Origin of the sequence: Citricoccus sp. NR2, from assembly GCF_027594385.1 — a bacterium.
In the GTDB taxonomy this organism is placed as follows: domain Bacteria; phylum Actinomycetota; class Actinomycetes; order Actinomycetales; family Micrococcaceae; genus CmP2.
The window spans coordinates 2,224,186-2,281,856 of record NZ_CP115154.1 but is presented as its reverse complement, the minus strand read 5'-3'; the positions used below and the strand labels follow the sequence as shown (position 1 = coordinate 2,281,856).

Annotated in this window: 51 protein-coding genes and 2 pseudogenes (2 of these 53 only partly in view); 15 read left to right on the top strand and 38 right to left on the bottom strand. The window is 62.8% G+C overall.

Annotation, left to right across the window (positions count from 1 at the left end):
- The 7 genes and pseudogenes from O1A05_RS10655 to O1A05_RS10635 form a co-directional block, all read left to right on the top strand.
- Positions 1–521 (top strand): IS3 family transposase gene (locus O1A05_RS10655; protein WP_270105189.1) (it extends 768 nt beyond the left edge of the window). Within the gene, positions 1–521 belong to an annotated coding region that runs on past the window's edge; the region does not span the whole gene.
- 24 nt (positions 522–545) lie between these two features.
- Positions 546–704, top strand: a pseudogene (locus tag O1A05_RS15745) (DDE-type integrase/transposase/recombinase); the annotation flags it as partial.
- A gap of 262 nt (positions 705–966) precedes the next feature.
- Positions 967–1,785: an IS110 family transposase gene (locus O1A05_RS10650; RefSeq protein ID WP_270105188.1), complete on the top strand. Its 819-nt coding sequence runs from the start codon at positions 967–969 to the stop codon at positions 1,783–1,785.
- A 124-nt stretch (positions 1,786–1,909) separates the two neighbouring features.
- The gene (gene istA / locus O1A05_RS10645) at positions 1,910–3,493 is read left to right on the top strand and encodes an IS21 family transposase (protein ID WP_270105187.1); all 1,584 of its coding nucleotides are present in this window, start codon (positions 1,910–1,912) and stop codon (positions 3,491–3,493) included.
- Between the two features lie 8 nt (positions 3,494–3,501).
- On the top strand, positions 3,502–4,308 hold the full coding sequence (locus O1A05_RS10640; protein WP_270105186.1) for an ATP-binding protein: 807 nt from the start codon (positions 3,502–3,504) through the stop codon (positions 4,306–4,308).
- Positions 4,309–4,456: 148 nt separating this feature from the next.
- Positions 4,457–4,588, top strand: coding sequence for a hypothetical protein (locus tag O1A05_RS15740; protein ID WP_442867630.1), 132 nt, complete (start codon positions 4,457–4,459; stop codon positions 4,586–4,588).
- A gap of 122 nt (positions 4,589–4,710) precedes the next feature.
- A pseudogene (locus O1A05_RS10635) lies at positions 4,711–4,938 on the top strand (integrase core domain-containing protein); the annotation flags it as partial.
- A gap of 364 nt (positions 4,939–5,302) precedes the next feature.
- On the opposite strand, the gene O1A05_RS10630 reads toward O1A05_RS10635, so the two are convergent.
- The 5 genes from O1A05_RS10630 to O1A05_RS10610 all read right to left on the bottom strand — a co-directional run bounded on the left by O1A05_RS10630 (position 5,303) and on the right by O1A05_RS10610 (position 10,426).
- Entirely contained in the window at positions 5,303–5,704 is a 402-nt protein-coding gene (locus O1A05_RS10630; protein WP_270105185.1) for a cytochrome c oxidase subunit 4, read from the bottom strand.
- Positions 5,701–7,416, bottom strand: coding sequence for an aa3-type cytochrome oxidase subunit I (ctaD, locus tag O1A05_RS10625; protein ID WP_270105184.1), 1,716 nt, complete (start codon positions 7,414–7,416; stop codon positions 5,701–5,703). The genes O1A05_RS10630 and ctaD overlap by 4 nt, the downstream gene beginning before the upstream one ends.
- Positions 7,417–7,418: 2 nt before the next feature.
- Positions 7,419–8,318 (bottom strand): aa3-type cytochrome oxidase subunit II, encoded by a 900-nt coding sequence (ctaC, locus tag O1A05_RS10620; RefSeq protein ID WP_270105183.1) that lies wholly within the window; start codon positions 8,316–8,318, stop codon positions 7,419–7,421.
- 219 nt (positions 8,319–8,537) lie between these two features.
- Positions 8,538–8,930: a HesB/IscA family protein gene (locus O1A05_RS10615; protein ID WP_270105182.1), complete on the bottom strand. Its 393-nt coding sequence runs from the start codon at positions 8,928–8,930 to the stop codon at positions 8,538–8,540.
- 107 nt (positions 8,931–9,037) lie between these two features.
- Positions 9,038–10,426 (bottom strand): dipeptidase, encoded by a 1,389-nt coding sequence (locus tag O1A05_RS10610; protein WP_270105180.1) that lies wholly within the window; start codon positions 10,424–10,426, stop codon positions 9,038–9,040.
- A gap of 54 nt (positions 10,427–10,480) precedes the next feature.
- On the opposite strand from O1A05_RS10610, the gene O1A05_RS10605 reads away from it, so the two are divergent.
- Entirely contained in the window at positions 10,481–11,083 is a 603-nt protein-coding gene (locus O1A05_RS10605) for a DUF3043 domain-containing protein (RefSeq protein WP_270105179.1), read from the top strand.
- 40 nt (positions 11,084–11,123) lie between these two features.
- Here O1A05_RS10605 and O1A05_RS10600 read toward each other — a convergent pair whose 3' ends face one another.
- Positions 11,124–12,242, bottom strand: a complete 1,119-nt coding sequence (locus tag O1A05_RS10600) for a quinone-dependent dihydroorotate dehydrogenase (protein ID WP_270105178.1) — start codon at positions 12,240–12,242, stop codon at positions 11,124–11,126.
- Positions 12,243–12,287: 45 nt separating this feature from the next.
- Here O1A05_RS10600 and O1A05_RS10595 point away from each other — a divergent pair, with 45 nt between their 5' ends.
- Positions 12,288–13,286 carry an alpha/beta hydrolase gene (locus tag O1A05_RS10595; RefSeq protein WP_270105177.1) on the top strand — a complete coding sequence of 333 codons (999 nt, stop codon included), beginning with the start codon at positions 12,288–12,290 and terminating at the stop codon, positions 13,284–13,286.
- Here O1A05_RS10595 and O1A05_RS10590 read toward each other — a convergent pair.
- The 10 genes from O1A05_RS10590 to hrcA form a co-directional block, all read right to left on the bottom strand.
- Entirely contained in the window at positions 13,274–14,065 is a 792-nt protein-coding gene (locus O1A05_RS10590) for an isoprenyl transferase (protein ID WP_270105175.1), read from the bottom strand. The genes O1A05_RS10595 and O1A05_RS10590 overlap by 13 nt on opposite strands.
- Positions 14,066–14,075: 10 nt before the next feature.
- Entirely contained in the window at positions 14,076–14,783 is a 708-nt protein-coding gene (gene recO, locus O1A05_RS10585; RefSeq protein WP_270105174.1) for a DNA repair protein RecO, read from the bottom strand.
- A gap of 61 nt (positions 14,784–14,844) precedes the next feature.
- A complete protein-coding gene (leuA, locus tag O1A05_RS10580; RefSeq protein ID WP_270105173.1) occupies positions 14,845–16,590 on the bottom strand; it encodes a 2-isopropylmalate synthase in 1,746 nt (581 codons plus the stop codon).
- A gap of 280 nt (positions 16,591–16,870) precedes the next feature.
- Positions 16,871–17,827, bottom strand: a complete 957-nt coding sequence (gene era / locus O1A05_RS10575) for a GTPase Era (protein ID WP_270105172.1) — start codon at positions 17,825–17,827, stop codon at positions 16,871–16,873.
- Positions 17,824–19,161 carry a hemolysin family protein gene (locus tag O1A05_RS10570; protein ID WP_270105171.1) on the bottom strand — a complete coding sequence of 446 codons (1,338 nt, stop codon included), beginning with the start codon at positions 19,159–19,161 and terminating at the stop codon, positions 17,824–17,826. The genes era and O1A05_RS10570 overlap by 4 nt, the downstream gene beginning before the upstream one ends.
- Positions 19,162–19,164: 3 nt before the next feature.
- Entirely contained in the window at positions 19,165–19,635 is a 471-nt protein-coding gene (gene ybeY / locus O1A05_RS10565) for an rRNA maturation RNase YbeY (protein WP_270105170.1), read from the bottom strand.
- Positions 19,625–20,701, bottom strand: a complete 1,077-nt coding sequence (locus O1A05_RS10560; RefSeq protein WP_442867629.1) for a PhoH family protein — start codon at positions 20,699–20,701, stop codon at positions 19,625–19,627. Before O1A05_RS10560 ends, ybeY begins: the two co-directional genes overlap by 11 nt.
- A 76-nt stretch (positions 20,702–20,777) precedes the next feature.
- Positions 20,778–21,542, bottom strand: coding sequence for a 16S rRNA (uracil(1498)-N(3))-methyltransferase (locus tag O1A05_RS10555; protein WP_270105169.1), 765 nt, complete (start codon positions 21,540–21,542; stop codon positions 20,778–20,780).
- Entirely contained in the window at positions 21,535–22,656 is a 1,122-nt protein-coding gene (dnaJ, locus tag O1A05_RS10550; protein ID WP_270105168.1) for a molecular chaperone DnaJ, read from the bottom strand. The genes O1A05_RS10555 and dnaJ overlap by 8 nt, the downstream gene beginning before the upstream one ends.
- 70 nt (positions 22,657–22,726) lie before the next feature.
- Complete coding sequence (gene hrcA, locus O1A05_RS10545) at positions 22,727–23,740, bottom strand: heat-inducible transcriptional repressor HrcA (protein ID WP_270105167.1); 1,014 nt, start codon at positions 23,738–23,740, stop codon at positions 22,727–22,729.
- Between the two features lie 166 nt (positions 23,741–23,906).
- Here hrcA and O1A05_RS10540 point away from each other — a divergent pair, with 166 nt between their 5' ends.
- Both O1A05_RS10540 and O1A05_RS10535 read left to right on the top strand, forming a co-directional pair.
- Positions 23,907–24,773, top strand: a complete 867-nt coding sequence (locus O1A05_RS10540; protein ID WP_270105166.1) for a DUF3097 domain-containing protein — start codon at positions 23,907–23,909, stop codon at positions 24,771–24,773.
- Between the two features lie 112 nt (positions 24,774–24,885).
- Positions 24,886–25,287 carry a DUF4870 domain-containing protein gene (locus O1A05_RS10535; protein ID WP_270105165.1) on the top strand — a complete coding sequence of 134 codons (402 nt, stop codon included), beginning with the start codon at positions 24,886–24,888 and terminating at the stop codon, positions 25,285–25,287.
- Between the two features lie 24 nt (positions 25,288–25,311).
- Here O1A05_RS10535 and O1A05_RS10530 read toward each other — a convergent pair whose 3' ends face one another.
- The 3 genes from O1A05_RS10530 to lepA all read right to left on the bottom strand — a co-directional run bounded on the left by O1A05_RS10530 (position 25,312) and on the right by lepA (position 29,603).
- Entirely contained in the window at positions 25,312–26,358 is a 1,047-nt protein-coding gene (locus O1A05_RS10530; protein WP_270105164.1) for a DUF808 domain-containing protein, read from the bottom strand.
- 97 nt (positions 26,359–26,455) lie between these two features.
- Positions 26,456–27,727 carry a radical SAM family heme chaperone HemW gene (gene hemW, locus O1A05_RS10525; protein ID WP_270105163.1) on the bottom strand — a complete coding sequence of 424 codons (1,272 nt, stop codon included), beginning with the start codon at positions 27,725–27,727 and terminating at the stop codon, positions 26,456–26,458.
- Positions 27,728–27,743: 16 nt separating this feature from the next.
- The gene (gene lepA / locus O1A05_RS10520; RefSeq protein WP_270105162.1) at positions 27,744–29,603 is read right to left on the bottom strand and encodes a translation elongation factor 4; all 1,860 of its coding nucleotides are present in this window, start codon (positions 29,601–29,603) and stop codon (positions 27,744–27,746) included.
- Positions 29,604–29,770: 167 nt separating this feature from the next.
- On the opposite strand from lepA, the gene O1A05_RS10515 reads away from it, so the two are divergent.
- Complete coding sequence (locus tag O1A05_RS10515) at positions 29,771–30,343, top strand: type II toxin-antitoxin system PemK/MazF family toxin (protein WP_270105161.1); 573 nt, start codon at positions 29,771–29,773, stop codon at positions 30,341–30,343.
- Positions 30,344–30,490: 147 nt separating this feature from the next.
- Positions 30,491–30,757 (top strand): 30S ribosomal protein S20, encoded by a 267-nt coding sequence (rpsT, locus tag O1A05_RS10510; protein WP_270105160.1) that lies wholly within the window; start codon positions 30,491–30,493, stop codon positions 30,755–30,757.
- 90 nt (positions 30,758–30,847) lie between these two features.
- On the opposite strand, the gene holA is transcribed toward rpsT, so the two are convergent.
- The 5 genes from holA to leuS form a co-directional block, all read right to left on the bottom strand.
- On the bottom strand, positions 30,848–31,843 hold the full coding sequence (holA, locus tag O1A05_RS10505) for a DNA polymerase III subunit delta (protein WP_270105159.1): 996 nt from the start codon (positions 31,841–31,843) through the stop codon (positions 30,848–30,850).
- 9 nt (positions 31,844–31,852) lie between these two features.
- A complete protein-coding gene (locus O1A05_RS10500) occupies positions 31,853–34,450 on the bottom strand; it encodes a ComEC/Rec2 family competence protein (protein ID WP_270105158.1) in 2,598 nt (865 codons plus the stop codon).
- Complete coding sequence (locus tag O1A05_RS10495) at positions 34,447–35,175, bottom strand: ComEA family DNA-binding protein (RefSeq protein WP_270105157.1); 729 nt, start codon at positions 35,173–35,175, stop codon at positions 34,447–34,449. Before O1A05_RS10495 ends, O1A05_RS10500 begins: the two co-directional genes overlap by 4 nt.
- A 90-nt stretch (positions 35,176–35,265) precedes the next feature.
- Positions 35,266–36,273: a DegV family protein gene (locus tag O1A05_RS10490; RefSeq protein ID WP_270105156.1), complete on the bottom strand. Its 1,008-nt coding sequence runs from the start codon at positions 36,271–36,273 to the stop codon at positions 35,266–35,268.
- 14 nt (positions 36,274–36,287) lie between these two features.
- Positions 36,288–38,804, bottom strand: a complete 2,517-nt coding sequence (gene leuS, locus O1A05_RS10485; RefSeq protein ID WP_442867628.1) for a leucine--tRNA ligase — start codon at positions 38,802–38,804, stop codon at positions 36,288–36,290.
- 203 nt (positions 38,805–39,007) lie between these two features.
- On the opposite strand from leuS, the gene O1A05_RS10480 reads away from it, so the two are divergent.
- Positions 39,008–40,153, top strand: a complete 1,146-nt coding sequence (locus O1A05_RS10480) for a glycosyltransferase family 4 protein (RefSeq protein WP_270105155.1) — start codon at positions 39,008–39,010, stop codon at positions 40,151–40,153.
- A gap of 3 nt (positions 40,154–40,156) precedes the next feature.
- Here the strand turns inward: O1A05_RS10480 and glpK are convergent, their stop codons facing one another.
- Positions 40,157–41,728, bottom strand: a complete 1,572-nt coding sequence (gene glpK, locus O1A05_RS10475) for a glycerol kinase GlpK (protein ID WP_270105154.1) — start codon at positions 41,726–41,728, stop codon at positions 40,157–40,159.
- On the opposite strand from glpK, the gene O1A05_RS10470 reads away from it, so the two are divergent.
- Positions 41,727–42,842, top strand: coding sequence for an alpha/beta fold hydrolase (locus O1A05_RS10470; RefSeq protein ID WP_270105153.1), 1,116 nt, complete (start codon positions 41,727–41,729; stop codon positions 42,840–42,842). The genes glpK and O1A05_RS10470 overlap by 2 nt on opposite strands.
- Here the strand turns inward: O1A05_RS10470 and O1A05_RS10465 are convergent.
- The 13 genes from O1A05_RS10465 to pyrR all read right to left on the bottom strand — a co-directional run.
- Positions 42,780–44,879, bottom strand: coding sequence for a primosomal protein N' (locus O1A05_RS10465; protein WP_270105152.1), 2,100 nt, complete (start codon positions 44,877–44,879; stop codon positions 42,780–42,782). The genes O1A05_RS10470 and O1A05_RS10465 overlap by 63 nt on opposite strands.
- 3 nt (positions 44,880–44,882) lie before the next feature.
- Positions 44,883–46,076, bottom strand: coding sequence for a methionine adenosyltransferase (metK, locus tag O1A05_RS10460; RefSeq protein ID WP_270107563.1), 1,194 nt, complete (start codon positions 46,074–46,076; stop codon positions 44,883–44,885).
- Positions 46,077–46,202: 126 nt separating this feature from the next.
- Positions 46,203–47,444, bottom strand: a complete 1,242-nt coding sequence (gene coaBC / locus O1A05_RS10455) for a bifunctional phosphopantothenoylcysteine decarboxylase/phosphopantothenate--cysteine ligase CoaBC (RefSeq protein ID WP_270105151.1) — start codon at positions 47,442–47,444, stop codon at positions 46,203–46,205.
- Positions 47,445–47,458: 14 nt separating this feature from the next.
- Positions 47,459–47,839 carry a DNA-directed RNA polymerase subunit omega gene (rpoZ, locus tag O1A05_RS10450; RefSeq protein WP_270105150.1) on the bottom strand — a complete coding sequence of 127 codons (381 nt, stop codon included), beginning with the start codon at positions 47,837–47,839 and terminating at the stop codon, positions 47,459–47,461.
- 49 nt (positions 47,840–47,888) lie between these two features.
- A complete protein-coding gene (gene gmk / locus O1A05_RS10445; RefSeq protein WP_270107562.1) occupies positions 47,889–48,500 on the bottom strand; it encodes a guanylate kinase in 612 nt (203 codons plus the stop codon).
- A 146-nt stretch (positions 48,501–48,646) separates the two neighbouring features.
- Positions 48,647–48,958, bottom strand: coding sequence for an integration host factor, actinobacterial type (gene mihF / locus O1A05_RS10440; RefSeq protein ID WP_270105149.1), 312 nt, complete (start codon positions 48,956–48,958; stop codon positions 48,647–48,649).
- Positions 48,959–49,142: 184 nt separating this feature from the next.
- Complete coding sequence (gene pyrF, locus O1A05_RS10435) at positions 49,143–50,060, bottom strand: orotidine-5'-phosphate decarboxylase (RefSeq protein WP_270105148.1); 918 nt, start codon at positions 50,058–50,060, stop codon at positions 49,143–49,145.
- The gene (gene carB / locus O1A05_RS10430) at positions 50,057–53,365 is read right to left on the bottom strand and encodes a carbamoyl-phosphate synthase large subunit (protein WP_270105147.1); all 3,309 of its coding nucleotides are present in this window, start codon (positions 53,363–53,365) and stop codon (positions 50,057–50,059) included. Before carB ends, pyrF begins: the two co-directional genes overlap by 4 nt.
- A 33-nt stretch (positions 53,366–53,398) precedes the next feature.
- A complete protein-coding gene (gene carA / locus O1A05_RS10425; RefSeq protein WP_270105146.1) occupies positions 53,399–54,562 on the bottom strand; it encodes a glutamine-hydrolyzing carbamoyl-phosphate synthase small subunit in 1,164 nt (387 codons plus the stop codon).
- Positions 54,563–54,567: 5 nt separating this feature from the next.
- Entirely contained in the window at positions 54,568–55,224 is a 657-nt protein-coding gene (locus O1A05_RS10420) for a PH-like domain-containing protein (RefSeq protein WP_270105145.1), read from the bottom strand.
- The gene (locus O1A05_RS10415; RefSeq protein ID WP_270105144.1) at positions 55,221–56,561 is read right to left on the bottom strand and encodes a dihydroorotase; all 1,341 of its coding nucleotides are present in this window, start codon (positions 56,559–56,561) and stop codon (positions 55,221–55,223) included. Before O1A05_RS10415 ends, O1A05_RS10420 begins: the two co-directional genes overlap by 4 nt.
- Positions 56,558–57,574, bottom strand: coding sequence for an aspartate carbamoyltransferase catalytic subunit (locus O1A05_RS10410; RefSeq protein ID WP_270105143.1), 1,017 nt, complete (start codon positions 57,572–57,574; stop codon positions 56,558–56,560). Before O1A05_RS10410 ends, O1A05_RS10415 begins: the two co-directional genes overlap by 4 nt.
- A protein-coding gene (gene pyrR, locus O1A05_RS10405; protein WP_442867689.1) for a bifunctional pyr operon transcriptional regulator/uracil phosphoribosyltransferase PyrR crosses the window boundary here: on the bottom strand, positions 57,574–57,671 show its end. Its footprint extends 505 nt past the window's final position; only the last 98 of its 603 coding nucleotides appear in the window; its start codon lies off the right edge, out of view — the gene reads right to left on this strand; the stop codon is at positions 57,574–57,576. Before pyrR ends, O1A05_RS10410 begins: the two co-directional genes overlap by 1 nt.

The following is a 57,671-nucleotide window of genomic DNA, read 5'->3' as shown; positions in this document are numbered from 1 at the left end:
ACTTCACCTACGTCCGCTCCTGGGCCGGATGGGTCTATGTCGCGTTCATTGTTGACGTGTACTCCCAGCGCATCGTTGCCTGGCACGCGCAAACCAGCAAACAGGTCGATCTGGTGATGATCCCCTTGCGGATGGCGCTCTGGGAGCGGGCCCGGCAAGGCCGGCCCGTGCAGCCAGAACAGTTACGAGCGCATTCCGATGCCGGGTCTCAATACACCGCGGTTGCTTACACCGAGAAGCTCACCTTGGACGGGATTGCCCCGTCGATCGGGTCCGTTGGGGATGCGTACGATAACGCGCTCATGGAGACGATCAACGGGCTCTATAAGGCCGAGTGTGTACGCACGACCGTGTTCCATGACGGGGCGTACAAGACGATCTCTGACGTTGAATACGCCACGGCCGGCTGGGTCGATTGGTACAACCACCGCAGGCTCCACGGTAGCCTCGGAATGGTCAGCCCCGAAGAATACGAGGCGACCTACTACGCAGCCCTGACACCAGAGCTGCTCCCCGCATAAAAGCGGCAGAAAACCTAGGACGGTTCACTTGAACACGCTCTAGCTACTGCGAAGCGCCACGAGGACGCCCAGTTGGTGCATCACTCGGACCGAGGCTCTCAATATGTCGCGATCGCCTATACCGAGAAACTCGCTGATCACGGGATCCGCCCCTCGGTCGGCACCGTCGGAGACAGCTATGACTGTCAGCCTGTTTCCACCGGGTTCCGCAAGAATCGGGGAGTCCCGGCCGCAGTACTCTGACCCATGCTTATGATTGGCCCGCAGGGTGCCTTGGCGTTGATCTGTCGGGTCTGCGGTCGGGCGTGCAGCAAGCGTTGCCGCCGGATCGGGCGTGACCTAATAGGAGCCTGGAGCAGCCTGGTCAAAGCGTCCCCATGACAGTCCTGTCCACCCGCCGGCGACAGCGTGACACCCACGCTCATCGGCAGGAGGAACAGAAGCTATGGACACCATAGACACCGACCGTTCCGGGCATGTCGTCATCGGGGTCGACACCTACAAGTACATCCACGTGGCTGCTGTGATGGATTCCATCGGCGGGATTCTAGCTACACTAACGATCGCCACGGATGTCGCAGGCTATAAACAACTGCTGGAGTGGGCGGCCGGGTTTGGCAAGATTATCGCTTTCGGAATTGAGGGCACCGGCTCCTACGGTGCTGGGCTGACCTCGTTCTTGAGGCGGAATGATCACAAAGTCATTGAGGTTTCCCGACCGGATCGACGGTTAAGGCGGCTGAATGGCAAATCCGACACGCTGGATGCTGAGAACGCTGCCCGGGCGGTGCTGGCAGGCTTCGCCACCGCTACGCCGAAGTCTGCCGACGGTGCGGTGGAGATGATCCGGCAGCTGAAGGTTGCCCACGATACCGCGGTCAAGGACAGGACCGGGGCAATGATCACGCTCAAGGCGATGCTCATCCACGCATCAGAAGACCTGCGCCGTGAAACAGCAGGGAAGACCCAGAAGATGATCGCTCGTCACTGTGCTGGGCTACGCCCACGCGGACTGAACACCCCGGAGGATGCTAACCGCCACGTACTGCGTTCGATTGCCAAGCGCTGGATGACGCTCAATGACGAAATCATTGAACTGGAGGAGATGATCAAGGACCTCGTGGCCCAGCGAGCACCGCACCTGCTGGAGAGATTCGGCATCGGGGTCGACACCGCCGCGGAGATCCTGATCGTTGCCGGCGATAACCCTGAGCGCATCAGAAACGAAGCTGCGTTCGCGAAACTGGCGCATAGCGTTAGATGAAAGCGCTGGTCTGGGTACCTGGAAGCGTTGTTCTGGGTATGTGGTAGCACTGTGGTCTGCTGAGGAGTAGCGGCGTCGTCCGGCGCTGCTTTCTCTTCTAGATTCATGGAAGCAGGCCTTCATCGTGGTTGATTACAAGAAGATCATGTCTCTGTTGCTGGAGTCGCGGTCTTATCGAGATATCGCTGAGTCCTTAGGATGTTCTCAACGAGACGTCGCTAAAGCCCGTGCGGTGATCAAGGAGCACGGCCTCACAGGTGATCAAGTAGCTGTCATGACCGTAGAACGGGTAGAGGAACTCTTCCCCGATCGGCGCCGACGAGTTGCAGGTGAGTATCTAGCGCCGGAATTCGGCCCGGTCGTGGCATCGATGCGTTCGAACCGTCACTTCACTTTGCTCCAGGGGTGGAGAACTTATCTCGGTGTGGCCTCCGAACTGCGGAAATACTCGTATTCTCAGTACTGCCACCTCTTCAGCGATTACGCGGCAAGAAACGATCTTGTAGCCACTTTGCACCATGAACCGGGGCGGGCGGTATTCATCGATTGGGCCGGTGACACCCTCCAGGTCTGCGACGCGGTCACCGGTGAAATCACCAAGGTCTACTTGTTCGTCGCGGTGTTGCCGTACTCGGGGTTGGTGTACTGCACGGGGTGCACTGATATGCGTATGAACGCGTGGTTGAGCGCTCACAAGGCAGCTTTCGAGTATTTCGGCGGGGTGCCCCAGATTGTGGTCCCTGATAACGCGCCCACTGCTACTCACCGCCCTACCAAAGGTGAGTCTGCCCGGGTCGTGAATCCGAAGTACCAGCAGTTAGCCGATCACTACGCAACGGCGATCGTGCCTGCCAGGGTGCGCAAGCCTCGAGACAAAGCCGCCGTAGAATCTGCCGTTCAGGTGATCAACAAGCGAGTCATCGGATATCTCTGCGAAGACGTCTTCACGACCGTTACCGAGCTCAACACCGCGATCGCTGTTCGGATGAGGGAAATCAATGAAGAGATCCGCCGGGCTGATGGGACCACCAGGGCCGAACGATTCATGGCAGAAGAGGCATCTGCTTTGGGAGGCTTGCCTGTTGAGGGGTTTGAAGATGTTGAATACCGGCAGGTCAAAGTGGGACGGAATTATCATGTGACCTGCGATTATCAGCACTACTCAGTGCCTCACCGACTCGCAGGTCAATTGCTGCGAGCACGACTGACGGATCAACAGGTCAGTATCTTCGATGGCGATGCCATCGTTGCAGAGCACCGACGAAAACACGGCCGCCGGGGCCAGTACTCCACTGATTCCGCGCATGTACCGGCCCAGCATCAAGACGTTGCGGGGTTGTGGTCTCGTGATTGGTTTATCCGTCGGGCGGCCGCGTTTGGGCCGGCCACCGTGGAGATCATCACCGCGGTCTTAGACCGCCATAAGATCGAGGCTCAGGGGTATCTGGAGTGCCAGAACATTCTCGAGTCCCTGGGCAAGCGCGATAAGCAACGCCTCGAGGCTGCGTGCACGCAGTTAGCCAACCTGGGTGGGTATGCCAGCTATTCCGGACTCAAGCGACTCATGGCTGCCATTGATTCTGATACGAAAACATCTCGGCCACACAGGCCAGCAGCCGCCACCATCAAGCCCCAGCCGGCCGTCGATACCCTCGATCCAGCACAGATCTACGTGCGTGGAGCTGACTACTACCAGCAGGGACGGTGAACAGCGCCATGACCACGACACCGGCGAGCCCGGCCTTGATGAATTCAGTGTTCACTACCGAGGACAAAGAGAAGTTTCGTACCTTACGGATCACTCACTTGGCTGCGAAGTTCGAAGAACTCATCATCGATGAGAGCAACGACCACCTGACCCCGGAGCAAATATTCCTGGCGGCCGTTGATGACGCTTTAGACCAGCGAAGAGTGAAGAACATTCAGAAACTGCTCCTGGCTGCTCAGCTACCGATCATGCGGGCCTCGATCGCGGAGATCCATTATCAAGAAGGACGGAACATTACCCCAGCCAGGATGGCCCGCTACGCCGCACATGACTGGGCCAATGAGACCGCTAACCTGTTGATCACCTCGCCCACAGGAGGAGGAAAGACCTATATTGCCTGCGCGATTGCCGTAGCGGCATGTCACAACGAGCATAAAGTCTTCTACACCCGCATGGACGAGCTCGCTCGTCGTCTCGTCATCGCTCGAGGCGATGGCATCGCTCATCAGGCCTTGTTGAACCGGCTATCTGATGCGGATCTACTCATCATCGACGATTTCCTGACCGTCGGTATTGACCCTGAAGCCGCGAACGATCTTTTCGCGATACTGGCAAACCGAGAACACCGGGCAGCCACCATGATCGCTTCTCAAACCGGGCCCGCGTACTGGGCTTCAGCTCTCCCTGACAGAATCGCTGCGGATAGTATCGTCAATCGACTGGCGAATAATGCCCGGACGATAAACCTTGGCGACATTGATATGCGGCGCCACCAAGGTGAACAGACACGAGCTGCCCCTGGCTACTGGGAGTAGAAAAACTCGAGAAACCGACGACCGGGAAGCATCATAGAGGTGCTTCCCGGTCGTCAGAACTCCGCTACCACTTACCCAGACCAGCGCTTTCATCTAAGGCTATGCGCCAAAACTGGCAGGCATCAGCCCCATCCCGGCAGGTTCAGGGATGACCAGTGGCAAACATCGCATCAATCAAGGCGGGCACAGACAGCTCAATGCTGCGATTTTGCCGCACCGTAATCGTCAGGATGAGATTCCACGAACCCACAATCGCCTACGTCGCACGCCGAACTGCTGAGGGCAAATCCAAGCGCGAGATCATCCGCTGCCTAAAACGCTACGTGATCCGAGAGGTTTACCACCTCGTCAAGACCGACCCGAGGACCGGAGAAATCGCGAGTTGACAACTATAGGAGCATCAACGCTCTGGCTGAGCCGGTCAACGGGCTGTACAAGACGGAGCTAATCTACTCTCAGCCCTCATGGGCCTCTCTGACGGAGGTGGAGTTCGCCACGATGAACTGGGTCCACTGGTGGAACACCACCCGAGTCCACGAGCAATTGGGCTACCGCACCCCTGCGGAAGTCGAGACCAGATACTATGATCACCACCGGGACCTAGAGCCAACACCAAAATCTCGGAAATGAACCCAGGACGATTCACTGGCGCTCAGCGTCACCCTCCGTAGTTAAAGCTCCCGGTGCCCAGACGCACGAACCACTGCCCCAGTCAGAGCGCATATTCAACCGACTTCATGCAACATCATGCGAGTGTCGTCGACCGCCGGTGATCTGATTACCGCCCCGGCTGGAAGCGAATTGACGCATAGCGTTCCGGAGTTTTGGATGCTTACCTGCTCTCTACCAGCGTCAAAACCTGTATTCCAACGCCGAAGGGCCACGGAAGAAAGTTGACGTCCGCAGTGGGCCGTGCGGCTTCCAAGCACACAAAAAACGCGGTCCTCCATCATTTCTGATGGAGGACCCCGTGCCTGGTGAAACGGTATATCCCTTAGTGGGCGTGATCTCCCTTGGAGTACTCGAAGACCCAGCCAACCAGGAAGAACAGTGCTGCGCCAACTCCGATGTAGAAGACCCACCAGCCGATCGCCAGACCGGCGAAGACGATGGCACATGCGGTACCCAGGCCCAGTGGCCACCAGCTCCAGGGTGCGAAGCGACCGTATTCGCCAGCGTACTCACTGATCTCGCCCTCGGCCTGATCAGACGGCCCATCACCGTACTTGTTATCCGTGAGCTGAAGATAGAACGCGATCATCAGCACCATAGCGCCAACGGCATAGAGGGCTGGAATGCCGGCCCACTCGGTCCAGCGGACCCAGAAACCGTAGATGGTCCCAATGATGATGAAGAAGACACCGAGGATGGTGAAGAGCTTGATGTTTACTTTCATCGCGATGCAGCCGCCTTTTCTCCGAACACCTCAGGCTTGTTCTGAGGCGACATGGGCAACAGTTCCGGGTGGTGCAGGTCGAGCGCAGGACGCTCGGAGCGGATACGCGGAAGAGCGTGGAAGTTGTGTCGCGGCGGCGGGCAGGAAGTTGCCCACTCCAGCGAGGCACCGAAGCCCCACGGATCGTCCACAGTGACCTTCTTGCCCTTGCGCGAGGTGATGTACACGTTCCAGAAGAACGGGATCATCGATGCACCCAGGACGAAGGCGAACACGGTGGAGAACTGGTTCATCCCGGTGAAGCCGTCCTCGACCAGGTAATCGGCGTAACGACGCGGCATACCCATAACACCCAACCAGTGCTGGATCAGGAAGGTGCCGTGGAAGCCGACGAACAGCATCCAGAACTGAATCTTTCCCAGACGCTCGTTGAGCATCTTACCGGTGAACTTTGGCCACCAGAAGAAGAAGCCAGCGAACATGGCGAACACGACAGTACCGAAGACAACGTAGTGGAAGTGGGCCACCACGAAGTAGGTATCCGAGACGTGGAAGTCCAGAGGCGGCATAGCCAGGATCACACCAGTCAGACCACCGAACAGGAAGGTGACCATGAATCCGAGCGACCACAACATGGGTGTTTCGAAGGTAATAGACCCTCGCCACATCGTTCCAATCCAGTTGACGAACTTCACACCTGTTGGCACTGCAATCAGCATGGTCATCAGTGAGAAGAACGGCAGAAGCACGGAGCCGGTGACGTACATGTGGTGAGCCCACACGGTTACGGACAGTGCGGCAATGGCAGTGGTCGCGAAAACCAGTGACTTGTAACCGAAGATCGGTTTACGGCTGAACACCGGAATGATCTCCGACACGATACCGAAGAACGGCAGAGCGATCACGTAAACCTCTGGGTGACCGAAGAACCAGAAGAGGTGCTGCCACAGGATGGCGCCACCGTTTTCCGGGTCAAAGATGTGACCACCGAAGCGCCGGTCCATGCCCAGTGCGAACAGTGCCGAAGCTAGCGGGGGGAAGATCATGACGAGCAGGATGCCCGTGATCAGTGCGTTCCAGGTGAAGATCGGCATACGCCACATCGTCATACCCGGAGCACGCATGCAGATGATCGTGGTCACGAAGTTCACGCCGCCCATGATGGTGCCGAAGCCCTGCAGGCCGAGCCCGAAGACCCATAGGTCACCACCGATACCCGGTGAGTACGTGGTGTTTGATAGTGGCGCATAAGCGAACCAGCCGAAGGATGCAGCACCCTGGGGGGTCAAGAAGCCCGAAACTGCAATCAGCGAGCCGAACAGGAAGAGCCAGAAGGCCAGGGCGTTCAAACGCGGGAAGGCCACATCCGGAGCACCAATCTGCAACGGGACCAAGACGTTCGCGAAGCCAACAAACAGCGGCGTAGCGAACATGAGCAGCATCACCGTGCCGTGCATGGTGAACAACTGGTTGAACTGTTCCTTCGTCTGCAGGATCTGCATACCTGGCTCAAAAAGCTCGGCACGGATGACGAGAGCCATCACACCGGCGATGCAGAAGAACAGGAAGGACGTGATCAGGTACATGTACCCGATCGTCTTATGGTCAGTGGTAGTCAGCCAGTTGACGATGATCCGTCCCTTGGAGACCGGCACGACGCGCGGCTGAGTTCCAGCCTGCGATTCATCTTGTGCGTATTCGTAAGTTGTCATGGTTACTCCTCAACCCGCTCGGGGTCGCCCAACGGAACTTCCTGGTCCTGCCAGCCGTCCTCATTTTCGTTCGGGTTTCGGTTGAGCTCGTTGCCAGTCAAGCCCTCAGGCATCTGGGAAAGCTCGTCACGGAATTCCTGCTCGGAGACGACCTCAACGTTGAAGAGCATCTCGGAGTGGTACTCACCGCAGAGCTCAGCACACTTGCCCTGGAAGATACCCTCTTCCTGAGGAGTCAGGTAGATGTGGTTGGTCTGACCGGGGATCATGTCAAGCTTCTGCAGGAAGGCCGGGATCCAGAAGGAGTGGATCACATCGCGGGTCTTGAGACGGAACTCGACCGGGACGTCAGCCGGCAGGTACATCGTGGGCAGGGTCTCTTCGACGCCTTCTTCACCGGTGAGGTGCGCCTGGGTGCCGAAGTAGTGGCGCTCTTCGCCGTCGTATTCGTAGTCGAAGTCCCAGGCCCACTGCTTGCCGTACACGGTGACAACGAGCGGCGAGTCCTCCACGGGGGTGTCAACCTGACGCTGAACGCGGTCAGAGAAGCCCCATAGCACGAACACAATAATGATCGGCATGATGGTGAACATGGTCTCGATCGGCATGTTGTAAGCCGTCTGGCGAGGGAAGCCTACGTCGTTCTTGCGACGACGGTACGCCACCATGCACCACAGCATCAGACCCCAGGCGATGAGACCGACGATGAGCGCGGTAACCCAGGACCCCACCCAGAGATCAGTCAACGCGGCGGTGTGGTTGGTGGTGTCTCGACTGCCTGGCAGCCAGCCGCGCTGGACCTGCTCTGAACAGCCCGTCAGCACCAGGATGGCGACGGTGGCCAGCGCTCCCCCCTTCAGGAGACGCTTGCCCTGGCTGCCGGTTAGATTCTGCGATCTCACAGACGGCCCTTCCTCTTCAACATTGAGTGCGATGTGTCTACGTGTAGCCTACAGGCTTTTGCCAGATGGATTTGAGCCAGGGCACAGGTTGACCACGATGATTACTAGTCCATGGTAGTTCTTTTCGACCCTGTGTAGTAACCATGACACGACGACGGCGGGTCACCAACAAAAACTGCTCGTGACCCGCCGTGATGTTTCGCCGTCGCGTGACTTTTCTTAGTGGAAAGAGTCTCCGCAGGCACACGATCCTGCTGCATTGGGATTGTCAATGGTGAAGCCGACCTTCTGAATGGTGTCTTCGAAATCGATGGAAGCACCGGCAAGATATGGAACGGACATCTTGTCCACGATCACCTGAACTCCGTTGAAATCGCGGACAGCGTCACCGTCGAGAACCCGCTCGTCGAAATACAGCTGGTAAATCAGACCCGAGCATCCGCCGGGCTGTACAGCAACGCGCAGACGCAGGTCGGGACGACCCTCCTGCTCAAGGAGGTCATGGACCTTCTCGGCCGCCAAATCGGAGAGCTGGACTTCGTGCTCGGGCAACCCCTCAGCCGGCTGAGTCTCGGGCAATTCCACCGTGGTTTCTTCGGTTCCTGCGGTCATGGTCTACTCCTCGTCAATCCGTGCAATGTGCAGACACGTTCTTGATCTATTACAACACTGATCTGACCCTGATTCATTCCCAGCACGGTGTTGTGAGTTCGTGCAGATCAACTTTCAGCCAAGTCCGCCAAGAACAGCGCTTCCGCGACGATGGCATTCTTGAACTCACCAAGATGCAAAGACTCGTTAGCTGAGTGCGCTCGCGAGTCCGGGTCCTCGACCCCGGTGATCAGAATCGAGGCTTGCGGGAAAACCTCGCGCAGATCCGCGGTAAAGGGAATCGAACCGCCCATCCCCGCCTCGACGGGCGCGCTCCCCCAGGCTGTTTCCAACGCTTTCAGCATCTTTTGCGCTGAAGGGTCGCTGACGTCGGTGAGAAATGGCTGGCCGAATTCCCCGGCCTCGATGAAGACTTGGGCTCCGCCGAGGTCTTGTTCTTCGACATGTGCCTTCAGCGCCGCGAACGCCTGGTGTGGTTCTTGGCCGGGACCTAGTCGCAGGGAGAATTTCGCCCGCGCCGTGGGTAATAGCGTGTTCGAGGACATCTCGATGCTGGGGATATCCGTGCCGATAATGCTCAGCGCTGGCTGGTTCCACAGGCGATCGGCCAAGGGACCGTTCCCGGCCAACTCAAGACCATCTACCGCCGAACTATCGTGACGGAAATCTACTTCCGGGTAGTCCAGGGAGGTGGAGTGTTGTGCCTCCAGGCCCTTGATCGCCACCGCACCAGAGGAATCGTGCAGTGTGGCAACCAACCGTGCCAGCACCGTCGGGGCGTCGAGAATCGGTCCACCGTACATTCCGGAATGCACGGCGTGGTTCAGCACACGCACTCCGATGATCCCGTCCACCAGTCCGCGCAGAGAGGTGGTCAGCGCCGGGACACCGATCTTCCAGTTCGAGGAATCGGCGACGATGATGGCGTCGGCTTCCAGACGGTCACGATGTCGTTCCAAGAAAGGACGGAACGTGGGTGAACCGGCTTCTTCTTCACCCTCGATAAAGAAGCGAATGCCGAGTCCGTGGTCTGCGCCCAGCACCTGAGACAACACCGCTGCGGCGGTGAGGTGGACCATGATGCCGGCTTTGTCATCGGCGGCGCCGCGACCATAGAGCCGGTCTCCCCGTTGCTCGGCCACAAACGGTTCCGATTCCCACAGGTTCCGGTCTCCCACGGGCTGAACGTCGTGATGGGCGTAGAGCAACACCGTCGGTTTTCCGGGAGCGGCCGGACGCTGAGCCAGCACCGCAGGACCGCCGAGTACCACCTCGCCATCGTGAGTAACGGTTTCAGCAACGATATCGACATCGTCGAAGCCGAGATCCCGCAGTAGGGTCGCGACGGCGTCAGCAGAGCGCTCGAGTGGCTCACGATCGAAACTGGGCCAGGCGATGCCGTTGATGGCGACCAGTTCGGTCAAGGTGCGCAGGGTTTCGTCCCATCGTTCTTCCACGACGGCACGGATTTCGTCGGTCAGGTGCTGTGAAGTCATTCTCTCAGCGTAGTGCCTGACATCACGTTGTCTGCGAGCCCGTAGACTGGTGGGGTGTTTGGACGGAAAAAGAACTCAGAGAATTCAGCCGTTGAGTCGGCGGAGACGGTCGAGGAGACCGCCGCGGAGCAGCGCGCAGCTGGCCCCACCGGTAAAAGTGGGCCCACCCCGAAGCGCAAGGATCAGGAAGCCGCTCGGAAGCGGCCTCTTGTTCCGGACGATCGCAAGGCCGCCCGTGCCGCCCAGCGACAGGCGGTGGCAGAGCAGCGCGCCAAAATGCGGATCGCCATGGAAACCGGCGACGAGCGGCACATGCCTTACCGTGACCGCGGCCCCCAGAAGCGTTTTGCCCGCGATTACGTGGATGCCCGCTACGGCATTGGCGAGTGGCTGATGTTGATCGTGTTGGTGTTTCTGGTGCTGTCATTCATTCCGATTCAGGCGCTGATCAGTGCGACCACGATCCTGATGCTCGCCACCGTAGGCCTGGTGGTGCTCGAGGGTTTCTGGGTGAACCGCAAGCTCAAGCGCGAGCTGGAACGCAAGTTCGGCGTGGTAGAGCCCGGTGTGCGCTGGTACGGCACCATGCGCGCCATGCAGTTGCGCCGTCTGCGTCTGCCCAAGCCGCAGGTGCGCCGAGGCCAGTTCCCCAGCTGAAGAGCCGGGGCTGATGCCGCAACTGCTGCGTCGCCCCGGATTACTTCCAGGCGCGCAGGTTGCGGTGCAGATCGCGGTTGATGCGCCCAGCCCAGAACGGGCCTTGGTAGAGGAACGCCGTGTAGCCCTGAACCAGGTCGGCGCCGCGACGGAGTCGTTCAATGACGTCGGCACCATCGGTGACGCCACCCACAGAAATCACCGCGGTGTCGGTGTCCAGTTCCGCCCGCAGCAAGTCCAGCACTTCCAGGGAACGCTGACGCACTGGTTTCCCGGAGACTCCCCCGGCACCGAAGGACTCCACGGTCTCGATGTCGGTCACCAAACCCTCGCGCGAAATGGTGGTGTTGGTGGCGATGACGCCGGCGAGGCCGAGCTCCTGGGCCATGGCGGCCACCGCCGAGACATCATCGTCGGCCAGGTCCGGAGCGATCTTCACGGCCAGCGGCACCCGGCGTCCGGTGGAGCGATCCGCGTGGTACTGCACGGTTTCTAGCAAGGGTGCCAGTGACTCGATCTGCTGCAGCTGCCGCAGCCCCGGAGTGTTCGGCGACGACACGTTCACCACCAAGTAGTCCGCGTGACGAGCCAAGAGCCTCGTGGAGACCACATAGTCCTCCACCGCATCGTCCAGTTCCACCACCTTGGTTTTTCCGATGTTCACCCCGAGGACGGGGCGGGTACGACCGTACCGGCGGGTTAGCCGCCGTCGCGTGGCAGCCAACCGGGGCGCGACGGCTTCTGCGCCGTCGTTGTTGAATCCCATGCGGTTAATCAGGCCTTCGTCCTCCACCAGTCGAAACAAGCGCGGTTCGGGATTACCCGGTTGTGCCTGGCCGGTGATGGTTCCCACCTCAATGTGGCCGAAGCCAAGATCGGCCAGTGCGGCGGTGCCGATCCCCTGCTTGTCAAAGCCCGCGGCTAATCCGAACGGCGAGGGGAAGTTCAACCCCATCACCGTGGTGGCCACATCGGCTTTCGGCCGCAGTGCGGCACGCAGACCCGCGGAAACACCAGATTTTTCGGTAGCTTTGATCATCGAGAACCCGACGTGATGTGCCTGTTCGGCCGGCATTCCTGCGAACACGGCATTGAAGAAGGCCGGGTACACAGCAGGGGCGTTAGACAAGCGGAGTGCATCATTCGGGGCAAGAGTCATGACAGCATTCAACCACGGGTAGCGATGCCGGTACGATTCGAAACCATGGACGAACTTCTCGCGGATTCCCCTCCCGGTGTGTGGGTTCCGGATATTTTGCCGGGCTTTGAGCGACTGACCATTCCGCTGGGCGAAGATGACGAGGGCCCGGTGGTGGCCACGCTGGTGCGGATGGATGGGCAACATCGTCCCAACGGCGGTTCGGCCGGGAACGATCGTCCGGTTCTGCTGTACCTGCATGGCTGGGCGGATTACTTCTATAACCGGGAATTAGCCGTGCGTTGTGAGAACGCCGGTGTCCGGTTTTATGCGCTGGATTTGCGCAAGTACGGTCGCTCACTGCGCGAGGGGCAGACACCGGGCTTCACCGAGTCACTGGACCTCTACGACGACGAGATCGGCGCTGCCTTTCACCTGTTGCGCAGCGAACACCCGAACAGTCCGGCGCCGGTGCTGGCTGGGCATTCCACGGGTGGGCTCGTCGCGAGCCTCTGGGCGGATCGGCACCCGCACCAGCTCAGCGCGCTGGTGCTGAACAGTGCCTGGCTAGAATTGATGGGGGCTAGTTGGGTGCGAGCCATGGCCACCGCGCTGGTGGATCCGATGAGCCGTATCAGCCCGACCTCGTCGATGGTCTTGCCACGGATTAACACGTATTGGCGGACCTTGTCTTCCCAGGCCGACGGGGAATGGGACCTACACCCACTCTGGCGCCCGGAGTATTCGTTCGAGGTGCCGCGCGGGTGGTTGGCTGCGGTGCTTCAAGGACACCGGCGCGTGGCCTCTGGTCTCAAGATCACCGCACCGATTTTAGCCCTCTTCTCGACGCAGTCCTATTTCGGTACCACCATTGATGAGCGTGCCCACTCTGCTGACATTGTCCTGGACGTGAAAATCCTGGCGCGGCGCGCAGTGAATCTAGGAAACGAGGTTACCGTATTGCGGCTACCGGGGGCGATGCATGATGTTTTCGCCTCGCGGCCGTCAGTACGCAATGACGCCATGGATCGCACCTTTCGGTGGCTGGAACGTCAGCTGGACTGATCCGGGGTATCGATCGCACCACCGTAGCGCCGGTCACGCCGCGCGAAGATGTCGACGGCGTCCCACAGGGTGGTGCGGTCCACATCGGGCCAGAGCACATCGAGAAAAACGAGCTCGGCGTAGGCGGACTGCCACAGGAGGTAGTTTGAGAGACGCTGCTCCCCCGAGGTGCGTAGGAACAAATCGACGTCGGGAACGTCGGGTTCATCGAGGTGCGCGCTGATCGTCGACTCTTTAATACCGCGGGAACTCAGCTGCCCGGCGGCGACCTTTTCAGCGATACCGCGCACGGCGTCGGTAATCTCCGCGCGCGAGCCGTAGTTGACACACATGGTCAGGTGGCAACGGTCATTGTTGCGAGTCTGTTCTTCGGCCACCTCGAGCTCCTTGATCACCGAGGACCACAGCCGGGGCGAGCGACCATTCCAGCGAATCCGTACGCCCCAGGAGTCCAGGGTGTCTCGCTGGCGGCGCAGCACGTCGCGGGAGAAGCCCATCAGAAAGCGCACCTCGTCGGGTGAACGCTTCCAGTTTTCCGTAGAGAACGCGTAGACGGTGACGTACTTAATGCCTAATTGAACCGCACCGGCCATCACATCCAATAGGGCGGCTTCTCCGGCGCGGTGTCCCTCGACGCGCGGCAGGCCACGCTGGTTGGCCCAGCGTCCGTTGCCGTCCATCACGATCGCCACGTGTTGCGGAATGAAGCGCGCCGGAATCGCCGGGGGCTGGGCACCGTCGCGATGTTCGTACGGCTCGCGGTAGGTCAACGACGTCATTAAGGGGCTTTCAGGTTTGGTCCATGACGGACAAGGAGCGCAGATTCTTCTCTACATGGAATTGTAAGTACCGTTCCACGACGCTGGCGGCTTCTTTCTGGTGCGACACATCGCTGGCATCGGCGGTCGCCCAGTCTCCGGCCAGCAGCGCGGCGAGCAATTGGATACTTTCCGGTGCGGGGGTTTGGGACCCGGAGGGACGGCAATCATCGCATACCACTCCCCCGACGCCGATATTCACGGAGCGGTGCGGGCCCTCTTTTCCGCATCGGGAGCACACGGTGAACGACGGCGCCCAGCCAGCGGTGGACAGCGCACGCAGAATGTAGGAGTTCAGAATGATGCGCGGAGCGTGTTCGGCCCGGGACAGCGAGGCCAGCGCCCCGTGTAGCAACCGGAATTGCGGTGCAGCCGCCGAGGCGTCGACGTCGGCCGTGGTGAGACGTTCGGCGGTCTCGACCATGGCCGACGCCGCCCCGTAGGAGTCGTAGTCTGCCGCTACCGTGGACCCGTAGGAGTGCAGCAGTTGGGTCTGCGAGACGATATCCAGGTTGCGTCCGCGAATGATTTGCATGCGGCTGTGCATGAACGGTTCCAGGGAGGAACCGAACTTGGACGACGCCCGGCGCACACCTTTAGCCACGGCCCGAATCTGGCCGTGATCGGCGGTGAGGAGCACGATGATCCGGTCTGCTTCACCCAGCTTGTAGGTGCGCAAGACCAGCCCTTCAGTGCGGTAGCTGTTCGCGGCGTACCCGCCGCCCCGTGACCGTGCCGAGTCAGACCCCGTTGCTCTCGTCGCGGATAGCCCGGTTCACCGCCGAAACGACTGCCTTCAAGGACGCCGTCGTCGTGTTGTGATCCAGGCCGATGCCCCACAGCACCCGGTCGCCCACCGCGCACTCCACATAAGCGGCGGCCATGGCCGATCCGCCTTCGCTCAGGGCGTGCTCGGAGTAATCCAGGACTCGCACATCGGTGCCTGCCTGGCCGAACAGCCGGACAAAGGCGTCGATAGGGCCGTTGCCTTCGCCGTGACGGGAGACGATCTCGCCGTCGACGTCCATCTCCACGTCCATGGTGTAGGTGCCGTCTTCGGTGGCGCTGCTGGTGGCCTTGCGCAGTGCGTAGCGGCCCCAGCGGTCGTCACCATCCTCGGAGGGCAGGTATTCCTTGCAGAAGATCTCCCAGAGCTGCTCTCCGGTGACTTCCCCGCCCTGGCCGTCGGTGTGGTCCTGGATGACCTGAGAGAACTCGATCTGGGCGCGGCGCGGCAAATCCAGGTTGTGTTCGGACTTGAGCAGGTAGGCGACGCCGCCCTTGCCGGACTGCGAGTTCACGCGGATCACAGCCTCGTAGCTACGACCGATGTCCTTCGGGTCGATGGGCAGGTAGGGCACGCCCCAGGTCACGTCGTCCACCGTGGTGCCGGTCGCGGCCGCTTCGGCGTCCATGGCTTCGAAGCCTTTCTTGATGGCGTCCTGGTGCGAGCCCGAGAAGGCGGTGAACACCAAGTCGCCGGCCCACGGTGAGCGCTCGTGGACACGCAGCTGGGTGGCATATTCGGCCGTGCGACGAATCTCGTCCATGTCGCTGAAGTCGATCATCGGGTCGATGCCCTGGCTGAAGAGATTCATGCCGAGGGTCACCAGATCGACGTTGCCGGTGCGCTCGCCGTTGCCGAACAAGCAGCCCTCGATGCGGTCGGCGCCGGCAAGGTAGCCCAGCTCGGCGGCCGCCACCCCGGTGCCGCGGTCGTTGTGGGGGTGCAGCGACAGGATGATGCCATCGCGGTGTTCCAGGTTCCGGTGCATCCACTCGATCGAGTCCGCGTACACGTTGGGGGTGGCCATCTCCACGGTGGCGGGCAGATTGAGGATCATCTGCCGGTCCACGGATGCCTCGAGGATGTGAGCCACTTCGGTGGAGATCCGTGCGGCGAACTCGAGCTCGGTACCGGTGAAGGACTCGGGCGAGTACTGGTAGAGGATCTCGGTGTCGGTGAGCTGCTCTTCGTACTTGCGGCACAACCGGGCACCCTGGGTCGCGATGTCGACAATGCCATCCATGTCCTGGCGGAACACCACCTTGCGCTGGAGCACGGAGGTGGAGTTGTAGAGGTGAACAATGGCACGGTGGCACCCCTCGATGGCCTCGTAGGTGCGCTCGATGAGGTGTTCGCGCGACTGGGTCAGCACCTGGATGGTGACGTCTTCGGGGATGCGGTCCTGCTCGATCAAGTCGCGGACGAAGTCAAAGTCGGTCTGTGAGGCCGAAGGGAAGCCCACCTCGATCTCTTTGTATCCCATCTTGATGAGCAACTCGAACATGCGCAGCTTGCGCTCTGGGCCCATCGGGTCGATGAGAGCCTGGTTGCCGTCGCGCAGGTCGACCGCGCACCAGCGAGGTGCTTCGGTGATGACCTTGTCGGGCCAGGTGCGATCGGGCAGATCGACGGTGATCTGGTCCTGGAAGGGGACATACTTGTGGAAGTTCATGCCCGAGGGCTTCTGGTAGTTGCGCATAGTGGTTTCCTGCCTTTCGTTCCAGATGAAGGTCATTCACCGGTCAAGAAATGTGCTGGCACCGAGCAGATCCGCGTGGTGCCGGGCAGGCCGTGACATGGTCCCTCCGCAACGGGGATCGGCCCTCTCCATCGTGGTGGAGGCGCGACGTGCTTAGATCGACGTCGGCTGTTCGGCCCCGTTGCGGCAGCATAGAAGTAGTAGCGCCGTGGTATCACCGCGGCGCTGGCTCGAAAGTGAGCTCTTCCATGAACGCATGATCACAGCCTAGCACTCCGATTCAGAAGCCGAGCCTATTGAGTTGTTTCGGGTCGCGTTGCCATTCTTTGGCCACTTTAACGCGCAGATCCAGGAAGACGGGAGTGCCGAGCAGTCGCTCGATATTGGTACGCGCCTGAGCGCCGATGGCGCGCAGCCGTGCGCCTTTTTTACCGATGATGATGCCCTTCTGCGAATCACGCTCCACATAGATTTGCGCCCAGATATCGACGAGCGGTCGGTCTTCTGGACGGTCCTCACGGGCCTGCATGTCTTCGACCACCACCGCGACGGAGTGCGGAAGCTCGTCCCGGACGTCTTCCAGGGCCGCTTCTCGAATGAGTTCGGCCACCAAGACGTGATCGGGCTCGTCGGTGAGTTCGCCGTCGGGGTACAACGGTGGCGATGCCGGCAGGTGCTGAGAGAGCACCTCGGCGACGACGTCTACCTGGTGGTCTTTGACCGCAGAGACGGGAACGATGTCGGCGAATCCGCCGTCGCCGATCTTGTTCGGCAGAAGTTCCTCTCCGAGACGCTGCACAGCCAGTAGCTGTTCGGTCAGCGCTGCGGGACCGGCCTTGTCTGTTTTGGTGACAAAGGCGATGATCGGTGTCCGGTTCAGTCCGGCCAACTGCTCCACAATGTAGCGGTCGCCGGGGCCGATCTTCTCATCGGCGGGAATGCAGAGACCGACGGCGTCCATTTCGGCCAGGGTAGCTTCCACAAGGTCGTTGAGGCGCTCGCCCAGCAGGGTGCGTGGCCGGTGGATACCGGGGGTGTCGACCAGAATGAGCTGGAAGTCCGGACGGTGCACGATTCCGCGGATGGTATGGCGCGTGGTCTGAGGTTTGGATGAGGTGATGGCCACCTTCTGCCCTACCAGCGCGTTGGTGAGGGTCGATTTTCCGGCGTTGGGGCGGCCGACCAGTGAAACAAATCCGGCCCGGTAGTTCTCAGGTGCGTCAACAGACAGGGTCATCGTTCCTCCTGGGTGGCCAGATGCGCGGTGTCGGTGGCATCGCTGTGATGCTCGTGTTCGGTGTGGGCGGCACGCCCGGAGCGGTTGCCCAGCCAGAGGCGGATGGTGGACACCCGGTTGCGGCGGCCTTGGAGGCCATCGACCCGCAGGCGCATCGAACCGAGCATGATCTCGGATCCTTCGATCGGCACACGGCCCAAGTGCTTAGCGAGCAGGCCGCCCACGGTGTCAACGTCGTCGTCATCTTCGAGATCGACATCGAAGGCTTCCGCAAAGTCCCCGACGTTCATCCGCGCGTTGATCAAGAACTCGCCCTCTACGACCGGGGTGATGTCCGGGGTGTCTTCGCGGTCGTATTCGTCTGAGATGTCGCCGACGATTTCTTCGATCAGGTCCTCGAGCGTGACGAGCCCGGCCGTCCCGCCGTATTCATCCACCACGATGGCGATATGAGTCGCTTCGCGCTGGAGTTCCTGGAGAAGCACTGAGACGGTCTTCGATTCGGGGACGAAACGCACGGGGCGCACCAGCCCGTCCACGGGGGTGAGCGGATCCATGCGTCGGGTATGCAGTGCTCGGGCGACATCCTTGAGGTACACGATGCCGCGCACGTCGTCGGCGTCCTCACCGATGAGCGGAATGCGCGAGGTTCCGGAACGCAGGAACAGGTTCATGGTGTTTTCGAGGGTGGTGCCCAGTTCCACGGTGACCACATCCGTACGCGGCACCATCACCGCGCGCACGATCGTGTCGCCCATGTCGAAGACCGATTGGATGAGCTCCGCCTCGGCATCTTCGAGCACGTCATTGTCGTTGGCGCGGGAGACGTACTCGCGGAAATGGCGCTCTTCCATCTCCGCGTTCTCTTCCTCATCATCGGTGGTGCTGAAGCCGGGGGCCGCGAACTTCGCGGGCAGCGGTCCTAACACCGCCGTCAACGTGCGCACCAGCCGGGCGGTCATCGCCACCGCGGTGACTTCCCAACGGGCCCCGACGGTCCGAGGGGACCAGACGACCAACAACAAGCACACCAACGCCATGGCCACGGTCGCCACGGCGGCGGAGAGCCAGACGTTGGCGAGGAAGAAATCGAGCAGCAGGGCGACCAGTACCGCGGCGGTGGTCTCAGTGAACAGCCGCCAGAAGCGCAGCGCGTGCAGGTGCTCAGGCAGCCGGTCCATGACGGTCAGCACGGGGTTCTTGGGACGGCGCAGCAGAATGCCTTCGGCCTGTTTCCGAGAGATGTAGGACAGTCCGGTCTCGGCCACGGAGAGCACCCAGCTCAGTCCGAGGAAGAACAGCAGCAGCAGCGCCATCACGATGGGGGTCAACATGGATTAGGTCTCCGTGGGGCTGGGGGCCGGGCGTCCCAGGAACGCAGTGAGCAGTTCGTTCTGCAGGGCGAACATCTGCTGCTTGTCGTCGGGCTCGTCGTGGTCGAAGCCCAGTAAGTGCAGCATTCCGTGGGTGGCCAGCAACAGGATCTCATCGTCGGTGGAGTGTCCCATGCGTTTCGCCTGCTGTGCCGCCACCGAGGGGCAGATCACGATGTCACCCAGCAACCCCTGCGTAGGCTGGGCCACGGTGCCGGGGCGCAACTCGTCCATGGGGAAGCTCATGACGTCGGTGGCGTCGGGTAGATCCATCCATTCAAGATGCAGCTGCTCCATGGCGGCGTCGTCCACACAGATCAGTGACAGCTCGGCTTCCGGGTGCAGGTGGAGGGACTCGTAGAGAAACGCGCACAACCGTTGAAGCGCTTCAACGTCGACGTCGTCGTCCGTCTCATTCAGAATCTCAACCGCCATGGTTGCCTCCTCGATCGTGGCCGGAGCGCCGTCGCGCGTTGCGAGGTCCGTGGGCGGGACGGCTAGCACCGGCACCGCGCAGATCCTGTTGTTCTTGGTAGGCATCAACAATCTTGGAAACGAGCCGATGCCGCACCACATCGGAGCTGGTCAGACGCACCACCGCAATATCTTCGATGCCTTCGAGGTACTCCACCGCTTGGGCCAGCCCGGAGTCGGTGTTGCGGGGCAGATCGACCTGGGAGGTGTCGCCGGTAATGACCATGTGCGAGTTGAAGCCCAGGCGGGTGAGGAACATTTTCATCTGCTCACCGGTGGTGTTCTGTGCTTCGTCGAGAATGATGAAGGCATCATTGAGGGTACGTCCACGCATATAGGCCAGCGGGGCCACCTCGATGGTGCCGGCCTCCATCAGGTGTGGGATCGACTCAGGTTCGATCATGTCGTGCAGCGCATCATAGAGCGGACGCAGATAGGGGTCGATCTTCTCATTGAGCGAGCCCGGCAGGTAGCCCAGCGATTCTCCGGCCTCCACCGCCGGGCGGGTGAGGATAATGCGGTTGACCTCGCGCGCTTGCAACGCCTGAACTGCTTTTGCCATCGCGAGGTAGGTCTTGCCGGTGCCGGCTGGGCCGAGCCCAAAGATGACGGTGTTGTGGTCGATGGCCTCGACGTAACTCTGTTGGTTGATCGTTTTGGGCCGGATGGCGCGACCGCGCGAGGAGACAATGGACTCCGTGCCCCGTCGGGCCGACATATCAGTGGGGTTGGCGGCCTGACGCACGGACGACACGGTTTGTTCAATGACGTCCGCCGAGACGGTCACCCCCGATTGGGCGGTGCCATGCAGCTCATCCACGATGGTCTCGGTCTGGCGCACCGCCGGGGCCGGGCCGGAAACGGTGAGGGTTTCTCCGCGTACGGACAGCCGGAGCCCGGGATAGACGCCTTCGAGCACGCGCAACAGCAGGTCTTGGGGACCGAAGGTTCGGATCATGGCGTCGGCGGACGAGAAGCTGATGCTGATTTCGTCGTCGGCGGAGGCTGGCTGTTCCAGGTCAGTCACAGTGGACGGGTCATCTCCCTCGGATGCTGGGTCGGGCTTGGTCAATCCCGCGGTTGCCTCAGTTTATCCCGGGTCCTCACCAGCGGGACAACAGTTGTTGGACGAGAGCGACCGCGATGGGTCCGGCCGTGGATGAACGCATGACGTGCTCGCCCATGCGCACCCGATACGCCCCGGCCTCAACCAGCGCGGACACCTCCGCATCACTGATGCCGCCTTCCGGGCCGACGACGAGCACCAAATCAACGGCGGCCCGCAGGTGTGCCGGTTCCCATCCGGACACAACAGCAGCCAACGAGTCGGTGGCGTTCTCGTCCAGGACGAGAACTATCGTGTCGCTGGCCACCAGGCCCGCAATGTCGGTGCCGGTCACGGGATCGCGCAAGGTAGGAACCCGAGTGCGGCGGGCCTGCTTGGCCGCCGTTTCCAGGCTCGTCCGCCATTTAGCCAGCGTTTTGTCGATTTTGTCGGACTTCAGCCGGACCACCGAGCGCTGAGCCTCCCACGGGATGACGGCGTCGACACCCACTTCAGTGGCCGTCTGGACGCCCAACAGGTCCCGGTCGCCTTTTGCCAGCGCCTGGACCAACACCAGACGCGGCTGCGCTTCGGGGGTGCTCCCCCACTGCTGGATCGTCACGGACATTGCGACGGCCGAGGTATCCGAGACCACGCCGGTGGCGTACTGCCCGCATCCATCGGCGACCAGTACGGTCTCCCCGGCCTGCAGCCGCATGGCTTTCACCGCGTGGGCGGATTCAGCCGAGCCGAGCCGTACCTGGTCGCCTTCTTCAAGACCAGCCAGGCTGCCGGCGGGCACCAGAAACAGCGGATCAGTCACGGTTACGCCAGTTCTCCTTGAGTTTGGAGAACAGCCCGCGAGTCTCGACCTGTCCGTGCACGATGTCTTCATGGCGCAGCTGGGCCAGCTTCTCGAGGAGCTCGCGCTGTTCGTCATCCAGCTTGGAAGGGGTCTCCACGCGCAGGGTCACCTTCAGATCGCCGCGACCGGTACCACGCAAGCGGCCAACGCCGAGTCCCTTCAGGGTGTGCACTTCGCCGGACTGGGTTCCGGGCTTGACCTTGATGGACTGCTCCCCGTCAAAAGTATCCAGGGTGACCTCGGTGCCCAGCGCCGCGGCCGTCATCGGCAGCGACATGGTGGCGGTCAGGTGCACGCCATCGCGGGTGAACACGTCGTGATTGCGGACGTCGATCTCCACGAACAGGTCACCATTGGGCCCCCCGCCGATACCGGCCTCGCCGCGCCCGGCGAGCTGGATGCGGGTGCCCACGTCCACACCGGCAGGGATCTTGATGGTCATCGATGCACGATCGCGCACTCGACCCTGCCCACCGCATTCGTGGCAGGGGCTGGGGATGGTGGTGCCGAAGCCACGGCACTGCGGGCACGGCTCAGCGGTCATCACGGTGCCCAGAATGGAGCGGACCGGGCGGCGTACTTGTCCCTGTCCGGCACAGTGGCTACAGGTCTCCGGAGAGGTACCGGGCTCGCAGCAGGTGCCGTTGCACGTCTCGCAGCGCACCGCGGTGTCGACCTCGATGGTCTTGTCCACGCCGAACACGGCGTCGTGGAGGTCGATCGGAACGGTGATCAGCGCATCCTGACCGCGCCGGGCACGGCTTGCCGGACCGGAGGCCTGTCCGCCACCAAAGAATGTCTCGAAAATATCGGAGAAGCCGCCGAAGCCGCCCGCACCACCGAAGCCGCCTGCGGCCTGTCCGTTCTCGTTACCCGTGGCGTCATAGTTGCGCCGCTTGTTCTCGTCCTGAAGCACATCGTAGGCGCGGGAGACGTTCTTGAATTCCTCAGCCGCCTCGGGTGAGGGGTTGTGGTCCGGGTGCAGTCGGCGGGCCTTCTTGCGGTAGGCGCGTTTGATCTCCTCGCGGGTCGCCTCGCGAGAGACACCCAGAACCTCATAGTGGTCAGCCACGGTGTCGAGTCTTCCTTCCAATCGGTGAAACGTCAGTTATGCGTGCGTGCCGGGATCCTCTTCCGGCGCGCTACTGCGCGAGAATGCGGGACAAATAGCGGGCGACAGCGCGCACTGCGGCCATCGTTCCGGGATAGTCCATGCGGGTCGGACCTACCACGCCCAGCTTCGAAATCTGGCCGGGGCCATATCCCGCGGCGATCACAGAGGTCTCGGCGAGCGAACCCGAATTCTCGGTGCCAATGCGTACCGAGAGTCCGTTGAGGTCTTGGTCCATTTCCGTGAGAAGCTTCAGCAACACGACCTGCTCCTCGAGGGCTTCCAAGATCGGTCCGATCGAGTACGGGAAGTCCCCCGGGGTGCGTGCCAGGTTAGCAGTGCCGGCCAAGATGATGCGATCTTCTCGGCCAGTGGCGAACAAGGCCTCCAGCGCCTCTCGCAAGGAACCGGCGAGGTGTTGTTCGGTCGGCGGAATCAGCTCCATCGCCACTTCCATGGCGGCCGAGGCATGCGCTGGCCCCACTCCCTGAAGGTGGCCAAGGAACGTCTGCTTGACGACGTCGAGGTCCGTCTCCGTGAACGGCTCCTCGATGGCGACGGTGCGCTGGTCCACTTTGCCGGAGGAGAGGATCAGTACCACCAGCACCCGGCCGTGTCCGAGCGAAACCATTTCCAGGTGCCGCACCGTCGCGGAGTCGAGGTGTGGATACTGGAGGATGGCGACCTGCTGGGTCAGCTGGGCAAGCAGCCGCACGCTGTGGGCCATCATGTCGTTGATGTCATCAGTGGCGTCCAAGAGCATCTGGACGGCGCGTTTCTCGGCCGCCGAAAGCGGGCGCACATCCGAGATCCGATCGACGAAGAGCCGGTAGCCCTTGTCCGTGGGGATGCGTCCAGCGGAAGTATGCGGGGCGGCGATCAGTCCTTCTTCTTCCAGCGCCGCCATGTCATTACGCACGGTGGCCGAGGACACTCCCAGATCGTGTCGATCCACCAGCGCTTTGGACCCCACCGGCTCACGGGAGGAGACATAGTCTTCGACGATCGCTTGCAGAACCTTCATTCGACGCGGCAATTCAGACATGTTCACCCCTCCTCAACCGAGTCAGCTGTCATTAGCACTCACTATTGCTCAGTGCTAAGTCTAGTACGTCAACGGCGCCCATTGCATCGTGGCGCTGCGGGTGTCGGAGCCCACCCGATGGTAGCGTCTCTGGCGTTCGGATTGGCGTTGATCGAAGGAGACACCGATGAATTGGGATTCCTGGGGTCCGGGTTCTCTGGACCCGCGGGCCAGCAAGCGCGAGGTGCGCGATGTCCCGGCCCAGGTGGGTGAGGTCATCGAGGAGTCCGCGTCCGGCTTCACCGGCGCGATCATCCGCACCGAACGTTCCGGCGGAGTGCATCTTGCCGTGTTGGAAGACGGACGCGGTACGCGTCGTTCCTTCCCGTTGGGTCACGGATTCATGATCGACGGCGAACCGATCCGGTTGGTCCCCTACGTGGCCGCCACCCGCTCCGCACCCCGACGTACCGCCTCCGGCTCCGTGAAAGTAGAACAGCATCGGGCCCGCGTTGCGCGCGCCTCTCGGATCTGGGTAGAAGGTGTCCACGACGCCGAACTGGTGGAGAAAATATGGGGCGACGACCTGCGCGTCGAGGGTATTGTCGTGGAACCGCTTCACGGGGTCGACGATCTCGCTGGCGCAATCCGTGATTTCTCCCCTGGTCCGCAGCGCCGCCTGGGCATTCTCGTGGATCACTTGGTCGCCGGTTCGAAGGAAGAACGCATCGCCCGCGAGGCCATGGCGGTACCGGGCTCAACCGGCAACGTGCTGATCGTGGGACATCCCTATGTGGACGTGTGGCAGGTCATCAAGCCTCGGGTGCTGGGTTTCGAGGCGTGGCCCGAGATTCCCCGTGGTCAAGATTGGAAGACCGGGATCCTTCGGTGGTTGGGGTGGCCGCACTCTACCAAGGAGGATGTGGGTCTTGGCTGGAAGCGCTTGTTGAGTCAGGTCACCACCTACGCAGACATCGAACCATCCCTGTTGGGGCGGGTCGAGCAGGTCATCGATTTCCTGACCGAGCCCGGTCAACTGAACGACGACCAGTGATTCCCTGAGAGTTTTTCGAGCGCCCTGTGTACGCGTCCGGGGAGCCCAGATTTACCGGTAAACTAGTGGCCGACATCCGCACGAAATCTGCAGACAAAGGACACGGTGAACTGTGGCTCAGCATCCTGGCTACCCCCGCGGCGACGCATCGGAGAACTCCAGCTCGACCTCGGCTCGGCCGCTGACCCCTCAAGAAGACCGCCAGTGGGCCATGCTCAGCCACTTTGGCGCATTCCTCGGCGCAATTCCTTCCCTCGTCATCTTCATGGTGATGCGTGACCGTGGACCCTTCACGGCCCAGGAATCCAAGGAAGCACTGAACTTCACTCTGCCCCTCACCGTGGTTGCCGTGGTTGCCAACCTGCTGGCGCTGCTCCCGATCATCGGTGCCATCTTCGGAGTCGTCGCGGTGCTCTTGTGGCTGTTCATGACGATCTCCGGGGTGGTGGCCGGGATTGAGGTCAACAAGGGACGACCTTACCGCTACCCGTTTAACCTCCGCCTGATCAACTGATGTCGGTCGGACTGACCCAGCGGGTCAGTTCTCGGTTGGATGCTGATGACCGGCGCCGATGGCGCCGGGCGTTTTGCCACCCAGCGCCGCGCGCTTCGCGCCCTGCGCCGACGCGGCACCCTTACTAGCTTCGTGGTCCGTCGTTGTGTCGTCGCTGTCCAAACCGTGGCTCCAAGGCGTGAGCGACCACAACCCCGCCAGGATCGCGCCCCAGATAGCGCCGACCACAAGGGACAGCGCGGTGTTGACCAGCCACGCCAAGAATCCGGCCGGAACCAGCACCTCAGCCCCGTGGATGAGGTGATAGGGCATTGAGAAGCCCAATTCGTCCATTCCCACCACCATGATGTGTCCGCCAACCCACAGCATGGCCAGTGTCCCGATCACGCCGATGGTGGCGAGGACCTTGGGCATCGCGGTGACCAAGCCGCGGCCAAAACTCGCCCACCGGGGACGGTGGCCAGTGGCGAGCTTCAGCCCAATGTCGTCCATCTTCACCAACAAGGCAACCACGCCGTACACGACCGCGGTGATACCGATACCAACGATGATCAGGATGATGGCACGTCGCCAAAAAGTCTCATCGGCAACCTCATTGAGGCTAAGGACCATGATTTCGGCCGACAGGATGAGGTCGGTAAAAATAGCTGCCTTGACGAGAGTATCCTCATCACGAGGCTGCTCATGATCGGCCCCGTGGCCCTTGTGAGATCCGCCGCGGAACTTCTCGATGGTCTTCTCCATGCCTTCAAAGCACAGATATGAGCCGCCGAGCATCAGCAACGGTGTCAGCGCCCAGGACAAAAATTCGCTCAAGAGCAGGGCAACTGGCAGGATGATCACCAGTTTGTTGATCAGGGACCCGCGGGCAATCCGCCAGATCATCGGCAACTCACGAGCCGGCTTCACGCCCTCGACGTACTGCGGAGTCACCGCCGTATCGTCGATGACAACACCCACGGCTTTGGTGCTGGCCCGGCCGGCCGCCGCGGCCACATCGTCGACGCTGGCCGCCGCTGCCCGGGCGATAGAAGCGACGTCGTCGAGCAGAGCAACCAAGCCCCCGCTCATGCGCCGAATCCATTCGTAGGCACCGCCAGGTGAGAGTGCAAGAAAGTCATGGGCTCAGCATACGACCCGGTGCCGAAAACGTGCTGATGATGATTGATCAGAATCCTGCGAGTCGGCGGGTGATGGCGTCATCGAGCAGGCGTCCCTGCAGGGTAGGAATGATACGACCACGCAACGCTGCGGCACCGTCAATGAGTCCGTCGGCAATGAGCTTGGTGATCTCCGCCCGATCCAAGGGCTCGTCATCGTCGAAATCTGCGATGGCCAGTCCTTCCGATAGACGCACGCCCAGCATGATCCGCTCCAGCCGGCGAGCCTCTGCGTCGGGGGTTTCGCGTCCGATCGCCGGAGAAACTCCGGTCCTTAAACGCTGAGCGTAGGCCGCAGGGTGCTTGGCATTCCAGAAGCGTACCCCCGCTAGATGCGAATGCGCTCCGGGACCCACACCCCACCAATCTTGGTCCCGCCAGTAGGCGACGTTGTGGCGACCTTGGTTGATGCCGCGCCGGTCTGGATCGTGCGCCCAGTTTGAGACTTCGTACCAGTGATAGCCGCGTTCAGCCAACACGGTGTCGGCCAGCAGGTACTTGTCCGCTTGGTCGTCCGGATCAGTATCTGCTTGGGTTCCCCTCCGGACGGCGGCACCGAATTTGGTGCCTTCTTCAACGATGAGCCCGTAAGCGGAAATGTGGTCCGGTTGTAGCTGAAGCGCAGTATCGAGCGTGGTGCGCCAGTCTTCAAGGCTCTCCCCAGGTGTCCCGTAGATCAGGTCGAGCGAGACTTCCAGCCCGGCCTGCCGCGCCCAGGCTACGGCCGTTGGCACGTTCTCGGGACGATGAGTGCGCTCAAGAGTGTCCAGCACGTGGTTCACTGCAGACTGCATACCGAAGGAGACTCGGGTGAATCCGCCCTCGGCTAGCTTCCATAGCGACTCCCGAGTGACCGAATCGGGGTTTGCTTCCGTGGTGATCTCAGCACCCTCGGCGATGCCCCATTGAGAACGGGCAGCATCGAGAATGCGCACCAGGTCCGCGGCCGGTAACAGCGTTGGGGTGCCTCCGCCAAAGAAAACGGTGTGCAACTGACGCGCCGGAATATCCGAGGCGTTCATGACGTCGGCAGCGAAGGCAATCTCAGCGATGGCTGTATCTGCGTAGCTGGTCCGGGACGCTCCGGGGCCCAGGTCTTCTGCCGTATAGGTGTTGAAGTCGCAGTAGCCACACCGAACCGTGCAGAACGGCACATGAACGTAGAGCGAAAAGGTCCGCGCAGCCCCGGAGCGTTTGGCGATCTTAATGGTCTGCGCTACCGTGTCCGGCAGTAGTCCGTCGGTCGGAGCCGGATCCGCGGTTATCGGAGTTCCTGGCACAAATTCCTCGTCAGACTCACTTCTTGGCGTTGGCTTGGTCGCCACCACCGTCGGAGGACAGTGCAGCAATGAAGGCCTCTTGCGGCACTTCGACGCGACCGACCATCTTCATCCGCTTCTTGCCTTCCTTCTGCTTTTCCAACAACTTCCGCTTACGAGAAATATCGCCGCCGTAGCACTTGGAGAGGACATCCTTGCGGATGGCCCGGATATTCTCACGAGCGATGATCCGGGAACCAATAGCCGCCTGGATCGGCACCTCGAACTGTTGCCGAGGAATCAGTTCCTTGAGCTTCCCGGTCATCATGACCCCGTAGGAGTATGCCTTGTCGCGGTGGGTAATCGACGAGAAAGCGTCCACGGCATCGCCCTGCAGCAGAATATCGACCTTGACCAGGTCCGCTTCTTGGTCCCCATCGGGCTGCCAGTTCAGCGATGCATATCCCTTGGTACGGGATTTGAGCTGGTCAAAGAAGTCGAAGACAATCTCGGCCAACGGAATCCAATAACGGATTTCAACGCGTTCTTCAGAGAGATAGTCCATGCCGCGCAGGTGACCGCGCTTGGACTGGCACAACTCCATGACCGCACCGATGTACTCGCTGGGGACGATCACCGTGGCGGAGGCCATCGGTTCCTGAACCGAGAGGATCTTCCCTTCGGGGAATTCCGAGGGGTTGGTCACGGTGACCACGGACTTGTCCTCCGTGGTGACTTCGTAGACCACGTTCGGCATGGTCGAGATGAGATCGAGGTTGAACTCTCGCTCCAGGCGCTCGCGAATAATCTCCAGGTGTAGTAGACCCAGGAAGCCCACTCGGAAGCCGAAGCCAAGAGCAACCGAAGTTTCTGGTTCGTAGTTCAAGGCGGCGTCGTTGAGCTTGAGCTTGTCGAGAGCGTCACGCAACGTTGGGTAGTCGGAGCCGTCGATCGGGTACAGCCCGGAGAAGACCATCGGCTGAGGCTCGTCATAGCCACCAATGTGAGTCTCGGCCGGCTTGGCGTGGGAGGTCACCGTGTCGCCGACCTTGGACTGGCGCACATCCTTCACACCGGTGATCAGGTAGCCGACCTCGCCGACGGACAGACCCTTGGTGGGCTGCGGCTCGGGCGAGGATACACCGATCTCCAGTAGGTCGTGGGTGGCTCCGGTCGACATCATCTCGATTTTTTCGCGAGGAGACAGAGACCCGTCCACCACACGCACGTAGGTCACCACACCGCGATAGGTGTCATAGACCGAGTCGAAGATCATTGCGCGAGCTGGGGCGTCCACCTGACCTTCGGGAGCAGGCACGTCCTGGACCACACGATCAAGCAACGCATCGACACCGACACCGGTCTTGCCCGAGACACGCAGCACCTCGTCGGGTTCGCAGCCAATGAGGTGGGCGATCTCTTCGGCGTAGCGATCCGGATCGGCGGCCGGCAGATCAATCTTGTTAAGCGCAGGAATGATGGTGAGGTCATGTTCCATGGCCATATAGAGGTTGGCTAGCGTCTGTGCCTCGATACCTTGGGCGGCGTCGACCAGGAGGATCGCGCCTTCGCACGCAGCCAGCGATCGTGATACTTCATAGGCGAAGTCCACGTGGCCTGGAGTATCGATCATGTTCAGCGCGTAGTTCGTGCCGTCGACTTCCCAGGGCATACGCACGGCCTGGGATTTGATGGTGATACCGCGTTCGCGTTCGATATCCATGCGGTCCAGGTACTGGGCCTTCATATCGCGGGGCTGAACAACTCCAGTGGACTGCAACATCCGGTCAGCCAGAGTGGACTTACCGTGGTCGATATGGGCGACAATGCAGAAGTTCCGGAGCACGGCAGGGTCAGTGCTGGCGGGGACCGGAGGGTGGGACGCCATCGGCGACACGAGCATCATCCTTTTCGGGGCGAATCAGTGTCGTCGCCAAGTGGAATCCTTAACGACGCTGAATGTCTAGATCCCCTATTGTTTCATGTTTTCCTGCCTGCTGTGGCGGGCCACCCTCGGAGCCGGAGAGTCTTTCACTGGGTCGCGGATGTTTTACGCTGAAGAACATGGCTATGAACCTCCATCGCATTATGCGACTCGGTCGACAGGTGACTCGTCTTGCCCAGCAGATTAACCGGGCACGGCAGGGAAATGACACACCCCAGCAGCAGCGTCAGGGCGGCAACCGTTCCGCTGAGAACGGCGCAGGAACCCGCACCCCGCCTCAGCCCAGCCATGAGGTGACGGACTATCCCGGAGATTTTCGGGGTGCGGTGCGCTGTGAGTACGATCCTGTGCCCGGCCCGGAGGCGGGCCCAGGTGAAGTGGTGTGGACGTGGGTGCCGTTCGAAGAACTTGATGGCAGGGGCAAGGATCGTCCCGTGTTGATCATCGCTCGGAGGGGTCGTTACTTGCTGGCTCTGCAGCTCACGACCAGGGATCGCAACAACGCGTCGTCCCATGATGAGGACTATCTCGACATTGGCTCGGGAGCTTGGGATCCGAAGGGTCGTCCCAGTGAAGTCAACCTGACTCGAGTGCTTCAGCTGAATCCGCGCGACCTGCGGCGCGAGGGTGGGGTGCTGAAGGAGCGAATCTATCAGCGCGTCGCCGCCGCAGTCGAGGCACGAACCGCCTGATTCGTGATATTCTGAATCCTCGTGTGTCCGCGCAGGTCGACGGGCACTCTCGGAACGGCTTTCCTAGGCATTCCCCACGCCGCTCAGTCGCCGGTGTCCGAGAAATTCCCTCACCGACCAACCAGTTGACAGAGAAGGACCATATTCGTGGCCAACATCAAGTCTCAGAAGAAGCGCATTCTCACCAATGAGAAGGCTCGTCTTCGGAACGTAGCGTACAAGTCCGAGCTGAAGACTGCCATCCGCGCCGTCGATAAGGCTGTCGCCGCTGGCGACAAGGACGCAGCGACTTCGGCCGTGGCCGTTGCCAGCCGGAAGCTGGACAAGGCCGTGAGCAAGGGCGTCATCCACAAGAACCAGGCCGCCAACCGCAAGTCGGGCATCGCCCGCCGCGTGAACGCACTGGGCGCCTGATCGGCTGAACCACCACGTACGAGGCGGCCCCTCCCGATTTTTCGGGAGCGGCCGCCTTAGTTTTGTCATCACTCTTAGCGAGTGATTCTGTTATCGACGTGCAGCCAGTGCGATGTTCGTGATCGCTTTCTCGACCGCGTAGTCTGCGTTGCGCGCCTGTCCTTTGGCCTCTGCATCGGCCTGAGCGACTTGCTCGACGGCCGCCGCAATGCTGTCTGGACGCCAAAAACGCACGGTGGCTGCGACGCGTTTCGCCTGCCATGGAGCCATCCCCAGTTCTGAGGCGATCTGTCCTTGCCCGATACGGGCGTCAACGATGCGCGCCAGCTGTCGGGTTTTCATGGCCAAAGCCGAGGTGACGGCCACAGGAGACACGCCGGTGGCCAGGGCGTGCCGCAATAGCCCGATGGCTTCGGCTGGTCGACCTTCCAGCGTCGCATCCGCCACTTTGAAGGCGGTGGCCTGAATACGACCTCCGTAGTAGCGGTTGACTGTCTGCTCGGTGATGGCACCTTCGGTGTCACTCATGAGCTGCGAGCAGGCAGCAGCCAGATCGGAGAGGGAACTCCCTGTGGCATCCAGCAGTGCGCGCACGGCCTCCGGGTCAATGCGGCGCCGGTTAGCGCGGAATTCCTGTTGAATGAACTCGGTTTTGTCCTTCTCCGAGGTGATCGCCTTACAGTCCACGACCGAACCGTGCTTGCCGAATGCGTCCACCAATTTCTTGCCCCGGTTGCCGCCCTGGTGCCAGGCCACCATGGTGACATCGTCGGAGGGCTGCTCGACGTAGTCCAGACAATCGGTGAGAAACGCCTCAGACATGGAGTGAAGTTGTTGCACGAGCAGCAACTTTTTTTCTCCGAAAAGCGAGGGGCTGGCCAGCATGGTCAACTCTCCGCTGGTGTAGTCGGATGCGGAAATGTTGTGGACCTCGAGCTCGGGCTCCTCGACCCGTAATTCTTCGCGAACCCGATCAATCACGCGAGTGACAATCAGCTCCTCGGGTCCCTTGAGCAGAATGAGTGCTTGTGCCGTCACCGTGCGCCAGTCCGTGCTCGGTGCCGTGCGTGATCGCGTCGCTGCCATGGAAATATCCTATCTGCTGGTGTCGATCTTCACGCTCCGCTCCCCCAGGGTCAAACTTGCCGAACCGTGCAAGTCAGTGCGCAACACCGTTCCGGTACGCGTGGCCGCACCCACGATGTCGGGATGCGGATGCCCGTAGCTGTTGTCGGCGCCGACACCAATAAGGAAGATATTTGGATCCATTGCTTCGATGATCTCGGTGCCACCATTTCGAGCGCCGTGGTGGCCAACTTTTAGGGCGTCCACCCGATCCGGAAGGACGCCCGCATTGAGTAACCCGCGGGTGGCATCTTCCTCCATGTCGCCGGTCATCAGCATGCTCAGCGACGAGGCTTCGTGCTGAATATCCACCAGGAGTTGGATGGATGAGTCGTTCTCATTCGTGGCCTGACCGTCGGCCTCCAACACGCTCCAGGTTACGGTGGTCTCTCGGCCAGCAATATTGCCCCGGAATCCGCCGGATTGTCCTTTACTGGCTCGCTGCGCGTAATCAGGAAGGGCGTTCGTCCTGGTTGATTCTGTGGGGATACGCATGTGAGCCCCCTGAACCGTAATTGCTGGGCTATCTTGATCCGTTTCGGTTGGGGAGGCCTGATCCAGGTCAGTGGACGCGGTGTCCGGTTCGGCGGTGCTGTACACAATGCGCTCGGGCCGCGCGATGTCGACAATGGCGTCGAGAGCCGCCACATGGTCGGCGTGCAGGTGGCTGATCACGGCCAACGGGATGTCCTCGATGCGGTTTTCGCGCAGACACCGCTGAGCGGCCTCGTCATCAGGGCCGGTGTCAACAACGATGGCCGCATGGTCCGAGGTTCGGATGAGCACCATATCTCCCTGCCCGACATCACAAATGACCACGTTCGAGTCCAACGGAAGCCTACTGGTATGAGTGGGCGTCAGCGCCGCGGCCTGGGCCACCACGGCGACAATAATGATCACCCACCCCAACTGATCCCGGAGGAAGTGAGAGCCTCTTCGAGGCTTGGCACAGTCCCGAGTACCCAACAAGCGGACCATTGGATGGCCTCGTCGTTCCCAGCGCATCAGCTTGAGCAGCACCACGACCATCGCCACCAGATGCAGGCCGATGAGGACCGTTCCCACGGTGCCGTCGGGCCAAGGAGTCAGCGCGTGCGGCCAACGGGCCACGGTGTCGGCGATCCATCCGATCCCGGCGGCGGGCAGGGCAATGACGGTCAGGATCAGTTCGGCTGCCCCGGGTGCGATGACCCCAATGAAAGCAGCAAGGGTGCCGGGAACGGTGATGAAGGGAACCAAGGGGGCGGCCAACATGTTGGCTGGTACCGCGTAGATATTCACAGCACCGGTGAGCCCGAGTAGCACTGGCTGGCAAGCGAGTTGCGCGCAGACGGCCATGGCCAACGCCGCGGAGATCGTGAGCGCCACGGGCTCTGGAAGAATCCGCTGCAGTCCCCCACTCAGCCAGCGTTCGACTGGACGTGCTCCGAGGACGATGCCGGTGGTCGCCGCCAGGGACAGCTGAAAGGCCGGTTCTCGCCCAAGCTCGGGCACAATGCACAGCAGAACACAGGCGGCTAAACACACCACGGGCAGCGCTTGGCGACCACGACCGAAGAACACCGCCCACGCGCCGATCGCACCCATCGTCGCGGCACGAACGACCGAGGGCTCCCAGCCAACAACGTCGACGAAGAGCAGCAGGGTGCCCAAGCCGCCGGTCAGCACCACAGCGCGGGGCATGCGGGCTGAGCGCAGCAAGATCGTGACCACTCCCACAACGAGTGAGCAATTAGCTCCGGAGACGGCCGACAGGTGACTCAGCCCGGAGTCCTTCATAGCCTGGTCTAGTTCCTGGCTCTGGGCCGATCGGTCTCCCAGGATAAGCCCTGGCAGTAGTTCGGGGGCGGCGCCGATGGTGTGTGCGGTGTGATCACGCAACGCTTGGCGGATCCGCTCTCTGCCCTGCCGTTCTTCCGGGTTATCCGACTCTGTTGGTGCTGTTGCTGTGTCCGTGGACGCGCACGGACCGGACTGGGGTGGCTGTTGTGCGGCAGCGAATACGGTGGAGCCGTTATCGTCTACCGTGGCAATCACACAGATGGTTGTCGCGATATCTGGGGGTTCCGTCCCCTGCCCTTCACCCGAGAGCACGACCGACACTGGCGACTCGAGCCGCAGATGCGGGTGTCCGTAACCTGTAATGGTGCCGGCCAGATGCCAGCGAGGCCCGTACGTGGATTCGCTCTGAGTGACGGTTCCTCCAGGTTCGATGCTTAACCGTAAAGGGGTGTCACTGGACACGGCGCTTTCCCACCCAACGAGGATTCTGGCTTCGCGCTGGGCAACTGCGTGCCCTGCGACGATGGAGGCCAGCCCGCAGGCCAGCACCAATGACCCGACGAACGCCGCACCGGGCCCAGGTTGAAGGGGGCGGGTATGGAGCACCATCACCATCATCAGGCCGAGCACCGCGCAGGCGAGCAGCCCGGGCACCAGCCAAGGCAGAATTCGGGCGTCCATCTGGTCGACCCAGAGTGCAGTGAGGAGACAGAGACCGGCGGCTGGAACCAGGCGAAGATCGAGCGGGGCGGGAGCGTCACGGCGCGGAACCGACTGATCCCTCACCAACTCACCAGGCCCTCGAGTTTCTCCATCATGGCGGGGCCGATTCCGGAAACGGCGTCGAGATCGGCCATCGTGGTGAACGGCCCCACCGATTCGCGGTGCTCAATGATTCGCTCTGACATGGCAGGCCCCACCCCAGGCAATGTCTGAAGCATCGCGTCGTCAGCGGTGTTCAGGTTCACCCTGCCGCTGTTGGTTCCTGTGGAGGTATCTGCGGCGTCAGTCGCTGGATACGGTGCAGTGCCGCTCTCGTCGGGCACCATAATCTGTTCACCGTCATTGAGCACCGCGGCAAGATTCAGTCCGGCCAGATTAGCCGCATCGGTGGGGCCGCCGGCCGCGTCGATGGCGTCGATGACCCGTGACCCCTCAGCTAGTTCCACAATCCCTGGTTCCCTGACCTCACCGGCGACGTGCACGATCACCTGCGGGGCAGGGGTCCCGTGGGCGGTGACGGTCACCGGGGCTGCCGTGTGTTCTTCAGTTTCGGTGGGCAGCTCCACCTGCTGCTCAACGGAGCTGCCAGCAGGTTCCTGCAACCAACGGAATAGCCACCACGTCCCGGCGATCACCACGATCACCAAAACTGCGGAGACGGCCATGCGGGAGCGCCACAGCGGTGCTGCGGGCACCGAACGCTGTTCAATGGGACGATAGTCCGGCTCGAGATTGTCCGGAGAGGACGTCAATGCCGGGAGTAGTTCAGTCTGACTGTGTCTGCCCATCTGCCCACCGTGCACTCTGGAGCGCGTCTCAGGTGTGCACGGGGACAGAGCCTGCGAACCGGTGACCGCGTTCAGCGGGGTGTGGAGGAGTCAGTCGGTGGGTGGTGCGGTTGGTTCCGGCGGGCCATCCTGGAGGAACTCTGGCAAGGTGAAATCGGGGCTCACGGTGACACCGAGGGCACCAAGACCCAGATGTGCGGCCAGCACCGCCGGGAGCGGAATGACCGGCACGGTCAGCGTCGAGTCTGCAGCAAGACGCCCGGCCAGTTCGTGGGCGGCGTCCATGTTCCCATAGCCGTGCACCGCTACTCGAGAGGGACGTTGTGCAGTTTCTTGGCGGACCTGGCGGATCAGGGAGTCAATGGCTCGCGCGGTGGTACGGGGCCGGTCCAGCAGCGCCACGGCGCCGTTGTTGAGCGTCAGTACGGGTTTGACCTGCAGCAGCTGGCCCAGCAGGCCAGCGAGGGCTCCGATGCGGCCACCACGCCGTAGCTGTTCGAGATTGGGCACAGTAAAGAATACTCGGGATGCCCGGGCGGAGGTGGTGATGAGGCGGGCCATCTCCTCTGCGGGTAGCCCGTTACGGGATCGGAGTAAGCCATCCAGCACGGCGGTTCCCAGGGCCATCCCGGTGGTTTCGGAGTCGATGACCTGCACTGGTATCCGTGATTCGCCGGCGGCAAGCCGTGCCGCATCGGCGGTACCGGACAGCCTACCCGAGAGCACCACCGCGATGATGGAGCCGTATCCCTCGCGGGCGAGCTCTGTGTAGGCGTCTGCGAAGGCTCCGGGAGCCGGCCGCGAAGTCTTCACCGCGGTTCCGGCTGCTAACGCCAGGGGTAACTGTGCGGATAGTTCTTCGGTGCCCTCGGAGTAGATCTGGTCGCCCACCATCACCGGCATCGGCACGGTACGGAGGTGAGAGCCCACCGGCAGGGTCAGCACATCGGCTGGCAGCGAGCAACTGGAGTCGGTCACGATGGCTGCGCGTTCACGACGCGGTGGCTTGATGCCATAGCGGCCCCACCCGGTCGCTTCGGCGCGCACGGCGCGTGACCGTTGCACGATGTCGCGGAACCACTGAGAATGCGAGGCCATCGAGTCCTCCGGGCTCACCCGGTCACAATGTTCACGAGCTTGGGTTCACGGACGATGACCTTGCGGACCTCGGCGTCGCCGATAGCTTTCTGCACGGTCTCCGAGGCCAGTGCCAGCTCTTCGAGTTGGGCGGCGGTGATCTGCGGGGAGACATCCAGGCGGTCACGGACCTTGCCCTTGACCTGCACTACGGCGACCACGGTGTCCTCGACCAACAGCTCGGGGTCCACATTCAGCCAGGACGACCGGGCCACCGACGGCTCGTGCCCGAGCAACGCCCACATGTCTTCGGCGGTGTACGGCGAGACCAGGCTCAGCAGCTGAGCCACCACCTCGGTGGCTTCCCGCACGGCCGGATCAGCGGGGCCGGCGCCCTGGTCGATGGTCTTACGGGTGACGTTGACCAGCTCCATCAGCCGGGCGATCACCACGTTGAACTTGTGCTCGTCGAGCAGTTGCTCGCAGTCGGAGACGGTGCGGTGGGTCTTCTGACGCAGGCCACGGTCACCGGTGGAGGCGGCGGCGTCGCGATCCCCACCGGCTTCGGAGACGTCGTGGGCCAGTCGCCAAGCGCGAGCCAGGAACTTTGCGGCACCGCCGGGCGAGACATCAGCCCAGTCGACGTCGTCTTCCGGAGGCGAAGCGAACACCATGGTCAAACGCACCGCATCAACACCGTAGGTGTCCAGCTGTTCGCCCAGGTCCACCCCGTTGCCCAGCGATTTCGACATCGCGCGGCCACCATTGAGCACCTGCCCCTGGTTCAGCAGCGCCTTGAACGGCTCCGTGAACGAGATCAGCCCCATGTCGTAGAGCGCCTTGGTGAAGAACCGCGAGTACAGCAGGTGCAAGATGGCATGCTCGACGCCGCCCACGTACTGATCCACGGGCAACCAGCGGTCGACCGCAGCTCGGTCGAATGCCTGGGTGTCGTCCTGCGCGGAGGCATACCGGATGTAATACCAGGAGGAGTCCACGAAGGTGTCCATGGTGTCCGTGTCGCGCTGAGCGGCGCCACCGCACTGCGGGCAGTCCACGTTAAGCCATTCCGTTGCCGACGCCAGCGGTGACTTGCCCTTCGGCGCCAGCTCTTCACCGCGCAGGTTCTCCGGCAGGCGCACCGGCAACTGATCCTCGGGCACCGGAACCTCTCCGCAGTGCTCGCAGTGGATGATCGGGATCGGAGTGCCCCAGAACCGCTGACGTGATAACAGCCAGTCGCGAAGACGGTAGTTGACCGAGGCTTCGCCGGTGCCGCGTGCCGCCAACAGTTCAACGGCGCGAACGATGGCCTCATCCTTGGAGAGACCGTCCAGCTCACCGGAGTTCACCAGTAGGCCGTCTCCGTGGGTGGCGACCCCGCTCGCGGCAGGATCTTCTTCGCCGGTGTCGACCACCACGCGCACGGGCAGGTCCATGACGCGGGCGAAGTCCAGGTCGCGCTGATCGTGGGCCGGAACGGCCATGATCGCACCGGTACCGTAGTCGGAGAGCACATAGTCGGAGGCCCACATCGGCAGCCGTTCCCCGGTCAGGGGGTTGACGGCGTAGCGGCCCAGGAACACACCCGTCTTCGGGCGATCCGTGGCCTGGCGTTCAATGTCGGAGACCCGCTTGAGGTCTTCGCGGTACTGCTCCAGTGCCGCGGCGTGTTCGTCGTCGACCAGCTCACGCGCCAGCTCGGCGTCCGCAGCAACCACCATGAAGGTGGCGCCGAACAGGGTGTCGGGACGGGTGGTGAACACCGGGATCTCGGGGCCATCCTCGACGGCGAACCGCACGGTGGCACCCGTGGAGCGACCGATCCAATTCCGCTGCATGGCCAGCACGCGCTCGGGCCAGTGCCCTTCTAGCTCGCCCATATCGTCCAGCAGACGATCGGCGTAGTCGGTGATCTTGAAGTACCACTGGTTCAGGCTCTTCTTGGTGACCTGAGTACCGCAGCGCTCGCATTCGCCACCGTTGATGACCTGCTCATTGGCCAGCACGGTCTGGTCCTTCGGGCACCAGTTGACCGGAGACTCCTTACGGTAGGCCAGGCCATTGCGGAAGAACTGCTGGAACAGCCACTGGGTCCAGGTGTAGTACTCAGGGTCCGAGGTGTGCAGCTCGCGCGACCAGTCGGTGGTGATCGCGTACCGCTGGAAAGACTTCTTCTGAGTCTCGATGTTGGCGTAGGTCCACTCGGCCGGGTGCGCGTTGCGCTTGATGGCGGCGTTCTCCGCGGGCAGTCCGAAGGAGTCCCAGCCGATCGGGTGCATCACATCGTAGCCGCGCAGCATCCAGTACCGGGCCACGACGTCACCCATCGCAAAGGCCTCAGCGTGGCCCATGTGCAGGTCACCCGAGGGGTAAGGGAACATATCGAGCACGTAGCGACGCGGACGCGAGCCGTCGTCGGTGGGGACGAACGTGTTGTTCGTCGTCCAGTAGTCGGCCCATCTGGCTTCGATGCGGGCAACATCGTAGACGCCTTCTGTGGTGGCCGCTTCCGTCTCTGACACCTTCACACCTCTGCACGCTCTCGACATGACAGCGCCCGACGCGCCCCACACCGTCTACGGCACGCGACACATCGAGCAGCTCGGAAAAACCTTCGTCGATTCTACCGCGTCTAGGATCCCATCTCGACGCGTGACCCCCGCGGAGAAGTTCACCGGACAGACACGGAGCTGTCATGCGTCCGTCATGTCGTGGTCGACGCGGTGTCGGTCTGGGTCGAGACCATGCAGATATGAGGATTCAGATGGTCGCAGAATCATTTCTTCCGCTGATGAATGGAGTCACTAACTCCGTTCTCCGTCTCGTCGACGAATACGCCGCAGCCGGCCATGATCTCTCGATCATCGCACCGAAGCAGCGCGGCGCCGATCGGTTCCTGCGCACCTCCTCCGGACGCAAGGTGCGGGTCCGCCGAGTGCCCTCCTTGCCGATGCTCGGTTACGGGGACGTGCGGATCGCCACCACGAACGTCTCCCAGCTGCGGCGCAAAATCGCCGATTTCGCCCCCGACGTCCTGCACCTGGCCTCCCCCACCCTGCTGGGTGGCCGAGCCGTCGTCGCCGGACAACGCTTAGGCATCCCCACCGTGGCGGTCTACCAAACCGACATCCCCGGTTACACCGCCAAGTACGGAATGTCGTTCTTGGAATCCGCCAGCTGGCAGCTGCTGCGGGATGTGCACAATCGAGCCACTCTGACCTTGGCTCCCTCGACGGCGACCCGGGACCAGCTGAAAGCCCACGACATTGAGCGGGTGCACCTGTGGCGCCGCGGTGTGGACACCTCCCTGTTCTCCCCCAGCCACCGCGATGCGAGCCTGCGCGCCGAACTCGCTTCGGAAGACGAGCGGATCGTGATGTACGTGGGCCGGCTGGCCGCGGAAAAACAGGTGGAAGATCTGAGGGTACTGCATGATACCCCCGGCGTCCGCGTGGTCGTTATCGGCGAGGGCCCCGAAGAGCCGACCCTGCGGGCGCTGATGCCGCGGGCCCGTTTCCGCGGGTTCCGCTCCGGCACGGATCTCGCCCGGCACCTGGCCACCGCCGATGTGTTTGTGCACACGGGGGAACTGGAGACCTTCTGCCAGACCATTCAGGAAGCCATGGCCTCCGGTGTGCCCGCCATCGCCCCGCGCAGCGGCGGACCGATCGACTTGATCTCCCCCAGCCGCACCGGCTGGCTTTACACCCCCGGCCAGCTCGATGAACTCGTCAGCGCGTCCCGAGATTTGCTTTTCGACGACGCCAAGCGCGCCTCCTTTGGTGAAGCCGCACTGGAATCGGTGCGCAGGCGGACCTGGCCGGTGCTGGCCGAACAGCTGATGGGGTACTACGAGCAGGCGATCCAGGCGCAGCAGCTGGCCCCACTGCCCCGCTGACCCTCAGGCGTCGTCGAGGAGCCACCCCTGGGCGTGGACAACGGCGCGATCCCAGCGCCGCCTCAGTGCCTCACGCTGTTCCGGGGCCATGGCAGGCTCCCATCGTTGGCCGGTGACACAGAGCTCGCGCAGCTGATCCAGATCCGTCCAGACCCCGTGCCCCAGTCCCGCGGCGTACGCTGCGCCCAGTGCGGTGGTCTCCACGTTCCGTGGCCGCTGGACCGGCACGCCCAGCACATCCGCCTGAAATTGCATCAGCTCGTCGTTGACGCTCATCCCGCCATCGGCCCGAATCACCTCCGGAGTCAGACCCGTGTCTTCGACGACGGCGGCCAGCACGTCCCGGGTCTGAAAGGCGGTAGCTTCCAGGGCCGCGCGCGCAATGTGCCCGGCCGTGGCGTACCCGGTCAGGCCTATAATCAGCCCCCGGGCGTCCGGGCGCCAGTGCGGGGCGAACAATCCAGAGAAGGCCGGGACGAAGTACACGCCACCGTTATCGGTGACGGTGCCCGCCAGTCGTTCGACGTCCTCGGAGGTGGTAATCACCCCCAGATTGTCACGCAACCACTGCACCACCGACCCGGCCTGGGCGATCGAGCCCTCCAGGGCATACATCGGGGCCTCCCCGTCGAGCTGATAGGCCACAGTGGAGAGCAGACCGTGTTCAGAGCGCACCACCTCCGCACCGGTGTTGTGCAGCAGGAAACAACCGGTGCCGTACGTATTCTTCACCTCGCCCGGGGCGAATACCGCCTGCCCGAACGCGGCCGACTGCTGGTCGCCCAGGATCCCGGTCACTCGTACGCCCGCCAGCGGCACCCGTGCCGACACCGCGCCAAAGTCAGAAACTGAAGCCCGGATCTCCGGCAGCATCGGCCCCAGCTGTTCCGGGTCCAGCCCGAAGTGCGCCCCCAGTTCAGGCCGCCACTGCCCGGTCTCCAGATCCATGAGCAAGGTGCGGGAAGCGTTGGTGATGTCGGTGGCGTGCACCCCGCCGTGGACCCCACCGGTGAGGTTCCACAGCAGCCAGGTGTCCATGGTGCCGAAGCGCAGCGTGCCCCGCTCGGCCGCTAACCGTGCCGGCTCGGAATATTCCAGAATCCAGGCGATTTTCGGCGCGCAGAAATACGATGCCAACGGCAAACCGGTGATCCGGCGCAGCTCATCGGCGTCGTCGCTCTCACGCACCCTGACGAGCAGGTCGTCGGTGCGGGTGTCCTGCCAGACAATGGCCCGGTGCACGGGTCGACCCGTCTCCACGTCCCAGAGCACGGTAGTCTCACGCTGGTTCGTGATGCCGATGCAGGCAATGTCCTCGGCGGACATGCCCGCGCGCGCCGTCACCAAACCCATCAGTTCCCGGACGGTGTTCCAGATCTCGACGGCATCGTGCTCCACCCACCCGGGTTGCGGGAAATGTTGCCGATGCTCGCGCTGGGCGGAGCTGAGCACCCGGGCGCGTTCGTCGTAGATCACCACCCGTGAGGAGGTGGTGCCCTGGTCGATACTCATGATCGCACTCGCCGTCATGTTCGCCAGCATACCGACCCGCACCGGGCAGTAGGCTGAGGACATGAGTGTTCCCGATGCTCCCCCGATTCGCTGGCGCGACCGCATCTTCCCCCCGGCTCCCCCGGCCGACACCGCGGAGATCACCGGCGCCCCGGCACAGGAACCCGAACGCCTGGATGTCAATTATCCGGACCCGGTGTCAGCCCGGACGTCACGGTACACTGTGTGGCGCTACCCGGCCCGTCTGGCTGCTGGAGAGACGGCTCGCCGCACGATGGTGTGGGTGCACGGTTTTCGCGGGGATCACCACGGCCTGGCGCTGATCGCCGATGTACTTTCGGCTTGCGACGACGACGTCGAAGTGCTGGTACCCGATCTCCCCGGCTTCGGGGACTCTGCGGCGTTTCCCGACGCCGAGCATTCAGTGCACCACTACGTGGATGCCCTGGATTCCGGGCTGGGCGAACTGCTGGCGCCGCGGCGTCGTGACACCGCACGGCCTTGGTTGCTGGGGCATTCCTTCGGTTCGGTGGTGGCCTCGCGTTGGGCAGCCCGCTCCCCGGAGAGTTGGGCCGGGTTGGCGCTGGTCAATCCGATTTCCGAACCAGCGCTGAGCCCGGGCAGCACACTCACCCAACGCTGGGCCGCCCGGTTAGCGCAGGGGTATTACGAGGCTGCGGCGGCCCTGCCACAGCGCCTGGGTCGCGGACTCCTGGCTCATCCGGGCGTGGTGTGGGCGACGGGGACGTTCATGTCGCGCACCGCTGATCGTCGAATTCTGGCGTACACCCACGATCAGCATCAGCGCTATTTCTCCAACTTCGCCTCCCGGGCAATGCTGGTGGAGGCGTACCGGTCGTCGGTGACGGGGACCGTGCTGGACGCGGCTTCGGAGTTGCGGTTGCCGGTGTTGCTGATCGCCGGGGACCAGGATCCGTTGGGTAGCCCGGAGTCACAACAACTCTTAGCTGCCCGCATCGCGGAGGCCTCGATGTCGGTGCGGTTAGAGATGCTGCACGGTGTGGGACACCTGATTCACTATGAGCGCCCGGTGGAGGTGGTGCGGCTGCTGCGCTCGTGGATGCAGCAACAGACCGCGATTCCGAAAGTGGGCTCAAAGGATGTCGACGGGGTCGATCCGCAGTCGCACGGCGCCGTCGGTGCGACGGGCCGATGAGGCCGCGCGTGCGGAGCGCAACACGGCGGTGACCTCGGCGGCCACCTTGTAGGGGAAGAACAGCAGCGCCCGGTAGTCACCGGTGCCGTGGGGTTCGTCCTCGCTGAGCGGGGTGGGACCGATCCACGGGCTGTGGGCGGCGTGGTACGGCAACTGAACGGCGTCGATGAAGCGTTGCAGTGCAGGGCGCGGGCCCAAAATTTCGGCGCTGCGCACGGCCGGCGGCAGCTGGAGGTGCACACGTTCGGCGAGTTCCCGGGAAGCGAAGCTCACCGGGTTCATACGGACCAGGGCACCGACGACGTCTTCGCGTGCGGCAGTGACCACCACGGTGCCGCCCTGAGAGGCGGGACGGACGAGGGTGGCGGCGCGCATCCAATGGCCGAGCACGGTTTCTGGGACCCGCAGTCCTTCACGTTGCAGTTGGGAATCGCCGTCAAGCAACAGGGCCGAGGCGTAGCCGCCATCGGCCACCGGTTCCGCGCCCGTGGTGGCCACCACGAGGGCGGGTTCGGCGTCGACGGTGGTGAGCATATGGTCGGCCGATGAGGACAGTACCGGAACCTGCGGGAAGGCTCGTCCCAACTCTTCGGCGGTGCGGTCCACACCGCGGGCGCCAGCGCGGAGGCGCGGGGACCCACATTCGGAGCAACGGAACTGGCGATCGTGACGTCCGCACCACCGGCAGGATGCTTCGCCGCGGTGGGCAGCCAACTGGTTCGGATAGGTCAAGGGGCCGGCGCAGGTGCGACAGCGCGCCGGGTTACGACAGGATTCGCAGAGCAGGCCAGGAATGAATCCGGATCGCCCCACCTGGACCAGCACTGGCCCGGCCGGAACATTTTTGCCCTCCAGCGCGGAGCGGGCCGCGCTCCAGGCCAGGTGCGGCAGTCGGGCGCGGGAGGCCAGCGGATCGCGGGCGGCGTTGAAGGAGTCGGCGGTGGCAATGACGCGCGGTGACACGGCGTGGCGCACGGTCCGGGGCACCTCGATCTCATGCAGGTGCCCGGACTCGACGAGGCGCTGGGTCTCCACGGAGCGGGAGGTGTCCACCACCAGTGCGCGGCACGCCTGCGCCTCGGCTCGCATCAGGGCCACTTCGCGGGCGTGGTGGTAGGGGGCGCGCGGTTCGGAGTGCAGGGTGTCGGCGTCGTCCCACACCACCAGCAGTCCGAGGTCGTGGACGGGCGCCCAGACCGCGGCGCGGGTGCCGATCACGATGCGACGTTGTCCGGTTTTGACACGCAGGAAGTCCCGGTAACGGGGTGTGGGACCGTCGGAGGCCGAGAGTCGGGCGAAGCCGCCGCGTCCCAGTCGGGATTCGAGCAGCCCGCTCAGCCGTTCCAGGGCGCGCACGTCGGGCACGATGATGATCACGCCGCGCTCGGCCGCCGCCGTCTGTTGGGCCACGTCAGCGAGCAACCCCATCGCGTCCCAGTCGCCGTGTGCACTGGGCAGGGCCAGAGCGCACCGAGAGACGGTGCCGGCGAGTTCCTGTGTCACGTCGACGAGCCGGTCGAGGTCGCTGAGTCCGTAGTCGGACACCGATCGCACCGGCGCTGGAGTTTCAGGGGCCCGTGCCGCGTCGTCGACAAATTCTTTTTCTACGCGGGCCACCCGCGGCGGGACGACGTTGCGTAGCACATCGGCCACGTTGCCCGCGTAGCGCTGGGCGGTGCGCTCGGCCAAGGCCAGCACGTCGGGGTCAAGGACGGGCAGAGTCGAAACAACGGTTTTGAGCGGTACGAATTTCGTGCCGGTGGTGATGCGCTCGTGGCGTTCCACCAGCCATCCGGTCATCATTTGGTGCCCAAAGCGCACTTTGACGCGCACGCCCGGCTGGGCAGCCACGTCGAGATCAGGGGGCACCAGATAATCGAAGCGCCGATCCAGGTGCGGCACGGCCGAGTCGATGATGACCGCGGCCAGGGGCAAGGGTGGCCAGCCGTGGGCGGTTTCAGGCAGTGCAGCTACCCCCTGCGCCGAGGCGGGCAGGGAGAAGAGCGCGACCGGGGCGTCAGACTCGGATGGGGGCACCCGTCACCAGCCGACGGCGGCCCGCAACGCCTCGACCTTGTCGAGCCGCTCCCAGGTGAAATCCGCGTCTTCGCGACCGAAGTGTCCGCTGCTGGCGGTCTTCTGATAGATCGGGCGCTTCAGATCCAGAGAGTCAATGATCGCCTTGGGTCGCAGATCAAAAGTGGCGTTCACGGCGTCAATGATGGCCTCGCGTGAGACCTTCTCGGTACCGAAGGTGTCGACGTACAGGCCAACGGGGCGGGCCTTGCCGATGGCGTAAGCGACCTGGAATTCTGCGCGGTCAGCCAGACCGGCGGCCACGACGTTCTTGGCGACCCAGCGCATGGCGTAGGCGGCCGAACGGTCGACCTTGGACGGGTCCTTGCCGGAGAACGCGCCGCCGCCGTGGCGGGCCATGCCACCGTAGGTGTCCACGATGATCTTCCGGCCGGTCAGTCCAGCGTCGCCCACCGGGCCACCAATCACGAAGGTGCCGCCGGGGTTGATGATGTATTCCACCTGAGAGTAGTCCAGCCCGGATTCGGCCAGCACAGGGTTTACCACGTGCTCGATGACGTCGGCTTCGAGCTGTGTCAGGGAGATTTCCGCACGGTGCTGAGTAGAGACGACGACGGCCTCGATGGTGACCGGCTTACCTTCCTCGGCGTAACCGACGGTGACCTGGGTCTTGCCGTCGGGCAGCAGGTAAGGCACGGGCGAATCTGCCTGCTGGCGCACCTGGGTGAGACGCTCGGAGAGCCGGTGTGCCAGGTAGATCGGAGTCGGCATGTAGACCGGTGTCTCGTTGGAGGCGTAGCCGAACATGATGCCCTGGTCTCCGGCACCCTGGTCGTCAATGGCGTCCACGGAGCCGCCGCGGTTCTCCACCGAGCCGCCGAAGACACCGGCAAAAATATTGGCCGACTGCTGGCCGATGGAGATATTCACGCCGCAATGTTCGCCGTCGAAGCCCTGAGTCGAGGAGTCATAGCCGATGGCCAGGATCGTGTCGCGTACGATCTTGGGAATCTCCACGTAGGCCGCGGTGTTGATTTCGCCGGCGACCTGGACCAGACCGGTGGTGGTCAGAGTCTCGACGGCCACCTTAGCGTCGGGGTCCTTGGCCAGAATGGCGTCCAGAATTGCGTCCGAGATCTGGTCACAGATTTTGTCCGGGTGGCCACTGGTGACCGATTCGGAGGTGAAGAGACGCAGTTCGCCGGAGCCGACCCCCGTGTACGGAGCGTAGGCGGAGGGCTGGGTGGTGGAATCCTGGATATCAGTCACGACAGCAATCCTAACGAATCGGAAACCCGGTCACGCCCGGGTCTTCACAAACGGTCAAACGGTGTCGGGGTGCAGTTCCTGGCCGATCAGCTCCACAATCCGAACCGACACGTCCGTTTTGGAACCGTGTGCGGTCACCGGAGCCGCTCCGTCACGGTACAGCACGGTGATCTCAGTATCGTCCTGGCCAAAGACCTGGTCGCGGCCGACCTGGTTCACCACGAGCATCTCGCAGCCCTTACGCTCCAGTTTCGCCTGGGCGTAGTCCAGTACACTGCCGCTCTCGTCTCCGGTTTCGGCGGCGAAGCCGACGATCAGTCCGGGCAAATTTTCACCGTTGTCACGTTGCTGCACGGCCGTGGCCAACACATCCTCGGTGCGTTCGAGCACGATGGTGGGACTGGATCCGTCGTCGGATTTCTTCATCTTCGACGTCGCGAGCTGGGCCGGCCGGAAATCTGCAACAGCCGCGGCCATGACCAGTACATCGGCGCCGGTGGATTCTTCTAACACCGCGTCGAGCAACTCGCGGGTGGATTCCACCCTGCGGGTGGCGATGCCCTCTGGGGCGGGGACGTCCATGGCGGCCGCGATCAGGGTGACGTCGGCGCCGGCTTGACGGGCGGCTCGAGCCAGTTCAGTGCCTTGTTTGCCGGAGGAACGATTGCCCAAGTACCGGACGGGGTCGAGTGCTTCCCGGGTACCTCCAGCAGTGACCACCACACGGCGTCCGGCGAGAGACGACGTCGACGGGATTGGTGCCGTGCCGTGTGCGGCATGTGATTGTTGCGCGAACTCCCAGATGGCTTCGGGCTCGGGCAAGCGCCCCGGGCCGGTGTCAGTACCGGTGAGTCGGCCGCTATCTGGATCCAGCACGTGCATCCCACGGGAGCGCAGGGTCGCGACATTCGCCTGGGTGGCGGGATTCAGCCACATCTCGGTATGCATGGCCGGAGCGATCACGATCGGCGTGGTGGCCGTCAGCAATACATTGCCCAGTAGGTCAGGAGCCAGCCCGGCTGCGGTGCGGGCCAGAAAGTCTGCGGTCGCCGGGGCGATCACCACCAGATCTGCCTGTCGCCCGAGAGCAACGTGATTGACCTTCTCGACCGCTTCAAAAGTGTCCACGTGGACACGACGGCCGGACAGCGCCTCCCAGGTAGGTGCGCCAACGAAGCGCAGGGCGTTTTCGGTGGGTACCACCTGGACCTGGTGACCGGATTCGGTCATCAGCCTCAACAACAGGGCGGCTTTATAAGCGGCAATCCCGCCGGTGACACCGAGAACGATGCGCATGGAGTGATCCGAGATCAGTTCTCTTCGGAAGCCTCAGGTGCGGCGGGCTCTTCGACGCCGGGCACCTGGAACGGGTCCACGTTGGCAGGAACGTCGAAGCCGTCGAATTCCTCGGCCTGGCGGGCAGCTTCGCGCGCTTCAACCTCAGAGACGGGCTTCATCTCCAGCAGGTCTGCATCGATTTCGCGCATCGAGATCGACAGCGGCTTCTCGTTGAGCTTGGTGTCGACCAGCGGGCCGACGTACTCGAACAGACCTTCGTGCAGCTGGGAGTAGTAGGCGTTGATCTGACGTGCTCGCTTCGCGGCGAAGAGCACCAGCGCGTACTTCGAGTCGACCTTCTCCAACAGCGAATCGATGGGAGGGTTGACGATGCCTTCGTACTGTTCAGTCACAGAGTCTCCAAATATCTACGTCTGGGCGGGGCCGCATCAGGCGGCCGATTTATTCTACGCTATCCGGGTCTAGCCCCATGATCCGCACGAGCTCGCGTGCGGCCTGTTTCACAGTGTCGTTGACGACCACTGCATCAAATTCTGGTTCGGCAGCGAGCTCTAGTCTAGCGGTTTCTAGCCGACGGCGCTGTTCCTCGACCGATTCCGTGCCGCGCCCGATGAGCCGATCCACCAATTCATCCCAGCTGGGTGGGGCCAAAAAGACGAACCGAGCGTCCGGCATGGCTTCCCGCACCTGACGTGCTCCTTGCAGATCAATCTCCAGGAGCACCTTCCGACCCTGTTCAACAGCGGCGGCCACGGTGTCACGACGGGTACCGTAGCGATTCTCCCCGTGTACCACAGCCCATTCCAGCATCTGGTCGCGGGCGACGAGCTCGTCGAATTCGTCCGGACTGGTGAAGAAGTAGTGCTCGCCTTCGACTTCGCCGGGCCGGGGGTGGCGAGTGGTCGCAGAGACGGAGAGCCATACCTGCGGGAAATTTTCGCGAATGAACCGAGAAACGGTCCCCTTGCCGACCGCGGTCGGACCGGCCAGCACCGTCACCGAAGGATCCGCGCCATGCTCAACGCGCGGGCTGAACGGACGTGTCGATGGAATGTGAGGACTCGGCTCGAAGCTCGGATCAGCGGGCACATCGGCTCCTGGTCGGTGAGATGGCTGTCAGCGGGATGGGGATGCGCTCGTGGAGCGCGTGGATTCCAACGCTACACCGAATCCGCCGATCATCTCCGCAGTCGCGTTGACTAGCCGAGGAGCTTCAGCAGGGACGCACGCTGGCGGTGCCCGAGTCCACGCAAACGACGATTGAGAGAGATCTCACACTCCTGCATGATCTTTTCGGCGCGCACCTCGCCGATACCGCGCAAAGCGATCAGCAGATCAAAGGTGCGCATGCGCCCGATGGATTCGTCCTGATCTGCACGTTCCAGCACGTGCTCGAGCGTGACCTCACCCGCCGCCAGAGCTCGCTTGAGCTCCGCTCGTTCCGTGCGCGCAGTGATTGCTTTGCGCTGCGCTTCATTCCGTTCCTCATCGGTCAACGCCTTGAGTGCCACCGCGTGCCTCCTCTTGTCCGGGATCAGCACTTCAACCCTAATTTAGTCGAACGATTAACTGAACCCCTAGAACATTGCACTTCCGTTATACCGCAGGTCACACATATGTGACGATTCTATCCAGCTAAAACTCGGCTTGGGGTGATCTTGTGACGAGCATCAGAACCGGTGACGAAGCGGTGTTTTACCGGGTGATGTCCTCGGTGGTGTGACGGATGCGCGTGCGCAGCGCCTCAACCTCGGGACCTGCCGTGAGGATCCCCCGCGACGAGTTCACCAACACCTGTGGCCACGCCGTGTCGAAACCCAGCCGCATGCTTTCCGTGGTGGCCCCCTGTGCACCGTATCCGGGTGCAAGTAGCGCGGCACCGGAAGCGGCCAGATCGATACTCAGTCGTCGCGCCGTATCCGGGATGGTGGCGCCCACCACCAGACCAACCGTACCGAGAACAGCTCCTTTGCCGGCCGATGCCGCAGCGTCAGCCGCGTCCGTAGTGTCGAGATCGGTCCGGTTGTCAGCGGCGGCACGACGCACGATGTCGGCGGCGACCGAGACCTGGCCCTCCCCCAGCGCGTGCTGGATGCTTGCGCCCTCTGGGTTCGAGGTCAGGGCGAGGATGAACACACCGCGCCCGGTGTTTCTCGCCAGATCAATAGCCGGACGCAGTGACTCGTATCCCAGGAACGGGCTCAGAGTGAGCGCATCTGCGGCCAAGGGGGAACCGTCTTCCAGCCAGGCACTGGCGTAGCCCTGCATGGTCGAACCGATATCCCCGCGTTTGGCGTCGGCAATCGTGAGAATACCGGCATCATGGGCGTCCTGGAGCGTGCGCTCCAGGACAGCAAATCCCGCGGCCCCGTGGCGTTCGTACAGCGCCACTTGAGGTTTCAGCGCGGCCGCAAGGCTCGTGCCATCACGATCCGTCGAAGCTTCGACAACGGTGCGGGAAAAACGCTCGATTCCCGCCGCGGTGTCGTCCAATCCCCAGTCAGCGAGCAGGCCCGGGTGCGGGTCGATTCCTATACACAGCGGGCCGGCTCGCCGCATCGCTGCCGCGAGACGAGGACCGAACGACTGGCGTTCTGCTGCCGACGACGTCATGCTCGCTCTCCGGCGCGTTCCAGTGCCGCCACCAGTCGCTGGTCATGGTCCTGCAGACTGGTCACGTCCCAGGAGTACTCCCGCTGGGCTTCCAGGGCCTGCAGCGCTGCCGCGAACTCGGCCAGGGTGGTGATCACGGGCACGCCAATGGAGGTGGCCGCCGCACGGATTTCGTAGCCGTCCGAACGGGAGTCGCCACCGGAGGGCGTGTTCAGGACCAGGTCCACTGTGCCGGCCTCGATCTGCTCCAGGATGGTGCCTTCGACACCGTCTTCGGAGGTGGCGATCTTGTTGACGACCTCGGTGTTGATCCCGTTGCGACGCAGCACCTCGGCGGTACCGCCGGTCGAGACCACGGTGAAGCCCAGATCGATGAGGCGTTTGGCTTGTCCGATCACGCCGCGCTTATCGCGGTTCGCTACCGAGATGAACACTCGTCCGGAGTGCGGCAGGGGTCCACCAGCGGCGGCTTGGGATTTAGCGAAGGCGGTATCGAAGTACTTGTCGATACCCATGACCTCACCGGTGGAGCGCATTTCGGGACCGAGTAGCGAGTCCACCACGCGGCCGTCCGGGGTGCGGAAACGGGTGAACGGCAGCACGGCTTCTTTGACGGCCACGGGGGCGTCAAGCGGCAGGCTGGCGCCGTCGTGGGTGGAGGGCAACATCCCTTCGGCCCGCAGCTCGGCGATAGACTTACCCACACCGATCATGGCGGCGGCCTTGGCCAACTGCACGCCCGTGGCCTTCGACACGAACGGCACGGTGCGCGAGGCACGCGGGTTCGCTTCGATCACGTAGAGAACATCAGCGGCGAGGGCGAACTGGATGTTAATCAGGCCGCGCACGCCCACCCCGGCCGCGATGCCGAGGGTGGCTTCGCGAACGCGATCGAGCACGTCCGGGCCGAGGGTGATGGGCGGCAGCACGCAGGCGGAGTCACCGGAGTGGATTCCGGCTTCCTCGATGTGCTCCATCACGCCGCCGACGTAGAGGTCGGTGCCGTCGTAGAGAGCGTCGACGTCAATTTCGATGGCGTCGTCGAGGAATCGGTCCACCAGCATCGGGTGTTCCGGGGTGATCTCGGTGGCGTTGGCAACGTAGGTTTCCAGGGACGCCTCGTCGTAGACGATCTCCATGCCGCGTCCGCCCAGCACGTAGGAGGGGCGCACCAGGACCGGGTATCCGATGCTGTCAGCGACCCGCTTGGCGTCTTCGAAGGATACGGCGGTGCCGTTCTTCGGGGAGGCCAACCCGGCGTTCTGCAATACCTGCGAGAACATGCCGCGGTGTTCGGCGAGGTCGATCGCGTGCGGTGAGGTGCCGAGAATGGTGACACCGGCGTCCTGGAGCTGCTGAGCCAGCTTCAGCGGAGTCTGACCGCCGAGCTGAACGAAGACACCCAGCACGCCGCCACTACGCTCTTCGGCGTGAATAATCTCCAATACGTCTTCCAGGGTCAGCGGTTCGAAGTAGAGCCGGTCCGAAATGTCGTAATCGGTAGACACGGTTTCGGGGTTGCAGTTGACCATGACCGTGTCGTAGTCGGCGTCGCGCAGTGCCATGGTGGCGTGCACGCAAGAGTAGTCGAACTCGATGCCCTGACCGATGCGGTTCGGCCCCGAGCCCAGGATAATCACCGAGGGCTTGTCGTGGGGCTGGACTTCGGTCTCCTGGTCGTAGGATGAGTACCGGTAGGGAGTGAACGCCTCAAACTCTGCGGCGCAGGTGTCCACAGTCTTGTAGACCGGGCGGATGCCCAAGGCGTGGCGCACGCCCCGGACCACGGCGGGGTCTAGGTGGCGCAGCGCCCCGATCTGTTCGTCAGAGAACCCGTGGCGCTTGGCCCATCCCAGGGTGTCGGCGTCGAGCGCCTCGGCGTTACGAATGTCTTCAGCGACTTCGTTGATGAGCACCAGCTGGTCCAGGAACCACGGGTCAATGGCGGTGGCAGCGAAGGCCTGCTCAATGGTCGCACCGCCGAGCAGAGCGCGCTGCACCTGGGCTAGGCGCTCGGTGGTGGCGGTCTTCGACTGCTCCAGAAGTTCTGCGACCTCGCCGGCGTCGGGTACGTCAAAGGTCAGCTCGCTGCCCTTCTGCTCCAGTGACCGCAGTGCCTTCTGCAGAGCCTCAGCGAAGTTTCGCCCCAGTGCCATGGCCTCGCCCACCGACTTCATGGTGGTGGTGAGGGTGGCGTCTGCCGCGGGGAACTTCTCGAAGGCGAAGCGGGGCACCTTCACCACCACGTAGTCGAGCACCGGCTCGAAGGAGGCCGGGGTCTTCTGCGTGATGTCGTTGGGGATCTCGTCGAGCGTATAGCCCAGGGAGAGCTTGGTGGCGATCTTGGCGATGGCGAAACCGGTGGCTTTTGACGCCAACGCGGAGGAACGCGAGACGCGTGGGTTCATCTCGATGACGATGATGCGGCCGTCTTCGGGATTGACTGCGAACTGGATGTTGCAGCCGCCGGTGTCGACCCCGACCTCGCGGATGACGGCGATGGCGATATCGCGCATCTTCTGGAACTCGACGTCGGTCAGAGTCATGGCGGGGGCGACGGTGATGGAGTCGCCGGTGTGAACACCCACGGGGTCGAAGTTTTCGATGGAGCAGACGACCACGACATTGTCGTTCTTGTCGCGCATCATCTCGAGCTCGTATTCTTTCCACCCCAGGATCGACTCTTCAAGGAGGACCTCGGAGGTCGGGCTGTATTGGAGGCCGGCACCGGCGATGCGGTGGAGGTCTTCTTCGTTGTAGGCCATACCGGAGCCGAGTCCGCCCATGGTAAAGGAGGGCCGAACGACCATCGGGTAGCCGAGCTTCTCGGCCGCGGCCAGGGCCTCGTCCATGGTGTGGACGATCTCGGACTGCGCGGATTCGCCGCCGCAGCGTTCGACGACGCCCTTGAACAGTTCGCGGTTCTCACCGAGCTCGATGGCTTCGATATTGGCGCCGATCAGTTCGACGTCGTACTTCTCCAGGGCGCCTGACTTCTCCAAGGCGATCGCGGTATTCAGCGCGGTCTGACCGCCCAGGGTGGGCAGCAGGGCATCGGGGCGTTCCTGGGCGATGATCTTCTCGACAACCTCTGGGGTGATCGGCTCCACGTAGGTGGCGTCGGCCAGCTCCGGATCGGTCATGATGGTGGCCGGGTTGGAGTTGACGAGGATGACGCGCACGCCTTCCTCTTTGAGCACGCGGATAGCCTGCGTGCCGGAGTAGTCGAACTCGGCCGCCTGACCGATGACGATGGGGCCGGATCCGATGACCAGAACGGATGACAGGTCGGTGCGTTTAGGCATAGTGAAAGGTCTCCTTGACGTCTCTGGTCTGGTTCAGCGGTCGCTCTTCGCAGCGGCCATGTTGTCGATGAAGCGGTCAAACAACGGGTGCGCATCGTGCGGACCGGCTGCAGACTCGGGGTGGAACTGCACGGAGAACGCCGGGCGGTCTGTGAGCGACAGCCCCTCGACGACCTGGTCATTGAGCGACCAGTGCGAGACCTCGACCTCGCCATAGCGTGCCTCGGGTGCGGTGATCACCTCGCCAATGGGGGCTTCGACGGCGAAGCCGTGGTTTTGGGAGGTGATGTGGACTTTGCCGGTGGCCTTGTCCATCACCGGCTGGTTAGGACCGCGGTGGCCGAAGGGCAGCTTGTACGTGTCGAAGCCCAGGGCCCGACCGAAAATCTGGTTACCGAAGCAGATGCCGAAGAACGGCAGATCCGCGTCCAGCACCTGGCGCAACAACTGAACCTGGGAATCGGCTGTAGCCGGGTCTCCGGGGCCGTTGGAGAGGAAGACGCCGTCGGGGTTCAGCGCCTGGATCTCGTCGAAGGTGGTGGTGGCCGGGACCACGTGGACCCGCACACCGCGGGACGCCAGGTGCCGCGGGGTGGCGGCTTTGATGCCGAGGTCAACAGCAACCACGGTGTATTGGGGGTCCTGCTGGTAGCCGTGCTCTGCGGGTTCGACCACGTAGGCCTGTTCGGTAGTGACTTCCTCGGCCAGCCGGGCGCCGGCCATGGCGGGTTGCTCGCGCACCTCGGTCAGCAGGTCAGCCTGAGAACGCTGGGCTGCGTCGCCGGAGAAGATCCCGGCTTTCATGGAGCCGCGGTCGCGCAGCAGTCGGGTGACGGCGCGTGTGTCGATGCCCTGGATACCGACGATGCCCTCGGCCACGAGCTGATCGTCAAGGCTGCGCTGGGAGCGGTAGTTGGAGGGCACGCGGGCGGCGTCGCGCACGGCGTAGCCGGCGACCCAGATGGCTCGAGACTCGTTGTCTTCGTCGTTGACGCCGGTGTTGCCGATATGCGGGAAGGTCTGCACCACGATCTGCCGGGCGTAGGAGGGGTCTGTCAGGGTCTCCTGGTATCCGGTCATGCCGGTGGTGAAGACGGCCTCACCGAGGGTGGACCCTACGACTCCGTAGGAGCGGCCCTCGAAGACGCTGCCGTCCTCCAGGACCAGGATGGCTGGTTCAGTATTCTTCAGGCTCACGCGGGTTACTCTCTTCCTGAGTCGTCGGTGGGGGTCGTGTTGGGTTTCGCCGTGGCGGCGTGCTGGGTGGCTGGCCCGGCCTCGGGAATCAGGCCGGACAGCGCGGTGTAGAGCGGGCGCTTGCCCGCGGCGGTTTTGGTACGGAATCCGGTGGAGACTTCCTGATGCCCCAGCATCCAGGAGAACACGATCAGGCCCTCCTTCTCCACGAATTTGCCGTTGATGCCGGATTCCAGGCGGACATCCGTGATCTGATCGGCCCGCACAAACAGATTGCTCGCCCCGTTGCGCAGAATCGCCACTCCCTGGGAATGGACTTCCATCTGGGCGTCGGTGCGGATCCCGAGCTGGTGGACGGCGATACGATCGAGCCAGTCACGACCCTGCACGGTGGCCACGTACATGCCTTCATCGAGGACAAGTGGCTCCTGGTCAAGCAAACCTTCGGGAATCGACGCCGGAACCTCGACGTGCTTCTGTCGCAGTTTGCGGTTGCGCCAGCCCAGCCACAGCGCGGACAGCAACAGCACTATCACGATCAGGGTCACCACCACGATCGTGACGTACTGTCCGGCGTAAGAGGCGTCCTGTTCGACTTGGGCCACTAGCTCCACGACGTGCTCAGTTCCTGTCTGTTGAAAAGCGGATACGGGGTCGATCATGACGAGGCGCGCCGCGGGGTGGCCAGGCGGGCATTGGCGACGACGCGGTGTCCATGCAGAAAGACATCGGTGATGCGACCGGGCAGGGTCATCCCCCGGTAGGGGCTGTTGCGCGACTTGGTGGTGTGTTGCTCGGGGTCCACCACCCGGGTCTCGCGGGGATCGTAAACGGTGATGTTCGCCGGTACTGAAGACTGCAGCACTCCCTCGGCGGAGACGAGTCCCTGGTCGGTGAGCCCAGCAATAATAGCCGGCGTCATGCTCATCACCCGGGCCACACCGGCCCAGTCGAGCAGCCCGGTGTCCACCATGGACTGTTGAATCACCGGCAGGGCGGTTTCCAGGCCGGTCATGCCCATGGCGGCTACGGACCATTCGCACTGTTTTGCTTCCGCGGGATGCGGGGCGTGATCAGTGCCCACCGTGTCGATGGTACCGTCGGCGAGTCCCTCGCGCAGCGCCATCACATCGGCTTCGCGGCGCAGCGGCGGGTTGACCTTGAACACTGGGTCGTAGCTGCGCACGAGTTCCTCGGTGAGCAACAAGTGATGCGGGGTGACTTCGGCGGTGACTTGAATGCCACGGGACTTGGCCCAGCGGATGATCTCGACCGATCCTGCCGTGGACACGTGGCAGACATGTAGCCGCGAACCTACGTGGTCGGCTAGCAGCACATCTCGGGCAATGATCGACTCTTCGGCCACGGCCGGCCAGCCCGGCAGTCCCAGCACACTGGAGAGTTCCGACTCGTTCATCTGCGCGCCATCGGTAAGGCGGGGTTCCTGGGCGTGCTGAGCGATGAAGCCGTCAAAGGACTTCACGTACTCCAGTGCACGACGCATCAGTACAGGGTCCCAGACGCAGATCCCGTCATCGGAGAACATGCGCACCTGAGCACGGGAAGCCGCCATGGCGCCCAGTTCGGCCAGTTTCTCCCCCGCCAGGCCGACGGTAACGGCGCCCACCGGGTGCACATCGCACCAACCGGCCTCGCGTCCAAGCTGCCAAACCTGTTCCACGACACCGGCGGTGTCAGCCACCGGGGTGGAGTTCGCCATGGCGTGCAATGAGGTGAACCCGCCCATAGCGGCGGCACGGGTACCGGTTTCCACGGTCTCCGCGTCTTCCCGACCCGGCTCGCGCAAGTGGGTGTGTAAGTCGACAAGCCCGGGCAACACGATGCGCCCGGTAGCGTCGACATGTTCTGCGGAGCGCTCGACGGCTTGTGCTGTGGCATCGGCGCCGACAGCCAGCACCTCTCCGGCGTCCAACAGCACGTCGTTCCGCACACCGTCTGGGGTGGTGCCTCCCGTGATCAGGTATGCCTGCGTGGTCATGCCTGTGCCTTCCCTTCTGTGGCGCGGATGTGCGGTGTAGATGGTGTCTGATCCGGTACCCCGGATAAGAGCAGATAGAGTACGGCCATCCGTACTGAGACGCCGTTGGCGACCTGTTCCAGTGCGGTGTTGCGCGGGGAGTCTGCGGCGGAGGCCGAGATCTCCAATCCGCGGTTCATGGGACCCGGATGCATGATCAGGCAATCACCGTCGCCGAGACCCTCGAGTCGGCGCATCCGTTCGTCGGTGAATCCCCAGCCTCGGGTGTATTCAGCGGGTGAGGGGAAGAACGCCTGGTGCATCCGCTCAGCCTGCACGCGTAGCATCATCACGGCGGTAGGGTTCTCTGCCAGCGCATCGTCCAGGCTGTAGGTCACCTCGCAGGGCCACGATTCGATGCCGACCGGCAGTAGCGTGGGCGGACCTGTCACGGTCACACGTGCGCCCAGGGTGGCGAGCAGCCACACATTAGATCGGGCCACCCGGGAGTGGAGAATATCGCCCACGATAACGATGTGGGCGCCGTTGAGGTCGGTACCGGTGGGGGTAACACCGGTGCGGCGCGCTAAGTGCTGGCGGAGCGTGAAGGCATCCAGCAGTGCCTGGGTGGGGTGCTCGTGGGTTCCGTCGCCAGCGTTGACCACGGCGGAGCGAACCCATCCCGAGGCGGCCAGCTGCGCGGCGGCACCAGAGGACCAGTGACGCATCACGATCGCGTCGGCGCCGATGGCTTCGAGGGTCTGCACGGTGTCTTTGAGGGATTCCCCCTTGGACACCGAGGAACCTTTGGCCGAGAAATTCAGCACATCGGCGGAGAGCCGTTTGGCCGCAGCCTCAAAGGAGATCCGGGTGCGAGTGGAGTCTTCGAAAAATAGATTGACGATGGTCCGTCCGCGCAGTGCGGGAAGCTTTTTGACCTCGCGGCCGGACACGGAAGACATTTCTTCGGCCGTGTCCAAAATCTGTACGGCGTCGTCGAGGCTCAGGTCTGCGGTGGAGAGAAGGTGCCGCATCAGTTCTCCCCCTCCGGGCCGTCAGAAATGTCGATGCGATCTTCCGTGGGTGAATGACCGTCAATTTCATGCAGCAGTACCTGCACGCGTTCCGCGG

What these genes read in the sequence shown, in the direction of transcription:
- O1A05_RS10650 (WP_270105188.1), top strand. Translation starts at nt 967, where the DNA reads ATGGACACCATAGACACCGACCGTTCCGGGCATGTCGTCATCGGGGTC.
- O1A05_RS10640 (WP_270105186.1), top strand. Translation starts at nt 3,502, where the DNA reads ATGACCACGACACCGGCGAGCCCGGCCTTGATGAATTCAGTGTTCACT.
- O1A05_RS15740 (WP_442867630.1), top strand. Translation starts at nt 4,457, where the DNA reads ATGACCAGTGGCAAACATCGCATCAATCAAGGCGGGCACAGACAGCTC.
- O1A05_RS10630 (WP_270105185.1), bottom strand. Translation starts at nt 5,704, where the DNA reads ATGAAAGTAAACATCAAGCTCTTCACCATCCTCGGTGTCTTCTTCATC.
- ctaD (WP_270105184.1), bottom strand. Translation starts at nt 7,416, where the DNA reads ATGACAACTTACGAATACGCACAAGATGAATCGCAGGCTGGAACTCAG.
- O1A05_RS10615 (WP_270105182.1), bottom strand. Translation starts at nt 8,930, where the DNA reads ATGACCGCAGGAACCGAAGAAACCACGGTGGAATTGCCCGAGACTCAG.
- O1A05_RS10610 (WP_270105180.1), bottom strand. Translation starts at nt 10,426, where the DNA reads ATGACTTCACAGCACCTGACCGACGAAATCCGTGCCGTCGTGGAAGAA.
- O1A05_RS10600 (WP_270105178.1), bottom strand. Translation starts at nt 12,242, where the DNA reads ATGACTCTTGCCCCGAATGATGCACTCCGCTTGTCTAACGCCCCTGCT.
- O1A05_RS10595 (WP_270105177.1), top strand. Translation starts at nt 12,288, where the DNA reads ATGGACGAACTTCTCGCGGATTCCCCTCCCGGTGTGTGGGTTCCGGAT.
- O1A05_RS10590 (WP_270105175.1), bottom strand. Translation starts at nt 14,065, where the DNA reads ATGACGTCGTTGACCTACCGCGAGCCGTACGAACATCGCGACGGTGCC.
- leuA (WP_270105173.1), bottom strand. Translation starts at nt 16,590, where the DNA reads ATGCGCAACTACCAGAAGCCCTCGGGCATGAACTTCCACAAGTATGTC.
- era (WP_270105172.1), bottom strand. Translation starts at nt 17,827, where the DNA reads ATGACCCTGTCTGTTGACGCACCTGAGAACTACCGGGCCGGATTTGTT.
- O1A05_RS10570 (WP_270105171.1), bottom strand. Translation starts at nt 19,161, where the DNA reads ATGTTGACCCCCATCGTGATGGCGCTGCTGCTGCTGTTCTTCCTCGGA.
- ybeY (WP_270105170.1), bottom strand. Translation starts at nt 19,635, where the DNA reads ATGGCGGTTGAGATTCTGAATGAGACGGACGACGACGTCGACGTTGAA.
- hrcA (WP_270105167.1), bottom strand. Translation starts at nt 23,740, where the DNA reads ATGTCTGAATTGCCGCGTCGAATGAAGGTTCTGCAAGCGATCGTCGAA.
- O1A05_RS10540 (WP_270105166.1), top strand. Translation starts at nt 23,907, where the DNA reads ATGAATTGGGATTCCTGGGGTCCGGGTTCTCTGGACCCGCGGGCCAGC.
- O1A05_RS10530 (WP_270105164.1), bottom strand. Translation starts at nt 26,358, where the DNA reads ATGAGCGGGGGCTTGGTTGCTCTGCTCGACGACGTCGCTTCTATCGCC.
- O1A05_RS10515 (WP_270105161.1), top strand. Translation starts at nt 29,771, where the DNA reads ATGGCTATGAACCTCCATCGCATTATGCGACTCGGTCGACAGGTGACT.
- holA (WP_270105159.1), bottom strand. Translation starts at nt 31,843, where the DNA reads ATGGCAGCGACGCGATCACGCACGGCACCGAGCACGGACTGGCGCACG.
- O1A05_RS10495 (WP_270105157.1), bottom strand. Translation starts at nt 35,175, where the DNA reads ATGGGCAGACACAGTCAGACTGAACTACTCCCGGCATTGACGTCCTCT.
- O1A05_RS10490 (WP_270105156.1), bottom strand. Translation starts at nt 36,273, where the DNA reads ATGGCCTCGCATTCTCAGTGGTTCCGCGACATCGTGCAACGGTCACGC.
- leuS (WP_442867628.1), bottom strand. Translation starts at nt 38,804, where the DNA reads ATGTCGAGAGCGTGCAGAGGTGTGAAGGTGTCAGAGACGGAAGCGGCC.
- O1A05_RS10480 (WP_270105155.1), top strand. Translation starts at nt 39,008, where the DNA reads ATGAGGATTCAGATGGTCGCAGAATCATTTCTTCCGCTGATGAATGGA.
- O1A05_RS10470 (WP_270105153.1), top strand. Translation starts at nt 41,727, where the DNA reads ATGAGTGTTCCCGATGCTCCCCCGATTCGCTGGCGCGACCGCATCTTC.
- glpK (WP_270105154.1), bottom strand. Translation starts at nt 41,728, where the DNA reads ATGTCCTCAGCCTACTGCCCGGTGCGGGTCGGTATGCTGGCGAACATG.
- coaBC (WP_270105151.1), bottom strand. Translation starts at nt 47,444, where the DNA reads ATGCGCATCGTTCTCGGTGTCACCGGCGGGATTGCCGCTTATAAAGCC.
- pyrF (WP_270105148.1), bottom strand. Translation starts at nt 50,060, where the DNA reads ATGACGTCGTCGGCAGCAGAACGCCAGTCGTTCGGTCCTCGTCTCGCG.
- carB (WP_270105147.1), bottom strand. Translation starts at nt 53,365, where the DNA reads ATGCCTAAACGCACCGACCTGTCATCCGTTCTGGTCATCGGATCCGGC.
- O1A05_RS10420 (WP_270105145.1), bottom strand. Translation starts at nt 55,224, where the DNA reads ATGATCGACCCCGTATCCGCTTTTCAACAGACAGGAACTGAGCACGTC.
- O1A05_RS10415 (WP_270105144.1), bottom strand. Translation starts at nt 56,561, where the DNA reads ATGACCACGCAGGCATACCTGATCACGGGAGGCACCACCCCAGACGGT.
- O1A05_RS10410 (WP_270105143.1), bottom strand. Translation starts at nt 57,574, where the DNA reads ATGCGGCACCTTCTCTCCACCGCAGACCTGAGCCTCGACGACGCCGTA.